This is a genomic window from Microcoleus sp. BM001215392 (assembly GCF_036700185.1).
Taxonomy (GTDB): domain Bacteria; phylum Cyanobacteriota; class Cyanobacteriia; order Cyanobacteriales; family Microcoleaceae; genus Microcoleus.
On record NZ_JAUBOJ010000012.1, the window covers coordinates 1 to 44,901 of the forward strand.

The window sequence follows — 44,901 nt, forward strand, 5'->3', positions numbered from 1 at the left end:
GTTGACAGTTGACAGTTGACAGTTGACAGTTGACAGTTGACAGTTGACAGTTGGCTGTCCTGCATCTAAATTGTATTCTTGGTTTTTCAACCCAAATGCACGCAGATTTTAACAGTTCGCCGATCGCACTCCGACAAAGAAACCTGGTTTTTTAGCGAATCTGCGGCGTGTAACGAAGTAAACGCGTGAAAAAACCCGGTTTCTGGGCTCTCATATAGTCCTATTTAATCTAAAATCTAAAATCCAAAATCTAAAATTGATCGATCGCACATTTTCCTGATTCAGGTTGCAGAACAGGGTGAAAAAATGTAAGGTGCGGATTAATTACTCGAACTTGTTATTAAAATTTTCCTAAACGGTGTGTTGGGTAATTCTCATATATATGCAACAAATCAAAAAGCCTCATCAAATGCCTGAGAACTGCTCCCAGGCTCAAAAAAAACGCTTTTTCACCGAATTGCACAGAATCTTAATTGCAACTCTAGCGAGTACCTTACTCAATCTCTCCATCCTATTTCCCTCTCCGAGTTTCGCTGAAGTAGTTCTGGGCGTGGTTCGCAGTTCCGAGAATTCCCCCGATTGGGTGAAGATTACCACGCGCCTCTGGGAAAGTGGCATTGCTTACAAACCGATCAATCTCGAACAAATTAAAAGCCCGGCGGATTTAGCAGGCGTTAACGTGTTGTTTTTGCCCAATATTGAAACTTGGACGCCAGCCCAAATTAGAGTTCTCGAAACTTGGGTCTCTCAGGGCGGGCGCTTGATTGCTTCGGGCCCAGTCGGCCGCAGTTCCCCAGCTTTGGTGCGCCAATCTTTGCGATCGCTCCTCGGGGCCTATTGGGCTTTTCCGTTGACTCAGCGCGGATTGCCGCAACCCCGCGCCCGGTGCCGGGATCTCGCCTGTACCGCTTCTAGCAATTGGGTGCCCCCAGAACAAAAAAATACCTCTGTTCAAGGCGGTGTCTTGATTCCTGCCGACGCAAACAGTCAAACAGTCGCTACTTGGAAAGATAGTTCTGGTTCCTCCGCTGCGATCGCCACCGATCGCGCTACCTATCTCGGCTGGCGCTGGGGTAGCGACGGTGCCGCAGCTATAGATAAAGTTTGGTTGCAAGCCTCGATCGCCCGCTGGGGAGGCACCATCGCTCAGCGCCCGACAGCACCACCAACAGCGACCGCGCCCCCACTGGCGCCCCCCCCCTCAAGAGTTACTAGAAATACGCCTGTTTCGCCGCGCAGTACCCCGCTGAGCCGACTTTCTCCTTCTCCCTCCCTTCCCGATCCTGTACCTGCAAATTTCACAGATCCTTCGGATCAGTCGGCGCCGGCCGGTTTAGACGTGCAGCTAAATTCCAATAAGCCGATCGTCAGCATTGAAGCCTACCTGATGCGACAAGAACTCACCAACCTCCTCGGCAGGTTTGAAAGCGCCCTGACAGCAGCTAATTCAAGCAATACCGCCGTCAATCTCACTGCTCCTACCCCCGCTCAACTGGTGGCGGGAAGCAACAGTGCCGGCGGCCCGACTGCGAGCCGCCAGTCTATTTTGCAAGGGCCTAGGGTGCGGGCGATCGCGATGGCGCGGCAGATTTTGCAAACTTTCGACGAACTCCTCCAAGAGCAAAAATACGCCCAGGCCAGACAGCAATGGGTGCAAGCACGGCAGCTTCTCTGGCAAAATTACCCCCAGGAAGGGCAGCGTGTGGGAGCCGAAATTCGCGCGGTTTGGCTCGATCGCGGTACGATCGTCGCGGCTCGCTCTCCACAGGGTTTAGCCGCTGTGTTCGATCGACTCGCCGCCGCGGGTATCAATACTGTTTTCTTTGAAACTTTAAATGCCGGATATCCAATTTATCCGAGTCAAGTTGCACCGCAACAAAATCCCCTCACCGTTGGCTGGGACCCGCTGGAATCTGGGGTTAAATTGGCCCGCGAGCGAGGCATGGAACTGCACGCTTGGGTGTGGACTTTTGCCACCGGAAACAAGCGCCACAATGCCTTGATCGGCAAGTCTAATTCCGATCCCGGCCCGGTGCTTTCGGCTCATCCTAGTTGGGCTAATATTGACAATAAAGGACGCATCCAAAATCCTAACGATGGTAAATTTTATCTCGATCCTGCTAACCCAGAAGCCCGCAGTTATTTGCTACAAATTATCAACGAAATCACCAGCCGCTATCAAGTAGATGGCGTGCAATTAGACTACATCCGCTATCCTTTTCAAGATGATAATGCTGGTTTTACCTACGGCTACGGTGCAGCCGCGAGGCAGCAATTCAAGCAATTGACTGGTGCAGATCCGGTGAATATTTCCCCGAGTGATGGCAGTTTGTGGCGGCAGTGGGTTGAGTTTAAAACTAATCAAATTAATACTTTTGTAGCTGAAGTTTCTCAGCTTTTACGGCAGAATTATCCGCGCACTATTCTGTCTGTGGCAGTATTTCCGCACCCTCCCAGTCAGCGGATTTACAAAATTCAACAAAATTGGGAAGTCTGGGCGCGTCAGGGGATTGTCGATTTGATTGTACCCATGACTTATGCTTTGGATACTAACCGGCTCGAACGCATCACCGAACCGCTGGTAAAGCAGGAAATGCTCGGTTCGGCTTTGATTTCTCCGTCGGTTAAGTTGTTGAGTCTTCCTGAGGTAGTGGCGATCGACCAAATTCAAGCTTTGCGCGATTTGCCGACTGGGGGCTATGCTATTTTTGCGGTGGAAAGTATCAGCAGCGGGATGCAGGGCTTTTTTAACCGCACTCAAGGGCGAGCAGTGCATCCCACCAATGCAGCAGAACCGATACCTTACCGGCAGCCGTTTGCGGCCGCTGCTTCGCGATATACTGCTCTCAAGCAGGAGTGGAGTTTTTTGCTGGCTAACAACCAGTTGCGGGTGTCGGAATCTGAACTGAAAGTTCTCCAAAGTCGATCGGACGAATTGGGCCTTGCTTTGAGCAGATTAGCTGTCAATCCTTCTCGTGAAAGTTTAGCTACCGCTAAAAGATTGTTGGCGAGCTTTCAATCTCAATTTCAATCTTCCATGCGCTTGCATTCTGCTGACAATAGCTACCAGGTTCAAACTTGGCAAAATCGTTTGGAAAGCTTGGATATGCTGTTGCGTTACGGTGAAAGGGTGGAGTTGAATCGCAGATAAATGCACGCCTTTCGGGTGGGGGAGGCCGAGGGTAGCGCGATTCCTGAACAGGGATAGCTTCGCTTCACGTACTCTCCCCAGAAATAAGTTATAGTAATTTAAATTCATACTTGTACTGGTGTCAGTAAGATCGAGTCCCATCCCTGCACTCATAGTAATCTCTATTGGCTGCAATAAGTAGGATATAGACACCTACAGCACTAATCAAAAAAGTGCTTTAGGTGTCCCTCGAACCAGCAAAATAAAATTATTTTGAGCGTTCATAAGGCGATTTCCCATCCAAATCAGAAGAACGAAGTCATCACTAAAAACATTTTTTATGCTCAGTAATTCACCGGAATTGATATAATTCGATCGTCTATCGATCGCAGATTTTAACATTTACTAATTTACCAGGCCCGCTGCTGTTACTCCGATCGCATTTTTCAACTTGCGCAACCAGCTCGCCAGTTGTCGGTTTCTCAAAAATTACCCCTTAAAAAAAATCACCAACTACAATTAATTTCAATCACTCATTATCAATCTTTACCTGACTCACTTGAAAATTCCTATAGGATGAATATGTTTCCTAAACTTCTCAATCGGTTTGCTACCAAAATTATTGGCAAAACTCCCTTACAAACTGTCCTCGTAGTTCCTTTTTTATTACAAATTGTCGGCACAGTAGGAATTGTAGGTTGGCTGTCGTTCCAAAACGGTCAGCGGGCGGTCAATGATGTTGCCGCCCAGTTGCGCACAGAAACTACCGCTCGCATCAAAGACCGCATTGAAAATTATATGTCAATTCCTCACATAGTCAATCACCTGAACGTTCAAGGTGTAAGATTGGGGCAGTTGAACCTCGAAGACAAACAAAAATTAGAACATCATTTCATCGAACAAATTCAATATTTTGATTCGATCAGCATCATTTACATCGCCCAAGAAAATGGAGAACACTCGGGAGCCATTCACACTAAAAACGATCGAGTTCTGATATCTGCTGCCGACCCATCTACTGGCAACAAGTTAGCTCGATTTACTGCTGACTCTCAAGGAAACCGCATTAATTTAGTCCAAATATCCCCGAAGATTTACGACCCGCGACTTCGGCCTTGGTATATAGCAGCGGCTCTAGCAAAAAAACCTGTTTGGACTCCAATTTATACAGATTTCTTGACAAGGGAACTGGCAATTACTGCTGCTTTGCCTATCTACGACGACGCTGGGAATCTGTTAGGAGTAGCTGGCACCGATGTGTTGTTTTCCAAAATCAAAGAATTTCTCGTCAGCCTCAAAATTGGCAAATCGGGACAAACTTTTGTGATGGAGCGATCGGGGATGTTAATTGCTACTTCCACGGCGGGCCAAGAATTCGCAGTCGAAGGTAAAGAAGCCAAACGCATCAAAGCTTCAGCAAGCGAGAATCCGGTAATTCGCCAAACCGCACAGCATTTAGAGAAATCCCACGACAGCTTAGCTAAAATCAACAGTTCTCAACAGCTTACTTTTGATGTTGACGGCAAGCGAAATTTTATTCAAGTAGCTCCTTTTCAAGACAGTCGCGGGTTAGATTGGCTGATTGTGGTAGTTGTACCAGAGTCCGATTTTATGGATCAAATTAACGCCAATACGCGCACCACTTTTTTGCTGTCGGTGGCAGCTTTGATCGGGGCGACAATTCTGGGGGTTCTGACTGGTAAATGGGTGGTGCGACCGATTTTAAAATTGAATGCGGCGGCGAAAGCTTTGGCGCGGAATGAATGGGATACAAAGCTTACTCTGAATCGCCAAGATGAACTCGGAGAACTTGCCGCTGCTTTTAACAGCATGGCAGAGCAATTGCAGCATTCATTTACGTCACTATCGGAAAGTGAAAGCCGAGTTAAACAATTTCTCAATGCAGTACCGCTAGGCATTTTTATTGCCGAACAAAATGGTAAACCTCACTACATTAATCCGATAGGAGAGCAACTTTTAGGTCAAGGGCTTGTGGCAACAGATTCCGAAAATTTGCGTAAATCCTACGGAGCTTATTTAGCTGGAACTCAGGAAATTTATCCCGCGGAGCGCGACCCAATTTTAAATGCTTTGCAGGGCAAAAGTGTTACTGTTGATGACGTTGAAATTTACTCGAATGACAAAAATATTCCCATGCAAATTTCGGGAACTCCTATTTACGACGCCCGAGGAAATATAATCTACGCAATCTGCGCTTTTCAAGATATTACAGAACGCAAAAAAGCGGAAAAATTGTTAACGGAATATAACCAAAATTTAGCCGTGCAAGTTGCTGAACGCACCGCCGATCTTGCGAAGGCAAAAGAAAAGTTTTCTAAGGCTTTTCGTTCTAGTCCGAATGCGATTACAATCACCAGAATCAGTGACGGCCGCCATGTAGAAGTCAATGACAGCTTTTGCCGGATGATTGGCTACAATCAGGAACAAATTATTGGCAAAACAGCGGTAGAGCTAAATTTTTGGGCTAGTTTGGGGGAGCGCGACCGCATGATTCAAATGTTAAAAAACAAGACAGCAATTCACAATTACGAACTGAGATTTCGCAATAAAACTGGTACAGAAAGAACGGCGCTGCTGTCAATCGAAACCATCGATATTGATGGAGAAGCTTGTTTTTTGTCGATATCTAGCGATATTACCGATCGCCAAAAAGCAGAAGCCGCCCTCCGGGAAGCAGAAGAAAAGTACCGCAACATTTATGAAAATGCTTTGAATGGCATTTTTCAAACTGCTGGTGACGGGAAATACATCAGCGCTAACCCGGCTTTAGCTGAACTCTACGGTTACGAATCGCCAGCAGAATTAATCGCTGCACAGCCGAGTTTTAAAAACCAACTTTACGTGAATCCCGACCGCCACAGCGAATTTGTAGCGCTGATCGACCAAGACGGAATCCTGTCTAACTTTGAATCGGAGATTTACCGCAAAGATGGTAGCATCATCTGGATTTCCGAAAATTGTCGCGCTGTCTGCGATGACGCAGGAAATCTACTTTACTATGAAGGTTTTATTAAAGATATTACTGATAGTAAAGAAGCCGAAATTAAAATGCAGCACGCGAAAGAAGCCGCCGAAGCAGCCAACAAAGCTAAGAGTACCTTTCTTGCCAACATGAGCCACGAATTGCGATCGCCCCTCAACGCAGTCATCGGCTTTGCTCAAGTCATGATCCGCAGTAAAAATCTGTCTCCCGAAAATCAAGAAGATGTCGGAATTATCCTGCGGAGTGGCGAACATTTGCTGGCTTTGATCAATCAAGTTTTAGACTTGTCCAAAATCGAAGCTGGACGCACGACTATTAACGAAAAAAACTTCGATTTTTATCGATTGCTCGACGATTTAGAAGATATGTTTGCTCTCAAAACCGAACAAAAAGGCTTGCAATTAATCTTCGACAGGGATGCAGAAGTTCCCCATTATATTTGCACAGATGAAGTTAAACTGCGCCAAGTCTTAATTAATTTTCTCAACAATTCAATTAAGTTTACTTCTCACGGGGGAGTCTCGGTGCAAGTGAAAGTAGGCCGGCGAATTATACACAAAAACAGCCCCAATCAATTGCCTGGTCGCTACTGGCTGCATTTTGAAGTTCAAGATACTGGTGTAGGCATTGCGGCTGAGGAAATCCCTCAGCTTTTTGAAGCATTCGTGCAGACAAAAAGCGGTAAAGATTCTCACGAAGGAACGGGTTTAGGTTTAGCCATCAGCCGCCAGTTCGTGCAATTAATGGGAGGTGAAATTAATGTCATCAGCGAGGTGAACAAGGGTTCAACATTTCAGTTTGACATTCAAGTTCATCTGGTTGAGGCTGCTGATATTGAAAGCAAAAAAGCTCAACGTCGAGTTGTTTCCCTCGCACCGAATCAGCCGCACTACCGCTTGTTAATTGTGGATGACAAGCCCATCAACCGCCAACTGTTGGTAAAACTTCTGAGTCCGCTCGGATTTCAGTTGAGAGAAGCCAATAACGGTAAAGAAGCGGTGGATATTTTTAGCGAGTGGGAACCGCATCTGATTTGGATGGACATGAGAATGCCCGTGATGGACGGGTACGAGGCCACGAAACAGATTAAAACTACAACTGGCGGGCAAGCAACGGCAATTGTGGCTTTGACTGCTAGCGTTCTAGAAGAAGAACGGGCGGTGATTCTTTCGGCGGGTTGCGATGATTTTATGCGAAAACCATTTCGCGAAGAGGATATATTTGCGGCGATCGGAAAACATTTAGGAGTAAGCTATATTTATGAAGAGCCGACAGCAGTTAGTGTAACAGGTGTAGGGGGGTCAACTCAGGAGGTGCTGACACCGGAGGATATCGCCTCTATTTCTCCCGAGTGGATGGCTCAATTCAAGCAAAATATTTTGACTGTGGATATGGAGGCGATCGCCAGTTCGATCGCGCAAATCCGCACTGTCAACTCATCTCTCGCTGATACCCTTCAAGATTGCATTAATAATTTTGAATACGACAGAATTTTGAATATAATAGAGCTCAGCCATAGCAAGCAAACATCCGATGACTTCAACTTTACCGAAAACCAATCGAGCTAATATTTTAGTAGTAGACGACACCCCAGAAAATCTGCGGCTTCTGGCAGGAATTTTGAGCGAAAAAGGCTATCAAGTTCGCCCGGTTCCCAACGGCAAGCTAGCACTGTCTGCCGCTCAAAAAATGCCTCCGGATCTTGTGCTGCTGGATATTATGATGCCGGAGATGGACGGCTATCAAGTTTGTCAGCAGCTCAAAGATTTTGAAGCAACAAAAGATATTCCGGTGATTTTCATCAGTGCCATTAACGACGTGATGGATAAAGTTAAAGCTTTTGCAGTTGGAGGAGTAGACTTTATTACCAAGCCGTTTCAGGTTGAAGAAGTTTTAGCCCGGATCGAAACTCATTTAAAAATTTGTTCGCTCCAACAAAGTTTGCAAGAAAAAAATCAAGATTTAGCAACTGCCATTCACCAACTGAAAGCCGCCCAAGATCATTTGATTCAATCGGAAAAAATGGCAGCACTGGGACAACTGATTGCCGGGATTGCTCACGAAATCAATACCCCCCTGGGCATTATAGGTTCCTCTATTGATAATATCTCTATTTTTTGGGACGAAAATTTAGCAAAAATGCCTCAATTTTTTCAACAGTTGTCTGAAGAAAGTCAATCTTACTTTTTGACTCTACTCTACAGAGCTACCCAACAAGAGATTTTATTTACAAGTAAAGAAAAACGGAAATTTAAGCAGAAGTTAATCCGGGATTTAATAGCAGCATCTGTGGAAAATGCCGACGAAATTGCGGATACTTTGGTTGACATGGAAATTTACGATAATATAGAACATTTGTTGCCGCTTTTTAAATTAGATGATTGGGAAGTAGTTTTAAATACTGCTTACCAGTTTTCGAGCTTTAAAAGAAGTATTAGCCTGATCCAAAGAGCCACAGCTAAGTCTGGAAAAGTAGTATTTGCCTTGAAAAGTTACGCTCATTTTGATAGCAAGGAGGAAAAGGTTCAGGCGAACTTGCACGAAGGTATTGAAACGGTGTTAACCCTCTACCAAAATCAACTGAAACACGGTATAGAAGTAGTTAAAAATTATGGTGATTTACCTAAAATTGTCTGCTATCCCGATGACTTAAATCAAGTTTGGACGAATCTCATTCATAATGCCCTGCAAGCAATGGATTATAAAGGTATTTTGACAATTGAAACTCACCAGGAAGAGGGAAATATTGTCCTGAAATTCATCGATAACGGCCCAGGTATTCCCCCAGAGATTATTCCCAAAATTTTTCAGCCATTTTTTACTACTAAATCTGCGGGGGAAGGTAGCGGTTTGGGATTGGATATTGTGAGAAAAATTGTTGAGAAACATGAAGGCAAAGTTGCGGTAGAGTCTGTACCAGGAAAGACAACTTTTACCGTCTCGTTACCAATCTATTAAACAAATTTAGATTGTTTGCAGAAAATCACGTAGCTCGCAGCCAGCCCCAAAAGAGCGACTGATTGCTCATCCCGAATCTAACGCCTGAAATCTCAAATGGTATTAAGTTGTTACCAATTTAAATTGGATGCTGGGGCGGATTCCCACCCCCAGCCAACTTATGGCTTGATTGTTTCTTGACATATAATTGAAATGCTGCAACAGCTAACCCCCACAGGGGCTGATTCCCCCTAATCTATGTGGCTGTCTCGCTGAGAAGCATCAAGTTTATGGCGATCGCCCGGTTTATCTTGGGAAGTCCTATTAAAATAAGATAGAGGACAGATATTTTGCATCCTCGCCCGCAATCGATCCTGTAGAAGCAAGTTATGTCCGTAAAAACACTTAAATGAAACAGAGAGGAAAAGATGAGTAAGCCTGTAATCCTTTGCGTTGACGACGAACCAGATATCTTGAATACTCTTAAAATGCAGCTTAAAAATGAATTTAAAGATAATTACTTTTATGAGCTAGCAGAAAGTGCTGATGAAGCTTTAGACTTAATTGAGGATTTTCAACCAGAAACTGAGGTAATTGTGGTTGTTTCTGATTGGCTAATGCCGGGAATTAAAGGTGACGAACTTTTTATGATAGTTCACAAAAAATATCCTCAAATTATCAAGGTAATGCTGACGGGACAAGCGGATGAAGCGGCGGTGCAGCGGGCATTCAAAGAAGCTGATTTATACTGCTGTTTGTACAAACCTTGGCAGAGCAAAGATTTAATAGAAACCATCAAATCTGGACTGGCAAAGTTATTATGAAAAAACCTGTAATTGTTTGTATAGACGACGAACCTGATGTTTTGAACAGTTTAAAAATTGAACTGAAAAAGGCGATCGGCGAGCGGTGTATCATTGAAACGGCCGAAGGTGGAGAAGATGCTTTAGAGTTGCTGGCTGATTTGCAGGCAGATGAATACGAGATTGCTTTGGTGCTTTCCGATTATATCATGCCGGACATTAAAGGCGATGAACTGCTTAAAAGAATTCATGAGTTTTCGCCGGATACGCTGACGATTATGCTGACAGGGCAAGCAGATTTGGAAGCGTTGGGGAATGCTATTAAGTATGCTAAACTCTACCGTTATATCCCGAAGCCTTGGCAAAATGAAGATTTAAAATTAACGGTAATAGAAGCAATTCACAGTTACTTGCAAGACCAAAAGTTAACAGATGAAATCCAGAAGCGGGAAGAAGTAAACCAGGAGTTAAAGGTAGCAAATGATGCCCTGTTTGCCAGTGAAGGCCGCCTGAAGCAATTTTTAGCAGCTTTGCCAGTGGGGGTATGCGTTTACAATCCCGACGGCTCGATCGCCTATTTCAACGACACAGCCGGGGAATTGTTCGGTGCAGACACTCTCTCGCAAACGACAGCGGAACAATTAGCGGCAACTTATCAACTTTATGTTGCCAATACTGATGAGCTTTACCCGCCGGATAATCTGCCAATTTTGCGCGCGCTCAAAGGACAATTTGTCAAGGTTGACGACGCAGAAATCCGTCAAGAGGGCAAAATAATTGCGATCGAACTCAATACCACGCCGATTTTTGACACCAGCGGAAATATTGCTTACGCGATCGCAGTTTTTCAAGATATTAGCGATCGCAAACAAGCCGAAAAAATACTAGCCGATTACCAGCACACCTTAGAAGTCCAAATTGACGAACGCACAGAACAACTGCAACAAGCAGCCTTAGCTGCTGAAGCAGCAAACAAAGCTAAAAGCACGTTTCTAGCCAATATGAGCCACGAATTGCGCACTCCTCTCAATTCCATACTCGGGTTTGCGCAAATCATGGAGCCCAGTCCTAATCTTACTGTCGAAAACCGAGAAAATCTGAGTATTATTCGCCGCAGTGGCGAACATTTGTTGAGCCTGATTAATGAAGTTTTAGACTTGTCAAAAATCGAAGCAGGGCGGATGATACTCGACCCGAAAAACTTCGACCTATATCGCTTGCTTGATGATTTGCAAAATATGTTTTTACTGCGGGCAGAAAAACAAGAATTGCAGTTGCTTTTTGAAATAAATAATGATGTTCCTCAGTACGTGCGCACCGATGACGTTAAACTGCGACAAGTGCTGATTAATCTCCTCAGCAATGCGATCAAATTCACACAAACAGGCTCTGTCATATTAAAAATTACCAATTCTTTTGATTCGGAAATTGTGAATTTATTGGAGAATCCTACAGCTTGCATTGATACCAAAAAAAGTATTAGAGAGTTTGCCATCGATCGAACTAATTTAGCAAATGCTGTACTAAGAGATGAGCCAGATGCTTTAAATCCGGAGCGAGTGAGTTTCCTTCAATTTGAAATAGCAGATACAGGAGTTGGTATCGATCCGCAAGAATTGGATAATATTTTCAAGGCTTTTGTGCAGACAGCTTGTGGTCAAAAAAATCATAAAGGTACGGGTTTGGGATTGACGATTACCCGTCAATTTGTGCGGCTGATGGGAGGAGAAATTGTCGTCGAAAGTCAACTAGAACGCGGCACTACTTTTAAATTTGAAATTCCAGTCGGTGCGGTTGATGTTGCTGATATTCCGAATCCAGAAATTAACCGCGAAGTTACTGGATTAGAACCAAATCAACCCTGCTACCGGATTTTAATTGTGGACGATCGCGAAGACAACCGCCAACTTTTAGTCAAAATTATTTCTCCCTTGGGTTTGGGAGTGCAAGAGGCTAGCAACGGCTGCGAAGCAGTAGAAATGTGGGAAAGTTGGCAGCCGCATTTAATTTTGATGGATGTGCGAATGCCAGAGATGGACGGCTACGAAGCTACTAAAGAAATTAGGAACAGAATACAGCAGCGAGAGCAAGAGTGGCAAGAAAACGGCTCTCCGATTCCGAAGATTGTTGCTTTGACAGCTAGTACCATTGAAGGGAGGCGATCGTTTGCTTTATCGATCGGCTGTGACGATTTTATTAGCAAACCTTTCCGCAAAACAGATATATTTGATGCCATCCACAACCATTTGGGGGTGAGGTATCTCTACTCTAACTCAACCGAGCCGATCTGGGCGGGCGATCGCCACCATCAATCTGACTCTCCATCTAATGCTGCGCTTGCTTATTTGCCGGAACTTCCCCCACAATGGATAGAAAACATGAGGCTAGTAATCCGTAGTGCTGATTTTGACTTAATTGCAAGGACGATCGAGGAAATAAGGGACGACAGTCATGAATTTGCTGCCATGCTTCAGGGTCATCTGGATAATTTTGACTACCAGAAAATTATCAATTTAATTGCCGAAGCCCAGAAATATAATGATGGAGGTGAAGATCCATCTGGTAATCTCCTCTAGAGCATGGCGTTAAAAAGGCGATCGATATTCATCTGAATCTACTGTTAGCAAAAAAGTAGGTATAAACATCGGTTTAAACCTGGTTTTTTTACATAAATTGTAGCCGCTAACAGAGAAAAAAAGAAAAACTCAGGGCAAGTAAATTTATGAAAAGACCTGTGATTGTTTGTATTGATGACGAACCTGACGTTTTGAACAGTTTAAAAATTGCACTAAAAAATGCGATCGGCGATCGGTGTATTATTGAAACAGCAGAAGGTGGAGAAGATGCTTTAGAATTGCTGGCAGATTTGCAAGCAGACGAACATGAAATAGCTTTAGTAGTTTCCGATTATATAATGCCGGATATCAAAGGAGACGAACTGCTCCAAATAATTCACGAGCGATCGCCCAATACGCTAAAAATTATGCTAACTGGTCAAGCAGATTTAGATGCCGTGGGCCACGCTATCAAGTATGCCAAGCTGTACCGCTACATCCCCAAACCTTGGCACAATGAAGATTTGAAGTTAACAGTAGTCGAAGCAGTTCACAGCTATTTGCAAGACCAAAAGTTGGCTGATGAAGTTATTAAGGGACGGGAAGCAAACCAGAAGTTGCAGCTAGCCAATGAGGAATTATCGGCTGCTGAAAGCCGGTTGAAGCAATTTTTAGCTGCTTTACCTGTGGGGGTATCCGTTTACAATCCCGACGGCTCGATCGCCTATATCAATCATTCAGCCCACCAGTTGCTGGATGCAGGTACTGAGCTAGCAGACACTATGCTAGCCAACAGTCTGCAACAATTAGTCGCAAGTTCTGAATTTTATGAAGCTGAAAACGATCGCCTGTATTTCCCTGAAAATTTTCCGATTTTACGGGCGCTCAAAGGAGAATCTGTCAAAGTTAGTGAAGTACAGATATTGCAATACGGTCTGACAATCACTCTAGAAATAAGTGCCAGACCAATTTTTGACAATCAGGGAAATATTGTTTTTGCGATCGCAGTCATTCAAGATATCAGCCAGCGCAAAGAATTAGAAAATTTCTTAGCAAATTACCAGCGCACCTTAGAAGCTGAAATTGTAGAACGCACAGAACAACTGCAAAAAGCTGCCTTCGCCGCCGAAGCAGCAAACAGAGCGAAAAGCACGTTTCTCGCCAACATGAGCCACGAGTTGCGTACACCCCTGAATGCGATACTCGGCTTTACTCAAATTGTCGAGCCCAGCCCGAATTTGACAGTAGAAGACCGAGAAAATATCAGAATTATTTACCGCAGCGGCGAACACTTGCTGACTTTAATCAATCAAGCTTTAGACTTGGCAAAAATCGAAGCGGGCCGGATGATTATTTTTCCGACAAACTTCAATCTCTACGACTTGCTTGACGAAATGGAAGATATGTTTCAACTACGAGCTAAAAATCAAGGTTTGCAGTTAGTTTTTCAGCGAAATATAGATGTTCCGCAGTACGTGCGAACTGATGAGGTAAAACTGCGCCAAGTGCTAATCAATCTCCTCAGTAATGCGATGAAATTCACCAAAATCGGCGGGGTGTCAGTAAGAGTGAGACGGAAGAGGCAAGGCAGTTCGGCAGGGGCAGATGCAGGGGATGTTATGGATGTCATGGATAGAAGTAATAGAGAAGAAGCCAGAGGAAATGATTCAGAAGGCGAACTTGTGATTGCTGATGAAAATCCGACAAATTTAGATGGTTCGACAAGTTACAGTCCGCCTGAAAGTGGAAATTTGACGGAGAATGATTTAGACTTGTCTGGTTCGTTGTTTCTGCAATTTGAAGTGCAAGATACCGGAAGTGGCATTTCTCCAGAAGAATTGGGTAAGGTTTTTCAAGCATTCGTGCAAACAGAATCTGGTCAAAAAGCTCAAAGAGGAACTGGTTTAGGCTTGACGATTAGCAGCCAATTTGTACGGTTAATGGGTGGCAATATTACTGTGGAAAGTGAACAAGAGCGAGGTACGATTTTTAGATTTGAGATTGAAGTTGATGCAGTTGATGCGGCTTCGATTCCTACCCCGGAAATCAGCAGCGAGGTGATTGGACTGAAACCAGATGTGCCATCCTACCGGATTTTAGTTGTGGACGATCGCACAGACAACCGCCAACTTTTAGTCAAAATGCTTTCTCCCTTGGGTTTTGCACTCCAACAGGCTAGCAACGGCTCTGAAGCGGTAGAAATGTGGGAAAACTGGCAGCCGCACTTAATCTTGATGGATTTGCAAATGCCGGTGATGGATGGGTGCGAAGCGACGATGGAAATTAGACTCAGGATAAATCAGAGAAACCATCCGCCAGCAACCAGCCAGGAAATCAACGTTTCCGGTGTCGAACCCCCGATGCCGAAGATTGTTGCTTTGACGGCTAGTACCGTTGAAGGGAGGCGATCGCTTGCTTTATTGGTCGGCTGCGACGATTTTATTAGCAAACCTTTCCGCAAAACAGATATATTTGATATCCTCCACAAACATTTGGGGGTGCAGTATCTCTACTCTGACTCAACGGAGTCGATCCGGGCGGGCGATCGCGGCGATCGATCTGACTCCCAGTCTAATGCTGCGCTTGCTTATTTACCCAAACTTCCCCCAGAATGGATAGATAACATGAAGCAGGTAATCCGCAGTGCTGATTTTGACTTAATTGCCAGGAAAATCGAGGAAATAAAGGATACTTATCCTGAATTGGCCGCAATCCTTCAGGGTCATCTGGATAATTTTGATTACCAGAAAATTCTTAATTTAATTGCCGAGGCGGAGGAATCAGATCGTGGAGATGAATGAGGCACAAATTGATAACTATCAAGCGGATATTTTAGTAGTTGACGATACGCCAGACAATCTGCGTCTGTTGATTAGAATTTTGCAAAAAAATGGCTATAAAGTTCGACCTGTTACTAATGGTTTTTCTGCCATAGATGCGATTCAATCGAGCGCGCCAGATTTGATTTTGCTCGATATTATGATGCCGGACTTTGATGGGTACGAATTATGTAAAAAATTGAAATTACAACCGCAATTTAGCGATATACCAATCATTTTTATCAGCGCGCTAGAAGAAGGAATAGATAAGGCAAAAGCTTTTGAAGTGGGCGGAGCAGATTATATCACAAAACCTTTTCAGGTCAAAGAAGTATTGGCGCGAGTCAGCAATCAACTGACTGTGCGTTCATTGCAAATGCAGTTGCAAGAAAAAAATCAAAAATTAACAGATAAAAATGTTCTGTTGCACCAGGAAATTACCGAACGCCTACAGGTAGAAATGGAAACGAGGTTGCTGCTACAAGCAACTCAAGCTATTAGCAAATCTGAAGATTTTGAGTCGGCTATAGATGTGATTTTAGGTTTAATTTGCCAAACTATTGAATGGAATTTGGGCGAAGCTTGGATTCCCAACAGTGAGGGCGTTTTAAGATGTGCTACAGGCAGGTATGTCAGCGACTCGAGTTTTTCGCTGTTCCGAAAGACAAGTTGGCAGTTAACTTTCTCCCCCGGTGTGGGACTCCCCGGGAGAATTTGGCAGTCGCAGCAGCCTGAATGGATTGAGGATGTTTCTCATGCACCGGAACAAGTTTTTTTGCGTTCGCAAATTGCAGTGAATGTGGGATTGAAAGCGGCTTTTGGAGTGCCAATTTTGGCGGACAAGCAAGTGTTAGCTATTTTGATTTTTTATCGCGAGAAAGTTCTGGAATGTCAGCCGCGCTTGTTGGAATTGGTGAGTGCGGTTGCTACGCAGCTCGGTTCGCTGATTCAGCGGAAACAAGCTGAGGCGGCGCTGAAATTGCAGCAAGAGCAAACAGAGAAGTTGCTGCTGAATATTTTACCGAAACCTATTGCCGATCGCCTGCAAAAAGAGCAAAAGTTGATAGCGGATCATTTTGATGAGGTGACGGTATTGTTTGCCGATTTGGTGGGTTTTACAGAGTTTTCGACTCACAAAAGTCCGACGCAGTTGGTGGAAATTTTGAACGGGATTTTCTCGGAGTTCGATCGCTTGTCTGAGTTGCACGGGTTGGAAAAGATTAAGACGATTGGGGATGCTTACATGGTGGTTGGGGGTTTGCCGACGGCGCGGGCGGATCACGCGGAGGCGATCGCCCTTTTAGCTTTGGAAATGCAGGCAGCTCTCAGACGGTTTAATATCAAAATTGGCGAAAGTTTTGAATTGCGGCTCGGGATTCACAGCGGTGCGGTGGTGGCGGGAATTATCGGGATTAGCAAATTTAGCTATGATTTGTGGGGCGATACTGTGAATGTTGCTTCGCGGATGGAGTCGAACGGATTACCTGGTAAAATTCAAGTGACTGCGGCGACTTACGAGCGCTTGAAAGATCAGTTTGTTTTTGAAGAACGCGGTCAAATTCCGGTTAAAGGTAAAGGAACAATGCTGACTTACTGGTTGATTGAAGAACAAACTAAATGTATTTAAAATTTTTATAGTCAATTTCAGTTAAGATGAAAATTGGCTCAAAATTGCACTCTCGGTAGGGTAGATATTTTGCAAACAGTTGAAACAAAAAAATCGCCGACAGCATTCAAAAAAGTCCTGGTTATTTTAATGTCACTGGTAGCGGTAGCGCTACTGGCGATCGCAACTTTTATCCTAATTCCCGGAGAAAAAACAGTGTTTGCTGGAAAAAAACCCACCAATATCGGCGTTGTATCAGGAAAACTCGCAGCGTGTCCCGATCGCCCCAACTGCGTCAGCAGCTTCAGTCAAGATGCCGAACACCAAATTGAGCCTTTGGCTTACACTTCGTCCCCTGCTGAGGCTATGGCTAAGCTCAAAGGAGCGATCGACTCAAGCGCCAAAACTAAAATTGTCACCGCAACTGATAATTACCTGTATGCAGAGTTCACCAGTGCTTTGATGGGTTTTGTCGATGATGTGGAATTTTTGGTGGATGATGCAGCAAAAGTCATCCACGTGCGATCGGCTTCGCGTTTGGGACAGTCGGATTTAGGAGTTAACCGCAAAAGGATAGAAACCATCAGAGCTCAACTAAATTAAGTGCGAGCATAATTTCTAGGTGTTAACACAGCCCCGTCCTGTTTGCAGGAGGGGCTTTGATTTTGCTACCTCACAGCGCACGGCGCTTGGGGGCGCTAACCGAGTCAAACTTTCCTCAACACCAAGCGGACTCAAGAAAATAAGGCAATTTTAAGCAGCTTATCTTCACACTCTGGCTCGATCGCCTGAAATATTGTAAAGCAGCGGTTTCAACAGCCGTGTCTTGTCAACCCACATATAATAGCCTTTCTCAGAAAGATGAGGTACGACTGGGGATAGGGCATTGGCCTCCGTGGCCTCCGTGGCCTCCGTGGCCTCCGTGGCCTCCGTGAGCATACCTCACTTTTTTGAGAACCGCTATATATTCTGGATGTGCATTATAGATATCGGTGAACACGCCCCTACAGAAATTACCAATGACAACTGACAACTGACAACCAACAACTGACAACTGACAACTGACAACCAACAACTGACAACTGACAACTGACAACTGACAACTGACAACTGACAACTGACAATTGACAACCAACAACTGACTAATTAAGATTCTTCGTCCAAGTGTTCGGCGACTGCTTGGTAAAGTTCTAAAACGTGCCGATCGAGTAAACTATAAAAAACTTGTCTGCCAACTTTGCGGTAACTTACCAACCGTATCGCCCGCAATGCCCGCAACTGGTGCGATACCGCCGATTCGCTCATGCTCAAAGCCGCCGCCAAGTCGCACACGCACAATTCTTGATTTGCTAAGACTGACAGCAGCCGCAGCCGGTTCGCATCTCCCAAAAGACTGAAAAACTCTGCCATCCGTTGAGCTTTTGCGGTGTTGAGCACTTGTGTTTGGATGTCTCCAACCCGCGAACTTTCCACTACGTGCGATCGCCCGCAAATTGGTGTATCGTTTTGTTGCTCAGGCTGACTTATCGCTCCGTTAACAGCAGACTTCGGTGACATCTTTTCCCGGCTGATTTTAATTCTCATTTTCATATTAGCGCGATCGGCTTACCTTTTGTTACAAAACTTTTACATATCCTTGACATATATCTGAATATATGTTCAGATATTATTAGAGCGAAACACACCAGGAGAATGTAAAATGACCACTGTCACCCAAATGAAATGCGCCTGTCCTTCTTGCCTGTGCGTTGTCAGCCTTAGTGAAGCGATCGAAAAAAGCGGCAAATCCTACTGTTCCACTGCTTGTGCTGACGGCCACCCCAACGGTAGCGGCTGCGGCCACACCGGCTGCGAGTGCAGCAAATAAATATTCCGCTTCAGAACAGGTTAAGAAACAACCGTAAAATCTATCTAAAGGGAGATGCAACCAGCGCATCTCCCAATTTTCGTGCTTTTAGGTTAAATTAAAGTTAAAATACGGGTAATTAAAGGTTAAAATTGCCTTAATAGACGAAGCAGACAGCGAAAAAGCACCTTTGTTAGCAGCGGAATACAATAAAAGTAAGTTAGCGCGGCGGTACTAAGTGCCAAGACTGCTATTAATAGCAGAGACAGAACCACAAGTTGAATTAGGAGGGGGCAATGAAAGAGCGGGAAGATTTTTTACATCCTCGCAGTCGCTACTACGGTGATTTCACACCTGAAAACTTGGCGTTTAATGCCAACTTGCAGGAATTTGCTCAGAAAATAACTTATATTTGCTCTCTTGAAACTGGGGGTAAAATTAGCGCTGAGAAAGCCTATAAAGATATTAAGGCACTTTGGAAAGACTTAAAATCGTCTAAGAAGCAATTGGGAATTGGGCAAAAACCCCCCAGTACCGATGGGGACAATTCACCTTAAATTCATCGCAGATAGGACGTACGGTTGAAACCGCATCTATAAAAACGAAGTCCGCCTCCGCGGACTGAAGAAAATAATATAATTTTAACCGTCTTCAAACCGCGGAGGCGGTTTTTGTTTGTCTAGACGCGGTTTCAACCGCCGACTTTTCTATGGTTTAGAAGTTGGTGTTACTTCTCCTGCAAACCGAGTGCAATTGCCGCCGAGGCCGGAGGTAATTGCACAAGTATTAGTTTTTAGCATTCCTTCATAGGTGTCAGCGCCAGTGCTGGAACCGCCTAACTCGTCGCTGTAAAGTTCTTTGTCCGAAATTTTGACATTTGCTTCCCTCGCTACAGTCTGCATTAACTTCGGATTAGTTGTGGTTTCTACAAAAATTGTCGGCACTCCTGCTGTCTTAATTTCTGATGATAATTCGGCAATTCTGGCGGCTGTGGGCTGTTCTTCTGTTGTCACTCCCTGCAAAACTCCCGCAATCTCTAAGCCGTAAGCATTGGCATAGTAACTCAGGGCATCGTGAGTTGTAACTAATTTGCGTTTTTCGGTCGGAATTGTCGCAATTTGTGCTTTAATCCAAGTATCTAATTTTGCTAAATTATCTGTTAATTTGGCGGCATTGCTAGTATAAAGTTCGGCATTGTTGGGAGCAATTTTTTTCAATTCATCACGAATTGTTTCTACCATCCGCACGCCATTTTGAGGATTATGCCAAACGTGAGGATCGGGGACTTTTTCGCCTGCTGCGTGGGGTTTATTTTCCGCTTTTTCTTCGTGTTCGTGTTCGTGTTCGCCCATCAGCGGTTTGGGAACGGCGAGTTCGTGTACGGCAATTTTTGGTGCGGTATTGGTACTGGATTTAATTAATTTAATGATGCTGGGTTCGTGGTCGTAGCCGGCGTATAAAATCAGATTGGCCGTTTCAATGGCTTTGCGGTCTTCCGGCTTGGTTTGATAGGCGTGGGGGTCTTCTCCGGGCTTAATTAAACAGGTGGTGTCGATCGAACTTTCGGCAATTTTTTTAGTTATGTCGCAGATAACGCCAGTCGTGGCTACGACTTTTGGCAAATTGGAACTCTGGATATCGGGCGCCGGCTTGCTGGTTTCGGAACCCGAAGAGCACCCAACCAGTCCGCAGCCGATCGCCAAAACCGCCACACCGCACAATCTGCTGCTTTTTTCCATCAAGTTTTTTAACATTTCACCTTTGGAACGATAATCGTTATTACTTTTAGAGTTATCCTATTCTAGTAGGCACGAACAAGAATCGTTCTCAAAATCTTAAATTATGTTAGAAGTGCAAGACTTGGCTGTAAATTATCGAGGAATTTCGGCCCTCAACGGCGTAAATTTTCAGTTAGATCCGGGACAGTTAACTGGTGTGTTCGGCCCCAACGGCGCGGGGAAAAGCACCATGGTGAAGGCGATGCTGGGATTGATTCCGACCTGTCGGGGTTTGGTAAAATATCAGGGGCGGTTGTTGAAGGAACAGTTGGGACGGGTGGCTTACGTGCCGCAGCGATCGCAAATTGACTGGGATTATCCAATTACAGTGCACAATGCGGTGATGATGGCGCGAACTGTTCACACTGGTTGGTTTCGCAGTCCCTCGAAGCAGTCGCAGGAATTGGTGAAAACTGCTTTGTTGCGGGTGGGAATGTGGGATTTGCGCGATCGACAAATTGGCGAACTCTCCGGGGGACAGCAGCAGCGCATATTTTTAGCACGATCGATCGCCCAACAAGCCGACTTATTCTTCTTCGACGAGCCCTTTAGTGCGATCGACAAAGCCACAGAAGAGATTATCTTCGATATTTTCGCCGAACTCAAAGCCGAAAACAAAACATTGCTAGTAATCAGCCACGATTTAGGCGACACTTTAAAAAAATACGATAATTTATTATTACTCAACAAGCAGTTAATCGCCACTGGTTCCTGCCGAGAAGTCCTCACCGCCGCCAATATTCAAAAAGCCTATGGATACGATTTAAGCTTAGTTGCAGCGTAAGCAAAATGGGAATATTCTAACTGTAGTATTCGTAGGAACGCACCCATTGGTGTCATCAACTTAACATCAAACGCAGTCTGTGACTGCTGCTTGAATATTAGGCTACAGATCCCCCCTAGCCCCCCTTAAGAAGGGGGGGACAAGAAGAACTCAAAGTCCCCCTTTTTAAGGGGGATTTAGGGGGATCTGGCCTCGGATATGAACGAGAGATACAAAGGACTTTAGCGTTAAGTTGATACCTATGGGACATACCTTACCCGATATATCGAGGAAATTAAATGTTAAACATACTAATTGAGCCACTAAAATTCGAGTTCATGCGAAATGCGATCGCCGTCGGCATATTGCTAGGAATTGTCTGCGCGGTAGTCGGCTCATACTTAATTGTACAGCAAATGGGAATGATGGTAGACATGATTGCCCATTCAGTATTAGCAGGACTGCCGGTGGCATTTTCTTTAGGCTTCAATATTTCGATCGGCGCATTTATATCAGGAATCATCAGCGCGGTAATTATGGCGTGGATTCAATCGCAATCCCGGATTAAAATAGATGCAGTCATGGCATTAATTTTGTCAACATTTCTAGCAATTAGCGTCACCTTAATTAGCTTATTGCGGACAACAAAACTAGACTTAGACGGGTTTTTGTTTGGAAATATATTGTCAGTTGCACCGTCTGACGTACAGCAGACTTTTTTGATAACTGTAATTATTTTGGTTGCAGTTAAAATCTTTTACAAAGAACTGCTATTTTATACCTTCGATCCGTTGGGGGCGCAAGCGTCTGGTTTGCCTGTAAACTGGATTTACTTGGGGATGATTTCGGCGATTACGCTGACTGTGGTTGCGAGTTTGCAAACTGTGGGCGCACTGTTAGTAATTTCGCTGTTAATCGGGCCGGGAATTACGGCGTATTTGTTAGTAAAAGAGTTACATTTAATGATGGGAGTGGGGGCAATTATTGGAATTACAGCTAGTCTGACTGGAATGTATCTTAGCTATTATTTTAATATGCCATCTGGTGCAGCAATTGTATTAGTTGTTTTTGGATTATTTTTAGTAGCTTTGCTGTTCAGTCCCAGTCAAGGAATTTTGACGAGAAAGAGAGGATAGCATTCCTGGAGGCACAGGATTTATCTGTAGTGCATTTTTTACTCTTACTTACGCAAAAAGTTCCCCGTAGGGACACGGCAATGCCCAAGGCGTGTCAACTTAAGGTAAAACCCATAGTCCGGCAAGGGTTGAAACCCCTGCCTCAAAGCTAAAGTCCTCTTAAGAGGACTGAGAATAAAAATTTTAAACTCATTAGTCCTCTTTAGAGGACTTTAGCTATTAGACAGGGACTTCAGTCCCTGGCGGACTGGCGGGTGGGTGGGAGGACTGGCGGACTGATAGCTTAAGTTGACACTAATAGGCTCTTGGAGTGTCCCTACAGGGGCTACATATAGAGGTTTTGCTTACTTAGCTTGACAAAAGGTTTCGTAAACACCATCAAGCAGTAAATTAAGAGCAAAAGTTGCTTTTTCGGCAGCTAATAGCGCTTCCTGTTGTGCTTCTTCAGTTTCACAAAGCTGTAACAGCGCTTCGCGGGTGGCTTGCGAGTGGAACTCGTCGGCTTTTTCGTGAACTTGAAAGAAAGACAAAGCAGCTTGTGAATCGATGCCGTAGAATTCCTTTAAACCAGCGATTTTGGTTGTGGAAACTTCGGGGATTTGTGCTTCGTAAGCGTAGAGGGCGGCTAAACCTTTGGCGGGAGATTCGCTGCGCGCTAAGTCTTTGAGAATGCGGACGGATTCGGTGGTTTTTTCTAGGTGTTCGCGTTCGAGAACTGCTGTTCTATCTAAACCCAAACCTTCGGCGAAGCGCAGCCACAGTTCGGGGTGATTTGCGCAGCCTCTTTCTTCTTCTATCAGGTTTTCGAGGAGCATTTGACGAATTTTGATGTCGTCACAGGCGGCGTGCGTAGCGCTGACGTAGGTGGGGAAGTTGTGGACTTGCAGGTAGTATTCTTGTGCGTACTCTTGCAGCATTGCGAGGTCGAGTTTGCCTTCGTTCCACATTTGGTAGAACGGGTGTTTCAGCAGGTGGTTTTGGTCGAGAATGCTGTTGAGTTGTTCGAGAAATTGCTGTTGTGTCATAATTGTCGATCGCCCTTAAGGATAATGCAGCAAACCTGCGATAAAATTGGTTCGCAGTCAGGACTTGGGCCCTACAATAAAATGTTATGGTAATCTAGCAATTTGTCAAGACAAGTTTTCAATTGTTTATGTTGGGCTCAAGCGAGTACCGACACCCAGCAGCCAATTTAACATCGGTTGAATCCCTTGCAGGGCAAGAATTACGACCAAACCAGCAATTCGCCGCCATTCCCCCCAGCCGCCAGAAACTGACCATCGGGGTGCCATGCGAGACAGGAAAAACCGCCCTGTGCGCCTTCGAGAATTTGCAGCAATTGTGCTGCTTCGTACCACAAACAAAGTTGATCGTCGGCGGATGCAGAAGCTAATAAAAATGTGTTAGGTTGAAAGGCGATCGCACTTACGACATTTTCATGCACTTCTAACCCCCAAGAATTCCAACCGACACTTTCATCAGCATCTCTTTCCCAAACAGAAATGCCTCCAGAACTCGAAGCGGCTAACAAAGGTGCACCCAAAGAATTAGTTCTATCCGACCAAGCCAACTCCCGAACCTTCCCCGGAAAACCCTGCATTACCCACGGTTCAAAACTGCCCCATTCACTAACAATTAGGGAGTTGTCCATATTACCGCAAGCTAAATATTCCCCTTGGGGCGACCAAGCAATTGCACCTGTTACAGACGGTACTGATAAAATTTCCGGGTCTTCGTCCCAGTCATCGCCACTCCAAACTTTAACACCTTGATAGCCGCTAACTGCCAGATATTGAACAAGAGGATGCCATGCTAAATCGAGGATAGATGACGAGTCGAAATTCAGCGTTACTTCCACAACATTATCATCAGCATTCCAGACTTGAACGCAGCGGCCCAGACTGAAAGCTAATTGATTGGAGTGCGGACTCCAAGCTAACTTATCAACCCAGACCCGCTGGTTATCCAAATTAGCGATTAATTCCCCAGAATCAACGCGCCAAATTTGAACTTTTCCGTCTTGTCCGCCCGCAGCTAAGAATTGACTGTCGGCGGAAAAAGACAAACAATCTGCTGATTTTCCTGTAGCAGTTTGCAGCGGTTGTAAAGATAATTGATTAATTTCCCCTGTCGCCAGCATCACTTCGCCCGCAGCGGAACAAACTGCTAAAGTTGCGCCATCCGGCGACCAATTAACAGCAGTTATATAGTCAGACAGCATGGCTTTGGCGTAGAAGTCAAGGGTTTGTTCGCGACCTTTTAAACTAGACACTGATGGAAATCCTCTCGCAATTGAGTTTCGTTTAAGTTGCGGCCGATAAATACGAGTTCGTTTTTCGGAGTTTCCGTGGCCTTCCAAAGTCTATCGGGCCGGCCATCAAATATCATGTGCACTCCTTGAAAAACAAATCGCTCGTTTTTTCCAGCTATGTTTAAAATGCCTTTTGTGCGAAAGATATTCGGGCCTTGAGTTCGCAGCAATTCCTCAATCCAATCGCTAAATTTATTGCCGTCAATCGCACCGGGTTCGACTATTGCTACGGAAGTTACTGTTGCGTCGTGTTCGTGTTCGTGTTCGCCCAAAAAGTCGGGTTCAATTTCTAGAGCGCGGTTCAAATCAAATGCTTTGACACCCAACAAAGCATTCATATCTAATTCAGCGTTGCGGGTGCGGTGGATTTTTGCCATTGCATTCATGGCGCGAATTCGCTTTTCTAATTCTGCCAACTCTTCGGTTGTGACCAAATCTGTTTTGTTTAGCAAAACTACGTCAGCAAAGGCAATTTGTTCTTGAACTTCCTCTGCATCCCAATGTTGCCATACGTGCTTAGCATCAACGACAGTGATTACTGCATCTAGCAGCAATTTGTCGCGCATATCTTCGTCTACAAAAAATGTCTGAATTACTGGTGCGGGGTCGGCTAAACCTGTGGTTTCGATGACTATGTGGTCAAATTTGTCGCGCCGCTTCATCAAGTTGCCGATAATCCGAATTAAGTCGCCTCGGACTGTACAGCAAATGCAGCCATTGTTCATCTCGAAAATTTCTTCGTCAGCATCAATGATTAGTTGGTTGTCGATGCCTACTTCGCCGAATTCGTTGACAATGACTGCAACTTTTTTACCGTGTTCCTGTGTTAAAATGTGGTTGAGTAGCGTAGTTTTGCCGGCTCCCAAGTAGCCTGTAAGAACGGTTACGGGAACTGATTCGATCGCCCTAGCAGTCACCATATTTTACCTCGATTATTGTACAATGATAACCATTATCGTTATTGTACACCAGACAAGCTGACAGCAGCCACCAGATTAAATAATGTTAATAAATTGTTCGCAAGAGCTTTTGAATATTGGACATTGGGCTAGAAACCCGGTTTCTACGAGTTTTGGGAAAAAAAACGAGAAATCTAGCAAGAAACCGGGTTTCTGAGGTCAGTGTCCGTGACTAATGACTAATGACTAATAACTAATGACTAATGACTCAAGAGAATTAATTGCCGATTATAGCTGCAATTCGATCGCGCTCCAACTCTTTGCCAATAATCACCAGCTTGGTTTGGCGGAGCTCGGAAGGTTGCCAAGGGCGATCGTAAAAACATTCTATGCGATCGCCAACACCTTGCAACACCATCCGCATCGGTTTCTTGGGAACCGCCACAAACCCTTTAATTCGATAGATTTCTTCCTGCTGCATCAAGGCTTGCAGCTTTTTCACCAAGGCTTCCGGTTCAAATTCGCGATCGGCAATAAAGAAAGTCGAGTTAATATCATCATCGTGCTCGTGTTCCTCTTCCGTGTCGTGGTGACTCGGGCGGGACTCCAAATCATCCTCAACCGCCGCATTAAATCCCAACAGCACATCGGGGTTAATTTCGCCAGCCTTGCAAGGCACAATTTTTACACTCGGGCGTAACTCTTGCTGCAACCAGGTTTGAACTTTCTGTTGAGTTTCTGAATTTACGCGATCGACCTTCGTCAACAGTACCATATCGGCACAGGCCAACTGATCTTCAAACAATTCCTCGATCGGCGTTTCGTGATCCAAACTATCATCAGCCTGTCGCTGCGCCATCAAAGCATCAATATCCCCCACAAAATTACCGCTAGCAATAGCTTCGCAATCAACAACAGCAACCACGCCATCAACAGTAGCACCCGTGCGAATTTCCGGCCAGCGAAAAGCTTGAATCAAAGGCTTAGGAAGTGCGAGGCCAGAAGTCTCAATTAAGATACAATCAATTTGGTCTTTGCGCTTCAACAATTCCTGCATAGTCGGCAAGAATTCCTCTTGAACAGTGCAGCAAAGACAACCATTTGTTAATTCTACAATATTGGTTATTGCCTCTTCTCCATCATCGCAAACTTGGCAATCGCGCAGCAATTCTCCGTCAATTCCAATTTCGCCAAATTCGTTAACTAAAACAGCTATGCGGCGGCCTTGATTGTTTTGCAATAAGTGGCGAATTAAGGTAGTTTTGCCGCTACCGAGAAAACCAGTGATGACTGTAACAGGAATCTTGTGCATGGATACTTTTGTTGCTGTTTGTGTGATGGAATATCTTTCAATTTTAGGTCAATTGCTGACAAAAAACTCGTTAAACCGACAGTCCGGCAGGGGTTGAAACCCCTGCCTCAAAGCGAAAGTCCTCTTGCATAGGACTAATGAGTTCAAATTTTTATTCTCAGTCCTCTTTAGAGGACTTTCGCTATTAGCCAGGGACTTAAGTCCCTGGCGGATTGGTGGTCTTAGTTATCGCCGATGGGCAAAGTATGGAAGGAAAGAGCTTAATTTCCCAGCGGCGGAATTTTAGCCAAAACACCTTTTTTCAGAGCTTGAGGACGTTCAGCCCAAGGCAACAAACCATCCGGCTTAGCATAGTATTGACCCGCGCATTCCAGTACAGCCTCGACACTTTCCGGCTCATTTGCAGGCAAATCGCCAAACAAATAAGTGTACTTTCCAGCAGCAGCAAAAGACACCGCACAAGAATGACTGCAAGCACTCATGCACTCAACCTCTTGAATCTCAAATTTATCGGAAAACTCCCAATCTTGAGCGAGTTTCGATAAATCTTCCATAAATTGTTGGCCACCGCTTTTACCTTCGCGCTTCCCGTTTTTCCAAACACTAGCGCAAGCAGTGCAAACCAAAAGACAGTGTTTTGTGCGTACAGCCGTGTTACCTTTAGTTCCATTCATCATCCGTACCTCGCAGATGCGTTCAAAAGTTAGTTAAATATCGGCGGGCATTCTGACTTGAGAAACCACAAGAGTTTCATTACAGTTGCGGGACAGCGCCGGACTTGCACCGAACTTTCCCCGTTTCCTCTAGCGGCTGCTCCCCGCTAGAACCGATCGCGAATCACATCATACCGCACTTGCCGCCCTTTTGGAAAAAAGTTATCTTGGTAACAGCGATTTTTAATATCTACCCACATAAATTAACCCAGTTCGTAGTAAGGACTTTAGTCCTCTGATATTTCTGCGGACTGAAGTCCGAACGCTCAAACCTTATGAACGCTTTTCCCGACTTTTCCACACACGGCTATCAAGTAACCCGCGAACTCGGGTACAACAGTTTGGGCGGCCGCGTCACCTATCTCGCTACAAAAATTAACACAACAAAGCCAGTTGTCATCAAGCAATTTCAATTCGCCCAATTAGGTGCTAGCTGGACAGAATACGAAGCTTACGAACAGGAAATCAAAGTGCTCAAAAAGCTCGCACACCCTGGAATTCCCCGCTATCTCGATGCTTTCGGGACTGACAGCGGATTTTGCATGGTACAGGAATACAAAAATGCCGAATCTGCGATCGCCCGGACTTTCTCGCCACCGGATATTAAACAAATTGCGATCGCCACTCTAGAAATTTTAGCTTACCTGCAATCCCAAACACCACCCGTAATTCACCGCGACATCAAACCGGAAAACTTGTTGATAGATGACGAGTTAAATGTTTACCTAGTAGACTTCGGTTTTGCGCGCTTGGGAGGCGGAAATATCGCCGCCAGCAGCGTAGTCAAAGGCACAATGGGATTTATGCCACCAGAGCAAATGTTCAACCGACAATTAACAGAAGCATCCGACCTTTACGGCTTGGGTGCGACGCTGATTTGCTTGTTAACTGGTACAAAATCTGTCGATGTCGGCAACTTGATTGACGATAATTATAGCATTCATTTTCGGCATTTAGTACCGCCATTGCAGCAGGGTTGGATGAACTGGCTGGAAACAATGGTAGCGCCGAGAATACAAGATAGGTACAAATCGGCTGTTGATGCTTTGGCTGTTTTGAAGTCTCTGGATGCCAGCAGTTTACCTAAAGTGAGGCTTGAGCGCGATCGTATTCAGTTCACAGCCACAGAATTTGCAGAAAAAGTAACACAAACCGTCACTATAAGCAACCCAATTCCAGATACAATTTTAGCAGGAAGATGGGAAGTCGCACCGCATCCGAACGATCCGCCACATACCCCTTACGATCACTCTTGGATATCCTTTGAACCGCAGTCATTTGAAAGCAATGAATTGGAGTGTCAAATTGCGGTAGATACGAGCAAATTGCTAGCAAGTCAAAGTTATCAGCGGCAGATTATCCTCCACGCTAATTCCGATCCAGAGTGCCATAAATTTGCGATTCAAGTTAAAACTGCTCCTCTTCCCGAAACAATACCAATGCCCTATTTTTCTCTAAATAGACGGATGTTTATGTTCTTGTTTATCTGCGTCGGTTGGCTGTTTAGTATATATCCAGGGATTTCAGGGATTTCTTGGTTCTTATTAGCGGCGGTCCTCACGGGATTTATAGCAGCGGAACAAACGCTCGCTGCCCAAGTAAAGGGAACAAAAATCGATCGCTTAGGAGCTATTTTAGGAGCAAATTTGGGAGTTGCCATAATGCTTATAGGAGCAGATAGTTTTTGTAGAATAATTCTGGGGAGTGATTATAATGGCGTTCCGGGTATATTCTACATGGCTTTGTTAATTGGCTGTGTGGTGTCAGCTTTACTCGGTGCTTCAGCGGGTAGTGTTGCGAATATTAGCGGTTTGAACATCAGGAAATTTGCAGCTTCTGTAGTTGTGATTATCATTTTACTTACTATTCTGGCTCTGGGATCTATAGGAGAAATGATAAATATGCTGCTGGGTACGGGATATATATTTATACTTGTTTGTTGGCTTAGTTTTATGTGTTCGCTCGGAGTTAATGGTATGATTTCCGTTCGGCTTGAAAGAGGAGTTTCCGAGCAAGATGCTGTAACTATCGGATTTCTCACCGCTGGGTTTTGCATAAATTTAGGAGCCGGATTTCAACTGTTTTTGAATTTTGCGAATAATCTAGATTCAGTTGAACCAAGAGAGATTTTAGTTAGAGGAGGAATTACCATCGCCTCTCTCGCCGCCACGGCTATTCCATTACTTAACTTGATAGTTTTTAAAAGAAACAGAATCATTGCCGAATATCGCAAATCGGAACCAACTTTAATTAAACCATAACCAAATGTCCTTAATACTCCTGGACGCACGGGCGGTCAGAAACCGGGTTTTTTACGAAAATCTTTCGTCTGAGCGTAGCAAATTTGGTAAAAAACCCGGTTTCTTTGGCATAGATGCCTAAGTCACGTACAAACCTTTTCAGGACTGAAGTTCTTACTACAAACCTTACAAATTACTTATGAACGCTTTTCCTGACTTTTCCAACTACGGCTATCAAGTAACTCGCGAACTCGGACACAACCGCGCCGGCGGAAGAGTTACCTATCTCGCTACCGAAATTAATACCAAACGTTCGGTTGTTGTCAAACAATTTCAATTTGCCCAAACAGGCGCTAATTGGGCTCAATATCAAGCTTGCGAACAAGAAATTAAGATTTTGCGAGAACTGGATCATCCCAGCATTCCCCGCTATTTAGATTCCTTTCCAACTGCATCGGGTTTCTGCATGATACAGGAATACAAAAATGCCGATTCCCTCGCAACTTTGGGCCAGCTAACACCGCAGCGAACCAAGCAAATTGCTATCTCTGTTTTAGAAATCCTTAAATACTTGCAAAACCGCGTTCCGCCAGTTATTCACAGAGATTTAAAACCGGAAAATATCTTGGTTGATGACAGGATGAATGTCAGCCTTGTCGATTTCGGATTTGCTAGAATCGGGGGGGGAGAAGTGGCGGCTAGCAGCGTTGTCAAAGGCACCTTGGGTTTTATGCCACCCGAACAAATGTTCAACCGCCAGCTAACAGTCGCATCCGATTTATACAGCCTCGGCGCCACGCTAATTTGCTTGCTAATCGGCCTCAATTCTACCGAAGTTGGCAGCTTGATGGACGATACGGGGCGAATTAATTTTAAACATCGCTTACCGCAGCTTACTCCAGAATTTCTTGACTGGCTGCAAAAAATGGTGGAACCGAATTTTAAACACCGCTATGCTTCCGCAGATGCAGCCCTCAATGCTTTAATTTCCCTGGAGGTAGTTCGCCAGCCTAAAAAATCAAAACTTCCACTGATATCAATCGGAGTGTTGACAGTAAGTGCCGCTATTTTTCTCCCGTTTATCTTGAAATCTCCTCAACTTCAACAAGTAGTTAAATCCCAACCAGAAGCCAGAAAACCGAATTTAAAACCTGTGACTCAAGTGATGTTAACTAGCGAGCTAAAATCGGAACAAATTATAGATTTTGTGTCATTAGAAAAAACACAAAAAGTCTATTTTGCTGTCAGTGTCACTAACTTGTCAAAGCAAGAATATTACGCTACTTGTAGCGTATTTGACTCTCAAGGAAAATTGGCAGCCCAGGGTCTATCTCGTTTAAGAACAACCGCAGATCGACTAAATACTTGGTGCGGGTACAATTTTACAAAGGATGCCAAGCCTGGCAATTGGAAGTTTGAATTTTCTTTAGACAATCAAACAATGACACAAAATAGTTTAAAGGTATTACCTTAAAATAGTTGTATCGGGCGGGCAGTGAATTTCTGTGCCGTCAAAAGTTGGCTGCATCGGATTGCTTCGATACCCCTTTTTTTCCGGCTCGCTTTGGCAGATTGCTGAAATAGTTGTTAGTTGATTGCTAACATCTTTTTTGAAAGCAAATACTGCTCCTATATATACTGCGCCGTATTCTTTTTCCGCTTCCATAGAGAAATTCATAGGTATAGCAATCGCGATCGCGGTTTCAAATTGTGCTGGTTCGCGCTTATTCTCCAACGTTTGAACTGGCTTCATTAATAATGACTGAATTTGAGTCCTATAGTTATCTCTGCCGAGAGCTCCTTGTAGACCTAACCCTTCCAGGGAATCACTAAATTTGTTATTTTTTGCATAGTAATCTTCCTGCGCTTGATTGATGGAAACCATATCTGCTTCTGCTGACCAAGATTTGCCACTACTTGAGATTTTAATAGTGTTGAGTTGGAAATTGTAAAAAGATGCTAGTATGCCAGCCATAAAACCGCTGTAAATTACAGTCCGTACCACCAGACTGAATACTGAAACGCTGTATGTTTCACTTTTTTTATCTATATCTGTTGACATTTTTTTAACTGTCATAAAGTAAATTGGCTAAGCTTGTAAGGTGCGCGCTGCGCACCCTACAGACTATAAATTAAGCTGTTTCGTGCTGTTTGTGCCATGCGGGATGCCACAGCAATTCGGCAGTCGATCGCTTCTCGACCATTTCCTTCGTAATCGTACAGTGAGCAACATCCTTGCGGGAAGGCAATTCGTACATCACATCGAGCATTAACTCCTCCAAAATGCTGCGGAGAGCTCTCGCGCCGGTTTTGCGTCGGTAGGCTTCCTGGGCGATCGCCCGCAGCGCTTCCGGCTCAAATTCCAACTCCACGCTGTCCATCTTCAACAGCTTCTGATACTGCTTCACCAGCGCATTCCGGGGCTCAGTCAAAATCTGCATCAACGCTGCTTCATCCAGCGGCGAAATCACCGTCACCACCGGAATCCGCCCCACAAACTCAGGAATCAAGCCAAACTTGACTAAATCATCCGGCTGTACCTGCTGCAAAATATCAGCCGCCCGCTTATCCTTTGCCGGCAAAGTCGAGTTGCTTTCAGTTTCTGTTGGCTGAATAAAGCCCAAGGATTTTTTACCCAAACGCTGGTCAACTATTTTTTCTAAGCCGACAAAAGCACCGCCGCAAATAAATAGAATCTTGCTCGTGTCAACTTGAATAAAATCTTGGTAAGGATGTTTGCGGCCGCCTTGTGGGGGCACATTAACTACCGTTCCTTCCAACATTTTTAGTAGCGCTTGTTGCACTCCTTCTCCCGAAACATCTCTGGTGATCGAAGTGTTTTCGCTTTTGCGAGCAATCTTGTCAATTTCATCAATATAAATAATCCCGCGCTGTGCAGATTCGACATCAAAATCTGACATTTGCAGTAGCCGCAGCAAGATATTTTCTACATCGTCGCCGACATATCCAGCTTCTGTCAGCGTCGTCGCATCGGCTACTGCAAACGGGACTTCGAGCATTTGCGCCAAACTTTGCGCTAACAGAGTTTTGCCGCAACCTGTGGGCCCGACTAGCATGATATTGGATTTTTGCAGTTCCACATCGCTGTCGGGGGAAGACTTGCCGCTGTCTTTGGCTTGGTCTACGCTCAAGCGCTTGTAATGGTTGTAAACTGCTACAGACAGGACTTTTTTGGCTGAGTGCTGCCCGATGACGTGGTTGTCTAAATGCTGTTTAATTTCTGTGGGTTTGGGAATTTGAGCTAGAACAATTTTCGATTTGTTCGATCGACCCGGGCGTTTCGTTCCTTGTCCCTGCGACTCTCGCACCTCTGACTGGGGAATCTGCTGACCAATTGTTTTGCTGGAGTCAAAGAACTCCTCTTCTAAAATTTCATTGCACAGTTCCACGCATTCATCGCAAATGTAGACGCCGGGCCCAGCTATTAACTTGCGGACGTACTCCTGCGACTTACCGCAAAAGGAGCATCTGAGATGGGAGTCATATTTTGACATATTTAGCCTCTTACTTGACGGTTGCGGTTGCTTGTTTCGACTGGAAAGTTTCGCCGGGAGCGATTCTTAGCCCTAGAAAGGTTTCCCAAGCGGACACCCCAGCCAGTCAGTCGATTTTAGACTTCGACTTCGCTCAGTCGAACGATTTTAGATTTGAGATTTACTCCACGGATAAATTTTGGAGGTTTAACCTTCGTCTAAAACTTAGGGATCTACACGAATTAAGTCAGGGGCTTGTTTACATTTTTTGCCTGCTCAAGCTTCGCGCTCTCTATTTCTAAGTTAGCACTTTTGAGCCATCACTTATGAGTCATGAGTCATGCGACCAAATTTTAAATTTTCCCTCTTGAGCACTCGCGGCACTCGCTTACCATTTTTTGTATTCCAAAAATTTTCCTGACATAATTATTTTCACTCGATCGCCTTTTGGGTCTGTTTCTTTCTCGACATCCAAAGTAAAGTCGATCGCGCTCATAATCCCGTCACCAAATTTTTCGTGGATCACTGCTTTGAGCGGCATCCCGTACACCTGCATAATTTCATAGAACCGATAAATCAGCGGGTCAACTGGAACTGCTGCATCCAAAGAACCTTTTAACGGAGGTTCGCACAGCACCGCAGCCATCTCGTCCGACAGTCCCAAAGCCAATCCAATTTTTTCGGCTTCATCCACCGATGCGGTAGCTTGACGGTAAATAACTGCGGCAATCCAAACTTCATCGCGACCCAAAACTTTTTCCAATTCTGCAAAACTAATTCCCTTAGCTTTTTTAGCAGCCAAAAGCTTTTCGGTTATTTCAGAAATTGCCATTAAATATTCTCCAACTCACTGCCGTGCTAGATGGCAAATTTTTATCATATTTTGGTAATATTGTCAATACCAATTCTCTAAAAAAAACGGAATCTATGGCTCGGAACTTTAGCAAAAGCTGGTCTTGTTAATCCGCCTTGCCTTGCAACAGATCGCTCCCCAAATAACAGATAAATGCCCTGCGGCAATGGTACAGTTGGCAGTATATGTAGTGCAAGTTACACACACCCAGGCATTCGGCAACAGACTTGCCTGCCGAAATTCGACGGTGCCAGCCGAGGGCACGGATGGCGATATCCCACAGATCAGACCCCTTTACCGCTCACAACATAGAACTGACAAAAGTATGGAGATTCAGACCAAAGACTACAGCATTGAGTACGATCGCGCTACTCAAACAATTACCTGCTGCGGCTCATTCCGGCTCAGCCAGACGGAAGAATACGCGCCGATCGTCGATCTGCTCAACGAAGTAACTGACTCATCGCCAAACACAATTACTCTAGACTTGCGAAAGCTAGAATTTTTAAACAGTTCGGGAATTAATATTGTCTCAAAATTTGTGATCAAAGTGCGCCAGCAAAAAAATATTCAAATCGCCGTCAAAGGCTCTAAACAGATACCCTGGCAGGGAAAATCACTGAAGAACTTGCAGCGGCTGATGCCTTCGTTGCACTTAGAATTAGAATAAAAAATCCAAAAAGGTAACGCTGAGTCCCCGAAAAAGTCCGGGCAGGAGCATGAGTGGGGTACAAGTGAAGCGGAATAAGTCATAGTTAAGTTACCACCAAACTGTAACAAACTTCAGTACCGACTAAAAAATACCAATTCTCAATTGCTATGCAGGAAGAACCATCAAGAGAACAGCTACTTTTGGACGTTCAGCGACTGAGTGCAGAACTTGAAAACTTGAAGGGCGAAAAGGTAGATCTAGAAATTTTGCTGGAGACTACCACCGAACATTCCGATACGATGGAAGCTCACTTGCTCTCTCAAAGCGAACAGCAGTTTCGGGCGATCGCCTCGGCAACTCCGGTACCGATACTGGTCTCTCGCCTCTGTGACGGCTTAATTCTGTATGCAAACGTGAAATCGGCGAATCTCCTGAACATAGCTGTCGAATCATTGATCGGCTCTCACACCCGAGACTTTTATTTCAATCCGAGCGACCGGCCGCTTGTACTAGAGGCCCTGGCCAAAGACGGATACCTTCAAGACTACGAACTCAATTGCAAAAAATCTGACGGTAGCCATTTCTGGGCCACGATCTCGGTTCAGCCGCTGGTGTTCAAAGGTGAGGCGGCGACATTGTGCGCTTTGTACGACCTCACCCAGCGCAAGCAAGCAGAACAAACCCTCCAAGAAAGCGAACATCGCCTCCGCCGCCAGAGTCTGGCTCTGTTGCAGCTAGGCCGGCAGAGGACTCTCAACAGCGGTGCGCTGAATGCGGGAATTCGCGAAATTACCGAGGCTGCCGCTCGCACTTTGGAAGTGGAAAAAGTCAGCGTCTGGCTTTACAACCATTTCAGATTTGGCGCCCGCCAGCAGAGCGAACCTCAGCTCAATTTTACCCACAGAGCGATCGCCCAAAACCAAGCAGAATCGATCGATACAAAGACGCCCGCCCGAGAGCGATACCAGGGACTGAATCATTCTAAGTTTAAAATCCCCAACCTCAAATTAGTTTGTCTGGACTTGTACGATCGCACCCACGAGAATCATTTGAGTCGCCAGCAAATATCCGGAGGCGATGTACAATTTTCAATCGTCGGCGCCCAAGGCGAGACACCGGGCGAAAACTTAGCTGAGGAAAATCCTTTAAAAGCGGCGCCAAACACTCAAAAGTCCGAAACTCATTTGTGCCACTTATCTTCGGTAGAAGAACATTCCGCTGTACTGCCAAATCAGAGCAAGCCAAATTCATCGATCTTAAATGTAGCAATTCGGCTCGGCGGCCAGATCGTGGGCATCCTCTCTGTCGAACATATCGGTGCGCCCCGCCAGTGGGCTCTGGAGGAGCGCACCTTCGCCGATTCTTTGGCAAACTTGGTAGCGCTGGCGATCGAAGGATTTGAACGACAGCGAGCCCAGGAAGCACTCTCCAAAGCCAAAGCCCAGCTCGAAATGACCGTCGATCAGCGCACCGGTCAACTCACCGCCGCCAATAAACTGCTCCGCATCGAAATTGCCGAGCGCAAAAAAGCCGAAATAGCCTTACAAGAAGCCTTACACAAAGCTGAAGCAGCATCCAGAGCAAAAAGCACTTTTTTAGCCAATATGAGCCACGAGCTGCGGACGCCGCTCAACGCGATTATCGGTTACAGCGAAATGCTAGAAGAAGAAGCACTCGAATCCGGACTCGAAGACATCGTTCCAGACACCCAAAAAATTCGTAACGCCGGCAGACACTTGCTGACTTTAATTAATGACATTCTCGATCTTTCTAAGATAGAAGCGGGTAGGATGGAGCTTTACTTAGAACCTTTTGATATCAGAAATTTAATCGAAGAAGTCGTTACAACCTTGCACCCTTTAGTCGAAAAAAATCACAATCAATTGCAAATTTCTTGCTCTTCTAATTTGGGGTTAATGTATGCAGATTTGACTAAAGTTCGGCAGATTTTATTCAATTTGCTCTCGAATGCCCTGAAGTTTACTGAAAGTGGAACAGTGCTGCTGCGTGCGACTCGGGAACTAGCAGGCGGCACCGATTGGGTTTATTTGCAAGTATCTGATACGGGCATTGGAATGTCTGCCCAACAGCAGCAGAGTTTGTTTCAACCTTTTATGCAAGGAGATGCTTCTACTACTCGCAAGTACGGCGGCACCGGTTTGGGATTGGCAATCAGCCGCTTGTTTTGTCAGATCATGGGTGGCGATATTACTATTGAAAGTCAGTTGGGTATTGGCTCTACTTTTACTGTGCAATTAAAAGCAGAAGTTGATATTAGTAATTAGTCATTAGTCGTTAGTCCAGCCGTCATTAGTCATTAGTCATTAGTTATTAGTCATTAGTCGTTAGTCCAGCCGTCATTAGTCATTAGTCCTGCCGTCATGTTTTGGGAGCTTAAGAGCTGGCGAACGTTATTAGTCCTGGCGTCAGCTTGCCCGAAGAGCGACTTGTGCTGAGCTTCGGCTACGCGGAAGGGTTGTCCTGCCGTCATTAAAAAGAAGCCAACGAGTAGGCGATGGATTTAACGGATTTAATGGATGGGTGAAAGATGCAATAATTCGCCATTACCTATTACCAATTACCTATTACCAATTACCTATTACCAATTACCTATTCCCAATTACCTATTCCCGTTTTAACTGTGACACCGATCGCCCTCGACCTCTGTTTCCCATCACACAGTAACATTTTTTCCCTAGCTACAATACCTTTACGATCGCAAAATTGTACCCCACGCATAGATCGGCGCACCTCGCTGGCTTCACCAGCCGCACCTCAACCCAATTAAGGGGGGGTGGGGGATTGCTTCTAGAAAGGCAATTTGCTACAAATCGTCTTATAGTTTCCAACCAGTAGAAAGCAAAAGTTAACAGGAAATCAGGAAGTATCAAAGGTATCAGAACGAAATAACATCCTCGGTGCCTTTTGGGAAAGCCTTTGGAACTGGAAACTGCGCCTCTACTACCTCTACTGTCATGCGGCCTTCATCAGGGGCAAATTCTCAGAATCAAAGGAGTGCATCTCGACATGATTAAACCTTGCAGTCAACCGCTAAAAACCAATCCTTTCACTTGCCATCGCGATCCCGCTACCGGCAGGTGGACTACTGTAGTTACAACAAATGTTCAGAATGCTTCAGAAACAGACTCTAGTTTGAAAGCAAAACCCGCAGCCGAAAACCCAGGTCAAGTAGAAACAAGTGTTTCTGTTTCGCGGGCTGTCTCGCTGCCGAAAAAACGCCCTTTCTCCTCCTTACCACCCTTTAAAAAGCTTGCTAAAAAATCTGTTGTTACTCTCAGCAGGTAGCTATTGCTGGGGCTAATCTAATTTCCAGGGTTAGTCCCGGGCGATCGCCCAACCAACAAAACAAAGTTATCCCTAGCACAAATTGCCAAAAAGCGATATACTGGCAGCAAACTTTCTCCTTCAAGATCCGTGAAGTATTTGCTCGATCGCTTCGTCCAATTGGTATGGACAGACCGACCAATTCGCCAGCGGGGAACAGTCATCGTTGCTATTCCCGTGATATTTTTATTTGCTTCGCTGATTGCGATCGCAGGGCTGCGCAATAGTGCCATACAAGTAAGAAGAAAAATAGATGCTAATAAGGCAATACTTCAGCAAACTAACCGTTTGTTAACCGCGGTGGTAGATGCGGAAACCGGCATTCGAGGTTACGAGTTGACGAAGCGTGGCGATTTTTTAGAACCATATTTAGATTCACAGAAAAGTTTGCCTCCGCTGCTGGCTAAACTAGATGTAGCGGTGCGAGAAAATCAAGGACAAATTCGAGAATTTGCAGAAATTAAAAAAAGTACCGAAGAGCAACTAAAATTTTTACAAAATACTTTGAAGAAGCTGGACAATTCGGCAAGCCGAGTGCGATCGCCGCAAATAACTCAGCTTTTCGTTGAAGGCAAATTGAAGATGGATCTGCTGCGCGATAAAATTGATGCGTTTGCTGATACAGGTGCCACCTACCAAAAAGCTTTAGAAAGACGAATACGGCTGTTGATTGATTTAACTAATTTTGTGCAAGTTGCTGGTGTGATTTTCGGCTGTTTTGGTGCCGCGGCTTCCTGGTATTTATTTGACAGTTTAGAGCAGGAATTGAGGAAGCGCCAAGCAGGCTTAGAAGAAAGTAAAACTCGCATTCAAGCTGTGGTAGAAAATGCTGCTGATGGGATTATCACATTGGACGAAACGGGAAATATCGAGTCTTTTAATGCGGCAGCAGAACGGATTTTTGACGAAAGAGCCGATCGCATAATTGGCTCGAACCTGCGCCAACTGATAGCTCAACCGCAGCCCGACAGCAGCACGGGAGATTATGCGATCGAATATTTTGTGTTAAATCCCGGTGCTAAACTGAAGACTTACCAGCAAGAAACAGTCGGAATTCGCAGCGACGGCACCAAGTTTCCGATGGAGTTGGCCATCAGCGAAATGCGTCTGGCAAATCAACGCTTGTTTGTGGCGATTTGCCGCGATGTGGGAGGACGGAAACAAGCTGAGGAAACTCTCCGCAAGCAAGCGCAAATGCTGGATTTGGCGAACGATACGATCGCGGTACTCGACTTGAACGGGGTGATTTCTTATTGGAATTTGGGGGCGAAGTGGCTCTACGGGTGGCGCAAGTCGCAAGCAATAGGAAAAAATATTCACGAGCTTTTGCATACAGAATGGACGCAGCCTTTGGACGAAATTCAAAAAGAGTTTTTCGAGCGGGGATATTGGCAAGGGGAACTGCTGCGCACCAAGGAAGACGGCACAAAAATTACGGTGGCGAGTCGGTGGACTTTGCAGCGCGACGATCTCGATCGACCCCAGGCTATTTTGGAAATTAGCAACGATATTAGCGATCGCAAGCGCTCAGAAATTGCTTTAGCCGAAAGCGCACAGCGGTTTCGCGATACTTTTGAACAAGCCGCAGTCGGCATGGCTCAAGCGAGTGTGGATGGCAAGTTGCTGTTAGTCAATCAAAAACTTTGCGAAATTGTCGGCTACAGCCGTCAAGAATTGATGGCTAAAAAATTTCAGGATATTACTTTTGGAGAAGATTTAGGAAACGAACTGGAACTTTTAGGCCAATTATTAGCACAAAAAATTGATAATTACTGTATAGAAAAGCGCTATGTCTGCAAAGACGGACAGTTAGTGTGGGTCAACTTGACGGTTTCGCTGCTGCAAAAACAAAATGGCACTCAATTGCTGATGGGTGTGATCGAAGATATTAGGGAACGCAAACAAGCTGAGGAATCGCTCAGGTTGCGCGCCATAGAATTGAGTTGGACGGCGCAGACGCTGGCTCAAACGACGAATGTCTTGAGAAAGCGCAATCAAGAATTAGACCAGTTTGCTTATGTAGTTTCTCACGATTTGAAAGCGCCGCTGCGGGCGATCGCAAATCTCAGCAGTTGGATAGAAGAAGACCTCAGCGAATCGATGACAGAGGATACCCTGCACCAAATGAACCTGCTGCGCGGCAGAGTTCACCGCATGGAAGCATTGATTGAGGGACTGCTGCAATATTCCCGGGTCGGACGCATTCAAGTAGCTTTAGAAACGGTAAAAGTTGAGAAGTTATTAGCAGAAATTATTGATTCGTTGGCACCACCGTCGGGATTTGAGGTAAAAGTTGAACCGGGAATGCCAACTTTTGTGACCGAAAGATTGCCGTTGCAGCAGGTTTTTGCTAATTTAATTAGCAACGCTATCAAACACAATAGAAGTGAATCCGGTCACGCAAACATATCGGTTAAAGAGTTAGATGATTTTTACGAGTTTTCTGTTGCAGATGATGGGCCGGGGATTGCTTCTCAATATCATGATAAAGTTTTTGTAATTTTTCAGACTTTGGAAGCTCGCGATAAAGTTGAAAATACTGGTATTGGTTTGTCGCTGGTGAAGAAGATTGTCGAAGGTCAAGGCGGCATTATTTCTCTGGAATCTGCCGAAGGTGAGGGAGCCACTTTTAGGTTTACTTGGCCCAAGCAACCTATTAGCAAAGACGGAAAATAAAACAATTCGCGGCCGTGGTTGCCGCACACCGCGCACAGAAAAGCCCATAGCGCTGATTTAAACTGCATCGCAGCGGATTTCGATGATAAATCCATCGGGATCGTAAAAGTAAATGCCGCGTCCTGTAGCTCGCGTGACGGGGCCGCTGTCGATCGCAATTTGATTTGACTTTAGCACTTCGATCGCGCGATCGAACAAATCCGGGTCGATATCAAAAGCCAAGTGGTTAGCGCGAGTAAAAGCCTTCTCGGGGTCTGGGTTTGGCGGTTCCAAGTCCGGCTGCCAAAATAAGTCAATCACAGTACCGTCGTCTGGAGTGATAAAATTAGCGACTTGACCGGCGGCTACCATTGCGGTTAAAGTTGCCGGAATTTCTGCACCTGTGAGTTCGTGCAGACCGAGAATTGTACCGTAGAAGTGGCGGGAAGCATTCATGTCGCGCACATTTAAAGCGACATGGTGAACGCGGCGCAAGTTCCCCGGCGCGAGGACAGTTTTGACGGTGCTTTCGGTACTTTGCATGATTGTCAATTGCGAATGTTAAAATTGGATGCTGCTAGATTAATCCAAAGTTTGTAGTGAGGACTTTAGTCCTAAATCTTCCCTGAGGAAAGGACTCGCATTCCGAACGATCGAACCAATGTTATTATAGTCAATGTATAGTTATTTTTCTTTAGGGAACGATGACATACCTACAAATAGCATAGCCAGCCCGCCTCCGAGAATGGCGAAGGCAAGTATACCTACAGCTAAATCTAATCCCGATGTATTTTCCATAAAATTAAACAGTTCTCCAATTAAATCCAATCACGGATATTTGTTAACTGCTGATTGCTTGTCAACAATGAGGAAGAGAAGAAAAAAACAAGCTAACTAACCGTAGGGTGCGGAGCGGGAGAAAATTGTTAGTCTGTATTCAAAACAAGCCCGCTCCGCACCCTACAATAACTAAACATCCATCCGTTACATCTGTTAAAAAATGCGTTGCCGAACTTTTTATTTTGCCAATTCTCGCTCAATCGCAGCGATCAATTCTGGCGAATCTGGGCCGACGCTGCTGCGGAATCGGGCAACCACTTCACCTTGTTTGCTAACTAAGAATTTCTCAAAATTCCAGGAAACCTCACCCTTGGGCTCTACGGCACTTGTCAGCTTAGCGTACAGCGGGTGCTGCTGGCTGCCTTTGGCGCGTACTTTGTCAAATAATTCAAAGTTGACGCCGTATTTGGTAGTGCAGAAAGTGACGATTTCTGCGTTACTTCCGGGTTCTTGACCTCCGAAGTCGTTGCAGGGAAATCCTAAGACGGAAAGGCCCGCAGCGCCGTACTTCTGGCTCAATTCTTCGAGTCCTTTGTATTGAGGTGTATAGCCGCATTGAGAAGCTACGTTAACTATCAAGAGTACCTTACCAGCGTACTCTCCTAGCTGCTTGTCTGCGCCTGCGATCGTTTTTACATTAATGTCGGAGATGGTGCTGGGCATTTTCAAATACTTGTAAATTTGAACACCACAATTTTACCTCAGTTCGGTACAATTTTGTCTGGATGCCGATCGCTCAAAATTTCAAGGTGTTGGAGCGTTCTGAATGCAACTCCTCATACATATTCGAGGACTCGCATTCCGATGGCTCAAACTAATTTTATTTTTGATTTTGGTCATCAGAGTGGTGTTCGGTCATCCATTTTTGGTAAGTTTCCTCGAGTTGCTTGTTCTCTAGAACGATTTCTAGGCGGACTTTGACGCAACCGTGGCGGGGTTGAGAGGCGATCGAGTTTAAGATTTTGCTCGCTTTCTGCACCGACGTAAATTCAGCCTTAACTGTCGGTTCCTGGCGATCGCTTTTAATCTCCTTCAAATCTATACCGGTGATGTTTCCCTCGCCCAAATCTATTTCGGCTAACACCTTCGGATCGTCGCCGACTTGTTCGACAATCAGCTTTTCCCACTGGATCGGCACTTGTACCATCCGAGTTTCAATTTCTTTGCGGACAATGACTTCGCCGACTTTGCGCTTGCTGCGATTGATCACCAATCGTTCTTCTAGCAAGCGAATGACTTCTCTATCGACAACATCAAAGCCTTCCTCCTGCTCAGTTACGTGCAAATTTTCGTTTTGGCGATCGGCATCTGTTTGATTTAGCATAGGTGTTGAGGGATTGCTGGAGTGGATGTTGCTAAATTCACTCAGCACTTCTGAGGAATTTTCTAAAGAGTGATGGTCGGCATTTGCCGAAATTCCCGGCAGCAGGTCTATCTGCTCGGGATTAATACTTAAAAACAAGGATTTTTGGTGATAATCCACTTTTTGCAGCAGCTTAATACTTACTAAAAAAACGCGGGAGTTTTCCCTACCTAGCCCCGCAACCACAAAGTTTAGCTGACCGTTACCATCAAAATAGACATCTTTTATTTTGCCTGCTAAGTGACCTTGGTTGTCTTTGACTGTAAAACTTTTTAGCTTAGTTCTGACTTTTTCCGGCACCCGGTTGAGACGGGTAGCTGATTTTGCTGTGGCTACTTTTTCGGCTGATGCTTGACCGTTCATTTGTTAAATTTTCCTGCTTAGGGATTTTTATTATGAATTGGGGCGAATTGGTAAGGGCGGGTCAAGTGCATAAATTTTGTCAAAAACCGACAAGTTTTGTACTTGACCCGCTAGGTTCTACCATTTTCGATTGAGAGTCATATCATGTCCGGTAGATTACCATCACAAAAGCAGTTCGCGCGTGCGGACTTAAGTCCGCACTCGTTCTGCGGACTTAAGTCCGCACTACAAACTAATTTTATTGCGGTAAATCTGTCGGACATAATATCAGCTACTGCATGAGAATTGAAATGTCGCATCGCATACAGTAGCATTCTTTGGCAAGACTGATATCACCTAGGAATTGCGCGATACCACAACCTTTCAAACCTGTGCGGTGACAGCGTGATGTGATGAATGCGCAATTCCTCTGCTATGCCTGCTGCGCTTGGTTTAGATAGTTTGGTTATCTACAACCGGAGTGCCGTCAGTCTTAATGTCTAATTCTTCACGGCGCAAGGTTTCTTCGGCGTCAACTGTGCTGCGGACAACTTCTTTTTTGATGTTGACTTCTTCGCGCACGTAGGCTTCCTTGTGAATGTCTGCGGTTTCTTCGTAGACTTCCATGCGTGCAACTTCCCCTGATTGGAAGTCAGCCTCGCCAACTGAAACTACTCGACCAGCTTCTACTGGTGTTACTCGCTCGATTACGACTCGTTCTTTTTCAATGGGTACTGAAGCTCTTGCTGTTTCAGTTTCCACCCGCTTACCAACTGCGACTTCGCCTGTTTTGGCGCGGTTTTTGTTGGCAATCAAGCGTTCTTCATAAAGCTTGAGATTTTGGTGGTTCTGTTCGTTGGTTTCGTACAGGGGGCGATCGTGATCGTAGCTGTAGTTGCTGCGATCGTAGCTAGCAGGAGTTGCAGTGGTTGCCGCCGCAGTGCCTTGATTGCGGTAAACGCCTCTTACCTCTTCTTCGCGATCGTAATCTAGGGGTTCCATTTCGTTGTAAGCAGGCAGTTGTTCTGCTTGATCTTTGCTGCGAAGGCCTGTAGCATGGACGCGACGCGCGCCATAGTCGAAGCGGGCAGAGCCGATCGGCAGCAAGACTTTTTTGCCAAAAATCCAGATGCCAGTATCAATTACCAGATAGCGAAAGCGACCTGTTTCATCAACCAAAGCATCATAGACGGTGCCTACTTTTTCGTCAGAGTCGCCTGCATAAACATCAAATCCCTTGATGTCTTCTCCCGCAAAAATTTCTTCTTTATAGTTAGGCTCAAAATCTGCAATTCTTTGAAGTGCCATAGTTTTTTTCCTCATTTATCTTGTTAACTTAATAGTAGAAATTAAATGGTTTAGTTCCCTCTCCCTAAAGTCTGAAGTGTACAATCTAGGGCGTTTAATACTATAGGAATACAGCCGGGTACGTTTTAACCAACTCAGCTATTATAGCGGTTCTCAAAAAAGTGAGGTATGCTCACGGAGGCCACGGAGGCCACGGA

33 protein-coding genes and 1 riboswitch are annotated in these 44,901 nt (G+C 45.1%); of the genes, 18 read left to right on the forward strand and 15 right to left on the reverse strand.

All coding sequences use genetic code 11. The features are described 5' to 3' along the window. Positions 1-409 precede the first annotated feature (409 nt). From QT974_RS02680 to QT974_RS02715, 8 genes are all read left to right on the forward strand, one after another. Complete coding sequence (locus tag QT974_RS02680) at positions 410-3,151, forward strand: glycoside hydrolase family 10 protein (RefSeq protein ID WP_333466986.1); 2,742 nt, start codon at positions 410-412, stop codon at positions 3,149-3,151. Between the two features lie 561 nt (positions 3,152-3,712). Further along, positions 3,713-7,702, forward strand: a complete 3,990-nt coding sequence (locus QT974_RS02685; protein ID WP_333466987.1) for a PAS domain S-box protein — start codon at positions 3,713-3,715, stop codon at positions 7,700-7,702. Then, a complete protein-coding gene (locus QT974_RS02690; RefSeq protein ID WP_333466988.1) occupies positions 7,668-9,092 on the forward strand; it encodes a hybrid sensor histidine kinase/response regulator in 1,425 nt (474 codons plus the stop codon). The genes QT974_RS02685 and QT974_RS02690 overlap by 35 nt, the downstream gene beginning before the upstream one ends. A gap of 407 nt (positions 9,093-9,499) precedes the next feature. Further along, positions 9,500-9,895, forward strand: coding sequence for a response regulator (locus QT974_RS02695; RefSeq protein WP_333466989.1), 396 nt, complete (start codon positions 9,500-9,502; stop codon positions 9,893-9,895). After that, entirely contained in the window at positions 9,892-12,450 is a 2,559-nt protein-coding gene (locus QT974_RS02700) for a response regulator (RefSeq protein ID WP_333466990.1), read from the forward strand. Before QT974_RS02695 ends, QT974_RS02700 begins: the two co-directional genes overlap by 4 nt. A 146-nt stretch (positions 12,451-12,596) precedes the next feature. Further along, positions 12,597-15,230 carry a response regulator gene (locus tag QT974_RS02705; RefSeq protein ID WP_333466991.1) on the forward strand — a complete coding sequence of 878 codons (2,634 nt, stop codon included), beginning with the start codon at positions 12,597-12,599 and terminating at the stop codon, positions 15,228-15,230. Further along, complete coding sequence (locus QT974_RS02710; protein WP_333466992.1) at positions 15,223-16,875, forward strand: adenylate/guanylate cyclase domain-containing protein; 1,653 nt, start codon at positions 15,223-15,225, stop codon at positions 16,873-16,875. The genes QT974_RS02705 and QT974_RS02710 overlap by 8 nt, the downstream gene beginning before the upstream one ends. 33 nt (positions 16,876-16,908) lie before the next feature. After that, positions 16,909-17,457 carry a DUF1499 domain-containing protein gene (locus QT974_RS02715; protein ID WP_333466993.1) on the forward strand — a complete coding sequence of 183 codons (549 nt, stop codon included), beginning with the start codon at positions 16,909-16,911 and terminating at the stop codon, positions 17,455-17,457. A gap of 543 nt (positions 17,458-18,000) precedes the next feature. On the opposite strand, the gene QT974_RS02720 is transcribed toward QT974_RS02715, so the two are convergent. After that, positions 18,001-18,411 carry an ArsR/SmtB family transcription factor gene (locus tag QT974_RS02720; protein ID WP_333466994.1) on the reverse strand — a complete coding sequence of 137 codons (411 nt, stop codon included), beginning with the start codon at positions 18,409-18,411 and terminating at the stop codon, positions 18,001-18,003. A 142-nt stretch (positions 18,412-18,553) separates the two neighbouring features. Here QT974_RS02720 and QT974_RS02725 point away from each other — a divergent pair, with 142 nt between their 5' ends. Together QT974_RS02725 and QT974_RS02730 are read left to right on the forward strand one after the other, a co-directional pair. After that, positions 18,554-18,721, forward strand: coding sequence for a metallothionein (locus QT974_RS02725; RefSeq protein ID WP_332946779.1), 168 nt, complete (start codon positions 18,554-18,556; stop codon positions 18,719-18,721). A gap of 275 nt (positions 18,722-18,996) precedes the next feature. Continuing rightward, a complete protein-coding gene (locus QT974_RS02730) occupies positions 18,997-19,257 on the forward strand; it encodes a DUF7219 family protein (protein ID WP_333466995.1) in 261 nt (86 codons plus the stop codon). A 150-nt stretch (positions 19,258-19,407) separates the two neighbouring features. Here the strand turns inward: QT974_RS02730 and QT974_RS02735 are convergent, their stop codons facing one another. Then, positions 19,408-20,454, reverse strand: coding sequence for a metal ABC transporter solute-binding protein, Zn/Mn family (locus QT974_RS02735; RefSeq protein WP_333466996.1), 1,047 nt, complete (start codon positions 20,452-20,454; stop codon positions 19,408-19,410). An 88-nt stretch (positions 20,455-20,542) separates the two neighbouring features. Between QT974_RS02735 and QT974_RS02740 the strand changes: the two genes are divergently transcribed. Next, a complete protein-coding gene (locus QT974_RS02740; RefSeq protein WP_333466997.1) occupies positions 20,543-21,262 on the forward strand; it encodes a metal ABC transporter ATP-binding protein in 720 nt (239 codons plus the stop codon). 278 nt (positions 21,263-21,540) lie between these two features. Further along, the gene (locus QT974_RS02745) at positions 21,541-22,377 is read left to right on the forward strand and encodes a metal ABC transporter permease (protein WP_333466998.1); all 837 of its coding nucleotides are present in this window, start codon (positions 21,541-21,543) and stop codon (positions 22,375-22,377) included. Positions 22,378-22,721: 344 nt separating this feature from the next. Here the strand turns inward: QT974_RS02745 and QT974_RS02750 are convergent, their stop codons facing one another. The 5 genes from QT974_RS02750 to QT974_RS02770 all read right to left on the reverse strand — a co-directional run bounded on the left by QT974_RS02750 (position 22,722) and on the right by QT974_RS02770 (position 27,576). Next, on the reverse strand, positions 22,722-23,402 hold the full coding sequence (locus tag QT974_RS02750) for a CADD family putative folate metabolism protein (protein WP_333466999.1): 681 nt from the start codon (positions 23,400-23,402) through the stop codon (positions 22,722-22,724). Positions 23,403-23,602: 200 nt separating this feature from the next. After that, positions 23,603-24,649 (reverse strand): WD40 repeat domain-containing protein, encoded by a 1,047-nt coding sequence (locus QT974_RS02755; protein WP_333467000.1) that lies wholly within the window; start codon positions 24,647-24,649, stop codon positions 23,603-23,605. Next, positions 24,637-25,608: a CobW family GTP-binding protein gene (locus QT974_RS02760; protein ID WP_333467001.1), complete on the reverse strand. Its 972-nt coding sequence runs from the start codon at positions 25,606-25,608 to the stop codon at positions 24,637-24,639. Before QT974_RS02760 ends, QT974_RS02755 begins: the two co-directional genes overlap by 13 nt. 256 nt (positions 25,609-25,864) lie before the next feature. Next, the gene (gene cobW / locus QT974_RS02765; protein ID WP_333467002.1) at positions 25,865-26,899 is read right to left on the reverse strand and encodes a cobalamin biosynthesis protein CobW; all 1,035 of its coding nucleotides are present in this window, start codon (positions 26,897-26,899) and stop codon (positions 25,865-25,867) included. Between the two features lie 260 nt (positions 26,900-27,159). Further along, positions 27,160-27,576, reverse strand: a complete 417-nt coding sequence (locus tag QT974_RS02770; protein WP_333467003.1) for a DUF1636 domain-containing protein — start codon at positions 27,574-27,576, stop codon at positions 27,160-27,162. 22 nt (positions 27,577-27,598) lie between these two features. Beyond that, a riboswitch (cobalamin riboswitch) is annotated at positions 27,599-27,745 on the reverse strand. 142 nt (positions 27,746-27,887) lie between these two features. Here QT974_RS02770 and QT974_RS02775 point away from each other — a divergent pair. Then, positions 27,888-29,873: a serine/threonine protein kinase gene (locus QT974_RS02775; protein ID WP_333467004.1), complete on the forward strand. Its 1,986-nt coding sequence runs from the start codon at positions 27,888-27,890 to the stop codon at positions 29,871-29,873. A gap of 178 nt (positions 29,874-30,051) precedes the next feature. Continuing rightward, positions 30,052-31,326, forward strand: a complete 1,275-nt coding sequence (locus QT974_RS02780; RefSeq protein ID WP_333467005.1) for a serine/threonine protein kinase — start codon at positions 30,052-30,054, stop codon at positions 31,324-31,326. On the opposite strand, the gene QT974_RS02785 is transcribed toward QT974_RS02780, so the two are convergent. From QT974_RS02785 to cynS, 3 genes are all read right to left on the reverse strand, one after another. Beyond that, complete coding sequence (locus QT974_RS02785) at positions 31,318-31,929, reverse strand: type IV pilin-like G/H family protein (protein ID WP_333467006.1); 612 nt, start codon at positions 31,927-31,929, stop codon at positions 31,318-31,320. The genes QT974_RS02780 and QT974_RS02785 overlap by 9 nt on opposite strands. Positions 31,930-31,984: 55 nt before the next feature. Further along, positions 31,985-33,367, reverse strand: coding sequence for an ATP-dependent protease ATP-binding subunit ClpX (gene clpX / locus QT974_RS02790; protein ID WP_333467007.1), 1,383 nt, complete (start codon positions 33,365-33,367; stop codon positions 31,985-31,987). Between the two features lie 367 nt (positions 33,368-33,734). Continuing rightward, the gene (gene cynS / locus QT974_RS02795; RefSeq protein WP_333467008.1) at positions 33,735-34,178 is read right to left on the reverse strand and encodes a cyanase; all 444 of its coding nucleotides are present in this window, start codon (positions 34,176-34,178) and stop codon (positions 33,735-33,737) included. Between the two features lie 346 nt (positions 34,179-34,524). Here cynS and QT974_RS02800 point away from each other — a divergent pair, with 346 nt between their 5' ends. Beyond that, the gene (locus QT974_RS02800) at positions 34,525-34,869 is read left to right on the forward strand and encodes a slr1659 superfamily regulator (protein ID WP_333467009.1); all 345 of its coding nucleotides are present in this window, start codon (positions 34,525-34,527) and stop codon (positions 34,867-34,869) included. Between the two features lie 149 nt (positions 34,870-35,018). Beyond that, complete coding sequence (locus QT974_RS02805) at positions 35,019-37,136, forward strand: sensor histidine kinase (protein WP_333467010.1); 2,118 nt, start codon at positions 35,019-35,021, stop codon at positions 37,134-37,136. Positions 37,137-37,461: 325 nt separating this feature from the next. On the opposite strand, the gene QT974_RS02810 is transcribed toward QT974_RS02805, so the two are convergent. Then, positions 37,462-37,590 carry a hypothetical protein gene (locus QT974_RS02810; protein ID WP_333467011.1) on the reverse strand — a complete coding sequence of 43 codons (129 nt, stop codon included), beginning with the start codon at positions 37,588-37,590 and terminating at the stop codon, positions 37,462-37,464. Between the two features lie 288 nt (positions 37,591-37,878). Between QT974_RS02810 and QT974_RS02815 the strand changes: the two genes are divergently transcribed. Beyond that, positions 37,879-38,157 carry a hypothetical protein gene (locus QT974_RS02815; RefSeq protein ID WP_333467012.1) on the forward strand — a complete coding sequence of 93 codons (279 nt, stop codon included), beginning with the start codon at positions 37,879-37,881 and terminating at the stop codon, positions 38,155-38,157. Positions 38,158-38,286: 129 nt separating this feature from the next. After that, positions 38,287-40,872, forward strand: a complete 2,586-nt coding sequence (locus QT974_RS02820) for a PAS domain S-box protein (RefSeq protein ID WP_333467013.1) — start codon at positions 38,287-38,289, stop codon at positions 40,870-40,872. Positions 40,873-40,929: 57 nt separating this feature from the next. Here QT974_RS02820 and QT974_RS02825 read toward each other — a convergent pair whose 3' ends face one another. The 4 genes from QT974_RS02825 to QT974_RS02840 form a co-directional block, all read right to left on the reverse strand. Further along, positions 40,930-41,394 (reverse strand): VOC family protein, encoded by a 465-nt coding sequence (locus tag QT974_RS02825; RefSeq protein ID WP_333467014.1) that lies wholly within the window; start codon positions 41,392-41,394, stop codon positions 40,930-40,932. A 474-nt stretch (positions 41,395-41,868) separates the two neighbouring features. After that, positions 41,869-42,354 carry a glutathione peroxidase gene (locus tag QT974_RS02830; RefSeq protein ID WP_333467015.1) on the reverse strand — a complete coding sequence of 162 codons (486 nt, stop codon included), beginning with the start codon at positions 42,352-42,354 and terminating at the stop codon, positions 41,869-41,871. A gap of 157 nt (positions 42,355-42,511) precedes the next feature. Next, positions 42,512-43,417 (reverse strand): YsnF/AvaK domain-containing protein, encoded by a 906-nt coding sequence (locus QT974_RS02835; protein ID WP_333467016.1) that lies wholly within the window; start codon positions 43,415-43,417, stop codon positions 42,512-42,514. Between the two features lie 432 nt (positions 43,418-43,849). Beyond that, positions 43,850-44,704, reverse strand: coding sequence for a DUF2382 domain-containing protein (locus QT974_RS02840; RefSeq protein WP_333467017.1), 855 nt, complete (start codon positions 44,702-44,704; stop codon positions 43,850-43,852). Positions 44,705-44,901 lie beyond the last annotated feature (197 nt).

What these genes read in the sequence shown, in the direction of transcription:
- QT974_RS02680 (WP_333466986.1), top strand. Translation starts at nt 410, where the DNA reads ATGCCTGAGAACTGCTCCCAGGCTCAAAAAAAACGCTTTTTCACCGAA.
- QT974_RS02685 (WP_333466987.1), top strand. Translation starts at nt 3,713, where the DNA reads ATGTTTCCTAAACTTCTCAATCGGTTTGCTACCAAAATTATTGGCAAA.
- QT974_RS02690 (WP_333466988.1), top strand. Translation starts at nt 7,668, where the DNA reads ATGACTTCAACTTTACCGAAAACCAATCGAGCTAATATTTTAGTAGTA.
- QT974_RS02695 (WP_333466989.1), top strand. Translation starts at nt 9,500, where the DNA reads ATGAGTAAGCCTGTAATCCTTTGCGTTGACGACGAACCAGATATCTTG.
- QT974_RS02700 (WP_333466990.1), top strand. Translation starts at nt 9,892, where the DNA reads ATGAAAAAACCTGTAATTGTTTGTATAGACGACGAACCTGATGTTTTG.
- QT974_RS02705 (WP_333466991.1), top strand. Translation starts at nt 12,597, where the DNA reads ATGAAAAGACCTGTGATTGTTTGTATTGATGACGAACCTGACGTTTTG.
- QT974_RS02710 (WP_333466992.1), top strand. Translation starts at nt 15,223, where the DNA reads ATGAATGAGGCACAAATTGATAACTATCAAGCGGATATTTTAGTAGTT.
- QT974_RS02720 (WP_333466994.1), bottom strand. Translation starts at nt 18,411, where the DNA reads ATGTCACCGAAGTCTGCTGTTAACGGAGCGATAAGTCAGCCTGAGCAA.
- QT974_RS02725 (WP_332946779.1), top strand. Translation starts at nt 18,554, where the DNA reads ATGACCACTGTCACCCAAATGAAATGCGCCTGTCCTTCTTGCCTGTGC.
- QT974_RS02730 (WP_333466995.1), top strand. Translation starts at nt 18,997, where the DNA reads ATGAAAGAGCGGGAAGATTTTTTACATCCTCGCAGTCGCTACTACGGT.
- QT974_RS02735 (WP_333466996.1), bottom strand. Translation starts at nt 20,454, where the DNA reads ATGTTAAAAAACTTGATGGAAAAAAGCAGCAGATTGTGCGGTGTGGCG.
- QT974_RS02740 (WP_333466997.1), top strand. Translation starts at nt 20,543, where the DNA reads ATGTTAGAAGTGCAAGACTTGGCTGTAAATTATCGAGGAATTTCGGCC.
- QT974_RS02745 (WP_333466998.1), top strand. Translation starts at nt 21,541, where the DNA reads ATGTTAAACATACTAATTGAGCCACTAAAATTCGAGTTCATGCGAAAT.
- QT974_RS02750 (WP_333466999.1), bottom strand. Translation starts at nt 23,402, where the DNA reads ATGACACAACAGCAATTTCTCGAACAACTCAACAGCATTCTCGACCAA.
- QT974_RS02760 (WP_333467001.1), bottom strand. Translation starts at nt 25,608, where the DNA reads ATGGTGACTGCTAGGGCGATCGAATCAGTTCCCGTAACCGTTCTTACA.
- cobW (WP_333467002.1), bottom strand. Translation starts at nt 26,899, where the DNA reads ATGCACAAGATTCCTGTTACAGTCATCACTGGTTTTCTCGGTAGCGGC.
- QT974_RS02770 (WP_333467003.1), bottom strand. Translation starts at nt 27,576, where the DNA reads ATGATGAATGGAACTAAAGGTAACACGGCTGTACGCACAAAACACTGT.
- QT974_RS02775 (WP_333467004.1), top strand. Translation starts at nt 27,888, where the DNA reads ATGAACGCTTTTCCCGACTTTTCCACACACGGCTATCAAGTAACCCGC.
- QT974_RS02780 (WP_333467005.1), top strand. Translation starts at nt 30,052, where the DNA reads ATGAACGCTTTTCCTGACTTTTCCAACTACGGCTATCAAGTAACTCGC.
- QT974_RS02785 (WP_333467006.1), bottom strand. Translation starts at nt 31,929, where the DNA reads ATGACAGTTAAAAAAATGTCAACAGATATAGATAAAAAAAGTGAAACA.
- clpX (WP_333467007.1), bottom strand. Translation starts at nt 33,367, where the DNA reads ATGTCAAAATATGACTCCCATCTCAGATGCTCCTTTTGCGGTAAGTCG.
- cynS (WP_333467008.1), bottom strand. Translation starts at nt 34,178, where the DNA reads ATGGCAATTTCTGAAATAACCGAAAAGCTTTTGGCTGCTAAAAAAGCT.
- QT974_RS02800 (WP_333467009.1), top strand. Translation starts at nt 34,525, where the DNA reads ATGGAGATTCAGACCAAAGACTACAGCATTGAGTACGATCGCGCTACT.
- QT974_RS02805 (WP_333467010.1), top strand. Translation starts at nt 35,019, where the DNA reads ATGCAGGAAGAACCATCAAGAGAACAGCTACTTTTGGACGTTCAGCGA.
- QT974_RS02810 (WP_333467011.1), bottom strand. Translation starts at nt 37,590, where the DNA reads ATGCGTGGGGTACAATTTTGCGATCGTAAAGGTATTGTAGCTAGGGAA.
- QT974_RS02815 (WP_333467012.1), top strand. Translation starts at nt 37,879, where the DNA reads ATGATTAAACCTTGCAGTCAACCGCTAAAAACCAATCCTTTCACTTGC.
- QT974_RS02825 (WP_333467014.1), bottom strand. Translation starts at nt 41,394, where the DNA reads ATGCAAAGTACCGAAAGCACCGTCAAAACTGTCCTCGCGCCGGGGAAC.
- QT974_RS02830 (WP_333467015.1), bottom strand. Translation starts at nt 42,354, where the DNA reads ATGCCCAGCACCATCTCCGACATTAATGTAAAAACGATCGCAGGCGCA.
- QT974_RS02835 (WP_333467016.1), bottom strand. Translation starts at nt 43,417, where the DNA reads ATGAACGGTCAAGCATCAGCCGAAAAAGTAGCCACAGCAAAATCAGCT.
- QT974_RS02840 (WP_333467017.1), bottom strand. Translation starts at nt 44,704, where the DNA reads ATGGCACTTCAAAGAATTGCAGATTTTGAGCCTAACTATAAAGAAGAA.